A 46283-nucleotide genomic window follows, 5' to 3' on the forward strand; every position below is an offset into this window, starting at 1 on the left:
TCGGCCTGAAGCCTGCATGTTTCGCCGAAATTGCCTACCAGAGCTGGCTTGGCGGCCTCGATATCGCCAAGGACGACGAGATGCTGGCCGATGTGGACTGGTCGACGCTCGAAGAGCGTTCCCGGGAGCTCGGAGCTGCCCGAATCAGGGCGGAGAAAGAGACCGGTGAACCGAAAATCTACCTTGCCAATGTCACCGATGAGGTGGACCGTCTGATCGAACAGCACGATATGGCCGTGCGCAACGGCGCCAATGCCCTCCTGATCAACGCCCTGCCGGTAGGGCTCAGCGCGGTGAGGATGCTGGCAAGGCACTCGAAGGTGCCGCTCATCGGTCATTTCCCTTTTATTGCAGCATTCAGCCGGATGGAAAAATACGGGGTGCATTCACGGGTCATGACCAAGCTTCAGCGGCTTGCAGGACTCGATTCCATCATCATGCCCGGTTTCGGAAGCCGGATGATGACTCCTGAAGAGGAGGTGATGGAAAATATCCATGAGTGCCTGCAGGAGTTCGGCCATATCCGTACCTCGCTTCCGGTTCCCGGAGGCAGCGATTCGGCTCTGACGCTCGAAAGCGTTTACCGGAAGGTCGGAAGCGTCGATTTCGGATTTGTGCCCGGCCGGGGCATTTTCGGCCATCCGATGGGCCCGAAAGCAGGTGCCGCCAGTATCCGGCAGGCGTGGGAGGCCATCAGGCAGGGCGTCTCGCTTGAATCGTATGCCGAAGGCCGTCCTGAATTGCAGGCTATGGTCGATGGCGCAGTCGGAAAAAAATAATCGCTCCGCCAAGGGAGCACACAGATGGTTTCGAGATGGGAAAACTAGAAAACAGGGTTGCGGTCATTACCGGTTCGACACGCGGGATCGGCAGGGCCATTGCGCGGAGATTCGTTGACGAGGGAGCATCGGTGGTGATCACCTCCTCTTCCCGCGCCAATGTCGATGCGGCGGTTGCCGGGTTTCCCTCCGGAAGTGTTTACGGCCATGCCTGTGACATCAGCTCTCCGGATGAAATGGAACGTCTTGTCGAAGCTTCGTCGGCGCGTTTCGGACGGATCGACTGTTTCATCAACAATGCAGGCATATCGGATCCTTTCTGCGATGTCGCTTCCAGCGATCCGGCTCTGTGGGGCAGGGTGATCGACACCAATCTCAAGGGTACCTACTACGGCTGTCGGGCGGCAATCGGTTATTTCCTCCGCCGAAACATTCCCGGAAAGATCATCAACATGGCCGGTTCCGGAACCGACAGCGGCTCGAACACTCCTTTCATCACGGCCTACGGCTCCACCAAAGCCGCCATCGCGCGCTTTACCTATGCCGCCGCCGCCGAATACCGCCAGACGGATCTTTCCATCATGCTGCTGCATCCCGGTCTGGTTCGAACCGGTATGGTCAGCGTCGAAAATCCGACGCCTGAGCTTCAGCGGCAGCTCGAAACCTTCAATACCATTCTCGATATTTTTGCCCAGCCGCCCTCGGTTGCCGCAGGGCTTGCCGTGAAAATGGCCTCCTCCTGGAGTGACGGCAAAACGGGCATCTACCTTTCGGCACTCGGCGCATGGACAAAAAAGAGGTTGCTCCTCAGCTATCCCTTCCGTAACATGACCCAGAGGATCGACCGGCGTACCTATTAATCTTATTTATCGAGACGGGAGACAACCACATGCGACATACCGGCCAGAAAGCGGTGCTTCTGCTGTCCTTTATCGCGGCTCTTTTCCAGGGGTGCTACAGTTTCAGCGGAGGATCCGTACCTTCTCACCTGAAAACCATAGCGGTGCCGGTTTTCCAGGACCGCTCACAAGCCGGCATCGCACAGTTCCGTGCGGAACTCACCCGGCGCCTGACCGAGAAGATCGAATCGCAGAGCCCGCTTCGCATCACCCCTTCACGGGCCACGGCTGACTGCCTGCTTGAAGGCACCATCGTCTCCTTCAGCGACGAGCCGAGTCAGCTCAGCAGTACGACGGAGCGTGCGCTGACAAACCGGATCACCATTTCCGTTTCCGCACTCATGCAGGACAGGGTGAAGAAAACCGTCCTTTTTGAACGGACCTTCACCGGTTTTGCCGACTATCCGGTCGGCAGTTTTTCGGCACAGCAGGAGGCCATTTCCCGTTCTCTGGAGATGATCGCCGCAGACATGCTCGACGGCATCGTGTCGGACTGGCAGTAGCAGGGGAGTTTCAGCTTCCGGGAGGGGCGTCGTAATTTTCGTCATAAAAAAAGGGATCGGTTCCGATCCCTTTTTTTATGGTTTCATCTTTCAGGAAGACACACGGTTATTTCGCGCGGTATGCCGAGTACTCCTGAAGGCTTTTGACGCCGAATTCCTGGCGGCGGATGCAGTCCATGGCCTGTACCGAGGCTTCGGCGGCCTCGATGGTCGTGACGAAGGGCACATTGCTCTGTACCGAAGCCGCTCCGATGGCCTCCTCGTCGTGCAGCGCCTTTTCCCCTCTGGGGGTATTGATCACGAAATCGATCTTGCCATGCTTGAGGATGTCGAAAATGTTGGGCCGTCCCACTTCGCCTACCTTGAACACCTTCTTGCATTCGATGCCGTTCTCCGTAAGAAAGCGGTGGGTTCCTGCCGTGGCGACAAGGTCGAAATCCATGCGGTAGAGCTCTTTTGCGATGGCGATGATGCGCTGGTTCTTGTCCAGATCGTTCACGCTGATAAAGACCGCGCCTGAAAGCGGCAACTGCATGTTCGCCGCCTGATAGGCTTTGGCGAACGCTTCGGGAAACTGTTCGGCAAGGCTCATTGCCTCCCCGGTGGAACGCATTTCCGGGCCGAGATAGACGCCGGATTTCAAGAACTTGGAGAACGGGAAGACCGGTTCCTTGATGGCCATGTGCTTCATGCCGAGTTCGTCGCAGTCCTTCAGATCGTACTCCTTTCGCAGATCGGAGAGTTTTTCGCCGAGCATGACCCTTGTGGCGATCTTCACGACGGGAACCGCGGTGGCCTTGCCTACAAAGGGAACGGTACGGCTCGCTCTCGGATTCACCTCGATCACGTAGACACTGTCGTTCTGAACCGCGTACTGCACGTTCATCAGGCCGACAACCTGGATGTGTTCGGCAAGCCTGCGGGTGTGGGCCTTCATGGTGTCGATCACCTCGCGGCTGATATTGCGGTAGGGGAGGATCGAGGTCGAGTCTCCGCTGTGAATGCCGGCGGCTTCCACATGCTGCATGATACCGCTGATGACGCAGTCGGTACTGTCGGCAATGGCGTCGATGTCGAACTCCACGGCGGTTTCAAGAAAGCGGTCGATGAGCAGCGGATATTTTTCGGAGATGAAGAGCGCCTGATCGACGTACTCCTTGAGAGAGTCGTTGTTGTAGATGATTCTCATGGCCCTTCCTCCAAGCACGTAGCTGGGCCGGACAAGAACCGGATAACCGATTTTCTTGGTGATGGCCAGTGCCTCATCGAAGCTGATGGCCGTGCCGTAATCGGGGTGCGGAATATCGAGTTTTTCAAGCAGTGCGCCGAACTTTTTCCGGTCTTCGGCCAGATCGATGCCTTTCGACGAGGTGCCGAGAATCGTGACGCCGGCCTCCTCGAGTCTGGTTGAAAGCTTCAGGGGGGTCTGTCCTCCGAAACTGACGATGACGCCGAGCGGCTGCTCGTGCTCGATGATGCGGATGGTATCCTCGAAGGTCAGCGACTCGAAATAGAGCTTGTCGGCAATGTCGTAGTCGGTTGAAACCGTTTCGGGATTGCAGTTCACCATGATGGTTTCGTAGCCGGCCTCGCGGAGCGCGAAGACCGCCTGAACGCAGCAGTAGTCGAATTCGATTCCCTGTCCGATACGGTTCGGACCTCCTCCGAGGATGATGACCTTCTTCCTGTCCGAACGGACGGATTCGTTTTCCTCGTCGTAGGTCGAGTAATGGTACGGCGTTTTCGCATCGAACTCGGCGGCGCAGGTATCGACGGTCTTGAAAACCGATTCGACTCCGTAAAACTTTCTGAGTGAGCGTATGACCGGTTCGGTGGTTTTGAAAATACTGGCAAGCTGACAATCGGAAAAACCATACTCTTTTGCCTTTACCAGCGTTGCTTTCGGGAGTTTGCGGGTGAGGCCCTGGACCTCTTCTGAAAGGCTGGAAACTTGTGTGGTCATGCAGTCTCTATGGATTGTAGATGCTTCGGAATACGATTGTCCTGTAAAGTAACAATTCGGCGATGGATATAAAACCGCAGGAAAGATAAAAAAAGCCTGCCGTTCTCAAAGCCGCCCGGGACGGGTTGCCTTTTTGAAGCGCATTCGATTCGCTGTCAACGGTTCCGGATTTTTTTTACATTACAGGGACTTTGTGAGAAAATCCGTTCCGGAAAAGTTGTCATTAACGCTATCAGGGTTTGAATCAATAACATGAAATTCGATACTATCGAAGCGGCGCTTGAGGATATCCGGCAGGGCAGGATGATCATTGTGATCGATGATGAGGATCGTGAGGATGAAGGGGATTTCATTGCGGCAGCCGACCATGTCACGACCGAAATGGTGAATTTCATAACCCGTGAGGCCCGGGGCCTGCTCTGCGTTGCCGTTACCATGGACCGGGCGCGTGAACTGCAGCTCGACCCCATGGTGCAGAGAAACACCTCCCAGCATGAAACCAACTTTACGGTTTCGGTCGATGCCATAGCCGAGGGGGTGACTACCGGTATATCGGTTTACGACCGGACCATGGCCATTAAAATGCTTGCGGACCCGTCATGCAGGGCTGACGATTTTTCCCGGCCCGGCCATATCTTTCCCCTTCGGGCCATGGATGGCGGCGTGCTCCGGCGCGTAGGCCACACCGAGGCGGCCGTCGATCTTGCCCGTCTGGCCGGGTGCAATCCCGCCGGTCTGCTCTGCGAAATTCTCCATGAAGATGGCAGCATGGCGCGTCTTCCCGAACTGATGAAAATCAGGGATAAATTCGGCCTTAAACTCATTACCATCAAGGATCTGGTCGCCTTCCAGATGCAGCGCCAGAAACTCGTTCACCGGGCAGTCGAGTCGAGGCTTCCGACCGTCCACGGCGAGTTCCGTCTCATCGCCTACGAGTCGTTTACCGACAACCAGAACCACATGGCTTTCGTCAAGGGGGACGTGACCACCGGCGAGCCGGTGCTTGTCCGGGTACACTCCCAGTGCGCAACCGGCGATACGTTCGCCTCCCTCCGGTGCGACTGCGGCAACCAGCTTGCTTCGGCGCTCAGGATGATCGAGAAGGAGGGGCGCGGTGTGCTGGTCTACCTCATGCAGGAAGGGCGCGGCATCGGCCTCATCAACAAGCTGAAAGCATATAATCTTCAGGATGAAGGGTTCGATACCGTCGAGGCCAATGAAAAGCTCGGCTTCAAGGCCGATCTTCGCGACTACGGCATCGGCGCACAGATTCTCAAGGATCTCGGCGTGAAGAAAATGAAGCTCCTGACCAACAATCCGAAAAAGATCGTGGGTCTTGAAGGTTACGGCCTTGAAATCGTCGAGAGAATGTCGCTCGAGATCGCTCCGAATCCGGCCAACAGAAACTATCTTGAAACCAAGCGCGACAAGATGGGCCACATGATCGGCGTTTCCTGCGCCAGCGAACAGCATGTATTCGACCAGATGGTGGCTGACAAAATGAACAAAGGACAACACAACCCGTAAACACCCAAAAAGGAATTGATGCCATGATGGATACCGAAATCCTTCAGATGCAGGATAAAGAGGTTTTCGATGCGATAGCCGGTGAAACCCGGCGGCAGACGGAAACCCTTGAACTTATCGCATCGGAAAACTTCACCAGCCGGGCTGTCATGCAGGCCTGCGGTTCGGTGATGACCAACAAATACGCCGAGGGTTATCCCGGAAAACGCTACTACGGCGGCTGCGAGTTTGTCGATGTCGCAGAAAATCTTGCCCGCGACCGGGCAAAAAAACTTTTCGGATGCGAGTATGTCAACGTTCAGCCGCATTCCGGTTCAAGCGCCAATATGGCGGTGCTCTTTTCCGTGCTCAAGCCGGGTGACCGCATCATGGGTCTCGACCTTTCCCACGGCGGCCACCTTACGCACGGCAGCGCGGTGAATTTTTCGGGACAGCTTTTCGAGGCGCACTCCTATGGGGTCGAGCGCGAAACCGGCTGCATCGATATGAACCGGGTCGAGGAGATTGCCCTTACGGTGCGTCCCAAACTCATTATTACGGGAGCGAGCGCATACTCGCAGGGGTTCGATTTCAAGGCCTTCCGCCAGATCGCAGACAAGGCGGGCGCTCTTCTGATGGCCGATATCGCCCATCCTGCAGGACTGATTGCCGCGGGCCTGCTCACCGACCCCATGCCGCACTGCCATTTTGTCACCACTACCACGCACAAGACGCTTCGAGGTCCGAGAGGCGGCATGATCATGATGGGCAGCGATTTCGAGAATCCGCTGGGCATCACCATCAAGACCAAGACCGGTTCACGGGTGAAAATGATGTCGGAGGTCATGGACGCCGAAGTGATGCCGGGCATCCAGGGCGGTCCGCTCATGCACATTATCGCAGGCAAGGCTGTTGCGTTCGGCGAGGCGCTGCTGCCCGCTTTCAGGGAGTATGCGGTTCAGGTGCGCAAGAACGCTGCGGCAATGGCCGAATCCTTTATCGGCCTCGGGTACAATATCGTCAGCGGAGGCACGAAAAACCATCTCATGCTGCTCGATCTGCGCAACAAGGAGGTTACCGGAAAGGTGGCCGAAAACCTGCTGCATGATGCCGGTATCACGGTCAACAAGAACATGGTGCCCTTCGACGACAAGTCGCCTTTCGTCACCAGCGGCATCAGGATCGGCACTCCGGCCATGACCACGCGCTCCATGACCGAGAGCGACAGCCGGGCTATCGCCGCCATGATCGACCGCGTCATCGCGTCGGCAAACAGCGCCGGTGTCGAGGATGTCTGCCGTTCGGTCAGGCACGAGATCAGGGAACTCTGCCTCAGCCGTCCGCTCGACGGATACGGGATGACGCCCTGAATCAGGGAGCTGCCGGCCGGCATCGAAACAAAGCCGACCCGGAGCGATACATGCTCCGGGTCGGCTTTTTCTTTTTTCAGGGATGTGTTGCCGACCGGAGCCGTTCAGCGGCTTTCAATGATGCCGGTAATCATCGCGCCGAGGTCGGCTGTGGTTTTTCTGATGGTGGCGTTGAGCTTTTTGATCTCCTGCTGCAGCTCCAGCGCCCTGTCGTTGTCCTCCTCCCTGCGCAAGGCTTCCGTAACGGTTTTCTTCCGGTGCGAGAGCGGTTCGAGAATGATGTTCCTGAATGCGTCGAGAAATGCCGTAAGGCAGCGCCGGGCATGTTCCCGGTCGGCATCGGGCTGCTCCTGCCATCTGCTGCTGACCGGCTGTTCGATGAGGAGGCCTGAGGCCAGATCCCTCGCCTCGGCACTTCCGAACATGCTGATTTCCGTTGCCGTATCGATGTGTTCGTCGGGATTTTCACCGCTTTCCCTGTATCGCCGGATCATATGGGCAAGAATTTCGCGGGCTGCCGGATGCGGCAGCTCCAGCATAGCCTCGTGCGAGGCGGCGAACTCAAGCACCACATTTCCGTAGAGCGTGCTTTCAAGCAGGGCCTTCAGAAAGGTTTTTTCAAGCACCGACAGCTGCTGCTGCGCTTGGCGGCTGCCGGCGGGAGCCCGGACCGGCGTCTCCTCCTCCGGCGTCTGAAACTCCTTTCGGGCAGGCTGTTTTTTTATGAGCTCCGCAAGCGCCTCCCGGCTTACAGAAAGCTTTCCGGACAGCTCCTGCAGGTAGAGTTCCCTGCGGATGCGGTCGGGAATGAGCGAAATGGTGTGCATCATCACGCCGATGGCCCTGGCTTTCGCGTCGGGTTGATCGAAGTTTCCCGAATCGCTGAATACGCGGATCTGGAAATCCTGAAAGGCGAGGCGGTTCTTCGAGGTGTACTGCAGAAACGAATCGCGGCCTTCACGTTTTACGAAACTGTCGGGATCGTCGCCTGCAGGAAGCATGACCACAAACGGGGTGACGCCTTCAGCCAGAAGAATGTCGATGCCGCTCATCATGGACTTTTTTCCTGCCGGATCGCCGTCATAGATGAAGAGTACGCTTGAGGTGTAGCGCTGCAGGATTTTCGCCTGGTAGCGGGTCAGCGACGTCCCGCAGGATGCCACGGCGCCGGTTACACCCGCCTGATGCAGGGCGATCACGTCCATATACCCTTCGACGAGAAAGGCGGTTTCCGTTCTCCTGATCTCCTGCTTGGCCGCGTGCAGTCCGTAAAGCAGTTTCGACTTCTCGAACATCCGGTTTTCCGGGGAGTTCAGATATTTTGGGGTATCGGGATCGCTCGCGAGTGTTCTGCCTCCGAAGCCGACAACCTGGCCGCCGACGGAAAATATGGGGAAGATCACCCGGTTGCGGAAGGTGTCGTACCGGCTGTTTTTCTGGCGGTTTGCCGTAACAAGACCGAGTTCGGCAAGCTGCTCTTCGGCGATTCCGGCCCGCCGGGCTTCAACGAGAAGATGATCCCATGATTCGGGAGCATAGCCGAGACCGAAGGATGTAAGCGTTTCCTGAGAAACCCCCCGCTGTGCGGTAAGATAGGCCAGCCCGGCTTTTCCCTTTTCGCTCATGAGGGTGCGGTGAAACAGGCGCGCGGCCCACCGCAGCGTTGCCGTACGGCTCTCTTCCTCGTTTCCGGGAGCGGCATCGTGCGCCGTATACCGGCTGATATCCACGCCGGAGCGTTTTGCGACAAGTTCCACGGCCTCCGGGAAGGTCACCTTTTCCATTTCCATGACGAAGGAAAAGACGTTTCCTCCCTTTCCGGTTGAAAAACACTTGTAGATCTGCTTGTCGGGCGAAACGACGAACGAGGGGGTTTTTTCCTGGGTGAAGGGGGAGAGCGCCTTGAAGTTGCGGCCCGAGGGCTGCAGTTTGAGATAGTCCGACAGGATGTCGACAATATCAGCGCGCTGACGGACGTCGTCAATAACGTTTTGCGGAATCATGTCATATCCTTTTCTCTCTTGCAAGCAAGCCGGTTTCGTGTTTTTGCCTTCTCCTGTTAGATAATCGAAAAACCTGAATTGTCAAGACACGGTTTTTTCCTTGGGCCGCGAAGCAAGAGTATTCGTGTATTTGTTGTTTTTTTTCAAAAGAAGTCATTATTTATGATCTGGTAACGATTCGCTGCCGTAAATATTTTCTGAAGGCCATCACCAAAAATTGTTCAAAAAAATTTTCAATCATATGAAACAGGGTTTCTTCACGGGGTTGCTCATCGTTGTAACCTATGCCGTATCTCTGGGATTTTATGCGTGGATGGGCACCACTCCTCCCGAGTCGATGTTCCATGCCATCTGGAAAGGTGGCCCTGTCGTCTCGGTGCTGATGGCTCTGATTCTCATGGTGATCGCCTACATCGTGGAACGCATTATCGCGCTGAACAAGGCTTCCGGCAAGGGAGACATTCCCGGTTTCGTGCAGAGCCTCAAGCTGGATATCGAAAACGGATCGATCGATCAGGCCATCGCCAAATGCGACGACCACCAGAGTTCGCTTTCGGCCGTGCTTCGCGCGGTGCTCGACCGCTACCAGAAGATGGTGGGCATGAACGTCACCGACCGCGACAAGAAGATCAGTGAAATGGAGAAGGCCGTCGAAGAGGCGACGGTTATGGAGATGCCGCTCCTGGAAAAAAATCTCGTGGCGATCTCCACCATTGCGTCGATCTCCACCATGGTGGGGCTTCTGGGCACCACGCTCGGCATGATCCGCGCTTTTGCCGCCATGGCCACCAGCGGGGCTCCCGATGCCGTGCAGCTTTCGCTCGGCATTTCCGAAGCGCTTTTCAATACGGCGCTCGGCATTGTCGGCGGCATCATGGGCATTGTCACCTACAATGTGTTCACCAACAAGGTTGACCGGTTCAGTTACATGATCGATGAAGCCGCATTCTATATCATCCAGACACTCGGAACCGGCAAAAACCAGTAACGCCCATGTCGAGAATCAAGGCAAAGCGGGTAGGATTCCGGATCGATATGACGCCGATGGTGGATGTGGCATTTCTTCTGCTGACGTTTTTCATGCTGACCACCAAGTTTCGTCCTCCCGAAGTGGTTCGTATCGATCTGCCCTCTTCCCACTCGGAGCAGAAGCTTCCCGAGTCCGATGTGCTTACCGTCACGGTAAGCGGAGACAACAACTTCCTGATGGGTGTCTCCTCGCAGCAGTCCCGTGAAAAAATTTTCAACTCGGTCGTCCGGCCGAAGCTGCAGGCGGCAGGTCTCCCTGCGTCCGCAATCAGCGATTCTCTGAGGAGTTTCCGTCTTGCCGAAAGTTTTTCGGTAGGGCGTGACGAACTCGACAAGTTTGTCGTGATGGCGCGTTTCGCCGACCAGAAACTCAGGCCTGTTATCAGGGCCGACGCCGATGCGGATTACGAAGCGGTGAACCATGTCATCAAGGTGTACAAAAAAGCCAATCTTCTGACCTTCAATCTTGTAACCGTTCTGGAAAGGGGGGTGCGCTGATCTATGGGAATGGTTGATTCTCCGAACGGAAACCGCCGGGCGAAAAATGGAAGGCGCAAGCAGCGGCGCATAGGTTTTCATCTCGATATGACGCCGATGGTGGATGTGGCGTTTCTCCTGCTGACGTTTTTCATGCTGACTACCACCTTTTCCAAATCGAATACCATGGAGATCAATATGCCTCCCGAACAGGGGGAGGTGAGGATTTCCGAGAACAACGTCATGATCGTGCGTATAGCCGGCGACGGTATGGCATACTGTTCGCTCGGGGAGGAGGCGCCGCAGAAGATATCCCTCTACGATCCTTCCGATTCACACCGGATGGCTCTGAGCGGAGAGCTTCGTTCGCTCCTCAGGCAGCAGACCGCAGCAAACAGGAAAATGGTCATCGTCGTCAAAATCAGTGAAAAGGCAAAGTACAAGAGTCTTGTCGATCTTATCGACGAGCTGAACCTGATGAAGATCGACCGTTTCAGTCTCGACGACTATACCGATCAGGATGAAGTGGAAATCAAAAGAGCTGTTTAACCCGCAGGGGACAGCAAAGGAGCAAGTGGCAGGTGTATTCAAAGTTTGATAAAATCCACGAAAAGGCCTCCAGGAAAGCCTCCGGATGGTCTTTTGCCGAGGAGTTTCTCGACACCGAACGGGTGCGCAATATCGGATACGGAAACCTTGTCCTGCGCCGGCAGGCCCATTTGTTTCTGTCCCATGGCGTCATTACCGCAGTTCTTCTTCTGGGAGCGTTCTGGCTTGTGAGCGCAAACTGGCAGGCTATCCTGTCGATGACCGGATTTGCCTCCGCGGATGACGAACCCATGATCGAGTGCTACGAGGTGGTCACCAATGTGACGCAGCTTCCCCCTCCACCTCCTCTTTCCCAGCCCGAACCGGCAGTCGTAAGACCCGCGACGGCTGCGCCTGTTGCGCCAAATGTCGGAAAAATCAGGACGGTCAAGGAGAGCGATGCGCCGAAGGAACAGACGCTTGCCACACAGAAGGAGATCAAGCAGGCCAATCAGGCGCAGGGTTCAGGTTCCGGTACGGGGAGCGGCGCCTCGGCCGGCGATGATGTTCCCATGTTCGTGCCCTGCGAAAAAATGCCGGGCTTTCTCGACCAGAAAAAACCGGCCTATCCCGAAATGGCCCGGACCGCGGGAATCGAGGGAAAGGTTTTCGTCAGCGTGCTGATAGGCGAGGACGGCCGGCCGATAAAAGCCAAGGTCATGAAGCGTCTGCCGGCGGACTGCAGTGTATTCGATGCCGTAGCCATCAAATCGGTCATGGATTCGAAATACTACCCCGGTATTCAGAACGGCAGCCCGATCAAGGTCTGGTTCACCGTGCCGATACGTTTCCAGCTCGATTGATTTCAGGCCCGGACCCGGTCGTCTGGCGCCCGAGATAGAGATCCGGATGTACCAGATTCAGGGCCGTCGGGGATTTCGCGCCGTCGCCTGAAGTTTGCCGATGTTCCCCCGTGTTTTCCTTCCTTGAAAAGAGCAGCGTGTTCTGCCGGTACCAGAACGGGATCCTGCTGTCGTTCCAGATTTCCGGCCTGATGATGTCATGAACCCCGTAGCCCTGTTCATCGAAAAGCTCCGCCCAGTACTCAGGCCATTGCTCGTTGATGTGGCCGATGCCGCCCTGGAAGGGAATTGCCGCAGAAAAGAGCACGCGCCGGGAGAGCGTTGTCAGGAAAGTGATGAACGCCCTTGCCGATTCGGCCGGCAGGTGTTCGGCTACTTCCATACAGATGGCAAGATCCCAGGTTCGTCCCGGCAGCGGCGTCGAGTGCTGCAGGTCGGCCTGCATGAACGAATTCTCCGGAATTTCCAGGAGAGCCCGATCGACCCAGCTGCCGTCGATGCCCAGTATCTCTTCAGCGCCTTTTGTGCTGAGCACCGAAAGCCAGGTGCCTACACCGCAGCCGATGTCCACGGCAGAATGAACCGCGGGAATATGCTTCAGAAGGGTGGAAAGTACCGTGGCTGCCGAATAGAGGGTGCGCTCGTGCCTGTCTGCATAAAATTCCCTGGCATACTGTTCCATGCTCTTCTCCGGTAAATAGGGTGACGGACCCGGCTGTGTCCCTGTTTTTTCCATGGTCTTCACCCTGGAAGGGGATCTCCGGGCTGTGGCGCGCCGGTTACGATGCTTCTTTTTTCCGGCGCAGCAGAACGGCAAAAACAGTCCAGGCATAAGCGGCAACCAGCGTGAAAGGACTGATATAGAGTGAAAAGAACCCGTCCACGTCCCGCTCGAGATACATGCCGAGATAGCTCAGGGCTATGACAGCCGCGCCGCAGGCGATCATCACGTAGTTGATGGCGCCGAGGGGCATGTCGGCGGGTTTGCTTTCCGGTTTTTTACCGGCTTTCTTCGGTAAGGATTTCATCGAGTACGGTGATACAGCGTTGTGCTTCGTCCGTGCTGATGCAGAGCGGAGGAAGAAGCCTGATGACATTCTGGCTTGTAGCATTCACGAGCACCTGTTTCTGCAGGGCTTTTTCCACATACACTTTCGCCTCTTTATCGACCGTTATGCCGATCATCAGTCCGAACTGGCGGATTTCGAGGATCTGCGGGTGCCTTGTGGCAAGTTCCTCCAGGGCGTGCTTCAGCATCGCTCCGATCTTCAGGGCATTTTCCATAAGCCTGTCGGCATGGATCGCTTCAATCATGGCAAGTCCTGCCGCGCAGGCAACCGGGTTGCCTCCGAAGGTGGTGCCGTGATTGCCGTAGCTGAACACGTCGGCCATTTTTTCGCTGCCGATCACGGCCGCCAGAGGCAGACCGCCGCCCAGCGGTTTTGCCAGACAGACCACATCGGGCTCGATGGCGAAGTGCATGTAGCTGAAAAACAGGCCTGTCCTGCCGCAGCCGGCCTGAATCTCGTCGGCGACTATGAGGAAATCGAACCGGTCGCGCAGTTCTGCGAGCCTCAGGAGAAACGCTTCCGAGATGCAGTGTATTCCTCCTTCACCCTGCACGATCTCGATAAAGACCGCCGCGGTTTTTTCGGAAACCTTCGCTTCGAGATCGGCGAGGTCGTTGAAGGCTATCATGCCGGTTTCCGGAAGCAGCGGATCGAATCCATCGGTATATTTCGCCTTTGCGGTCAACGACATGGCTCCGTAGGTTCTGCCGTGAAAACAGTTGCTCAGCGACAGGATCTCCTTCTTGTCGCTCCTGCCCGACATGGCAGCCCGCTTTCTGGAGAGCTTTATTGCGGCCTCGATCGCTTCAGTGCCGCTGTTGGCGAAAAACACTTTCGAAAGTCCCGAAATATCGAGCAGTCTTGCGGCCAGATCGAACTGAGGCTGGAGCAGAAACAGGTTCGAGGCATGAATCAGCCTGGAGGCCTGGCGGGTGATGGCGTCGATGAGCCGTTTGTCGCCGTAGCCGAGCGCGTTGACGCCGATACCGGCGATCATGTCCAGATAACGCGTCCCGTCGTCGCTCACCAGCCAGCAGCCCTCTCCATGGGTCAGGGCTATCGGCAGACGGGCATAGTTGTGAAAAAACAGCTCTTTTTCTGTTTCCTGTGTCAGCGGCAGTGGTTTCATGCGTGCTTGTTTCCTTCCTGGAGTGTTTGCTGTTGCAGCAATGCCTGCAAAAACTGATTATAATGATCAATCATGCTGCTGTCAAACATTTTCTTCAGCTTTTTTTCCGGCAAGCAGGACCCTGATCAGCCTCCAGACGCCGTAGGCTCCGGTAAGCGATGCATAGAGCAGGAGGTCATGGCGGGCGTCACGGGATGGCGGATCCGCGAAAAAAAAGACATAGAGCGCAATGCCGATAAAGAGCAGCGAAAGCAGGATGTTGAGCGCTGCCGTCAGTTTTCGGGAACGGCTCATTCCGGTTTCTCTTTAGTGTCTTCCGGCTTGCAGATGGAGGCTTCGGGATAGAAACGCCACTCCCGGTTCACGATCAGCCGGGCCCCGTAGCCGAAGGTGAAGTAGGACCATCCCCATTGCATCAGCACGAATATGCGGTGCTTGAAGCTGGTCAGGTAGTAGATGTGCACCAGAAGCCAGGCGAACCATGCCGGGGCTCCGTCGAACCTGATGCTGCCGATCTGGAGAATGGCCTTGTTCTTGCCGATGGTGGCCATCTGCCCCTTGTCGGTGTAGTGGAACGGTTTTCTGGGTTTTCCCTTCATGTCGAGCAGAATGTTCCTGGCGATTGCCCGTCCGGCCTGCAGGGCGACCGGAGCAAGCCCTGGAAGCGGGCCGGGCATGCCGTGCGAGAAATGGGCCTGGTCGCCGCCGACAAACACATTCGGGTATCCCGGTATGCTGAGATCCTCCTCCACGACAATGCGGCCGATCCGGTCGGTTGTCGCTCCCATCTCCTTTCCCGTATCGATGGCCGTTACACCGGCTGCCCACAGCACGGTTGCCGCCTCGATGCGCTCCCTGCCGATCTGCACTCCGCTGGCATCGACATTGCTTACCATGCTGCTGGTCCAGACCTGCACGCCCAGTTTTTCAAGCGAGCGGGTAGCCTTGCTGGCCAGGTCGGGATCAAACGAACCGAGAATCCGCGGAGCGGCCTCGACGATGAAAATTCTGGTCAGCTTCGGGTCGATGTGGCGGTAGAGCTTGGAGAGGGTATACCGGCTCATTTCGCCGATCGAACCGGCCAGTTCGACACCGGTAGGTCCGCCTCCGACAATGACGAAGGTCAGCAGCTTCTTGCGTTCGACCGGGTCGTTGGTGCGTTCGGCCGCTTCGTAGGCCTCGAGCACCCGTCTTCTGATCTCTTTGGCCTGTGCCAGGGTTTTCAGGCCGGGAGCGAACTCCTCCCACTGGTTGTTGCCGAAGTAGTGGTGCTTGACGCCGCAGGCGAGCACGAGATAGTCGTAGGGTATATCGCCGAAATCGGTTCTGACGATCCTGTTTTCTGCATCTATTTCTTCGGCTACCCCTTTGAATACCGTGATGTTGTAGTAGTTGGCCAGCATGTTTCTCAGCGGGGCGGCAATATCGCCTTCACCGAGAGCGGACATGGCTACCTGATAGAGCAGGGGCTGGAACAGGTGGTAGTTTTTCCTGTCGACGAGGGTGACTTCGATATCTTTCTTATTGCCAAGTATTCTTGCGGCGTTGATTCCCGTAAATCCACCGCCTACAATGACGACGCGCTTTTTCATCGGTTAAGGTGTTTCTCTTTCTTTTCTTTGCGTGCCTTTTCGCAGGGTCACGGCTGATAATCTTTCGCTTCAATGCGCGCGCTCCCTTCGCCAGGGATGCGGCGCGTGGTAAAGTACAAAAAAACAGTGAAATCACCTGCCCGGTTCCTTTTTCCGGACGACGGGAGTATTGCGGAGGGCAGCCGTTCAGCAGAGACGATCGATAATCGCTGAAAATTCCGGATATTTTTCAAGAAGGGGTTCTTTTGCGGCAAAGGAGAAATCCCTGAAGTCGAAACCGGGAGCGACGACACAGCTGACAAGGCTGTATCCTTCCTCCGGAGCCCTCTGCAGCGGGTGACAGGCGCCGAACCAGCTTTCCGCGGCAACAGCCGCCTGCAGCAGTTCACCCCTGTCCGGCGAACAGCCAAGGGTGAACGAGGATGGCGGGCCATCGGGAGGGAAAACATGGACATCGAGCGGTTCGCCCGCATGGAAAAACCAGAGTTCGTCCGAATGAATGCGGTGCAGCCGCGACCGTTCACCTGTTTTCAGAAGGTAATGGATTGCGGTCGCATAATTGCGGGGTCCCCGGAAAGGACCGGCGTCGCTGAAATCGTACGACGGTCCGCTCCTGTAGGTTTCCCGGTAGAAGCCCCCTTCGGGATGCGCTTCGAGCCCGAGCCTCTCTATCCAGAAATCAGCTGCCGGCATGCAGTTTTTCCCGGATTTTGGCGGTTTTCTGTCGGGATGCGTCGGCAAGTTTCAGGCGGAACCCTTCAAGCGCCTCCATGATCGAACTGTCGGAAAGCGCCAGGATTTCCACGGCAAGCAGCGCCGCGTTGCGGGCGTTGTCGATGCCGACCGTAGCGACGGGAATGCCGGCAGGCATCTGTACGATCGAATAGAGTGCGTCCTGTCCGCTGAGCTTTTTGCTGAAAATCGGCACCCCGATTACCGGCAGGATGGTCATGGCCGCCGTGACGCCCGGCAGGTGAGCCGCTCCGCCGGCGCCCGCGATAATGATTTTGAGTCCGCGGCTTCTTGCTGAAGCGGCGTACTGTTCCAGATCCTGCGGCGTGCGGTGTGCCGAGATAACCGAAACCTCGAAGGGTACGGCGAATTCGTCGAGCACGTGGCAGGCCTCTTTCATGATGTCGAAATCTGAATCGGAACCCATGAGAATGCCGACCAGCGGCGTGTTGTCCTGCGTCATAAAAAAAGGTGGCTCTGGCGGGACGGGGAGCGTGCCGCCGGTTTACAGATGTTTCTGAAATTGTCGAGTTTTATGTATTTTACGAGATGGAATTTTAAAAATAATACATGCAGAGGAAGATTACAATGGCAACGAATCTCGCAGTCAAGTACAGCAATCCCGGTCCGCGTTATACAAGCTATCCGACCATTCCTTCCTGGAGCAGCGACGGCGTTACCCAGGAGCAGTGGAAGGATGCCATGGTGAAAGGTTTCAACGACAGCAACGAGACCACCGGCATCAGCATGTACATTCACATTCCCTACTGCGAGAACTACTGCTATTTCTGCGGCTGCAACGCGCACCGCACCCAGGACCACTCCTTCGAGGAACCCTATCTCGAAGCGCTTCTGAAAGAGTGGCAGATGTACCTCGACGTATTTCCCGGCACCCTGAACGTCAAGGAGCTGCATATCGGCGGCGGAACCCCGACCTTTTTCAGCCCGGAAAACCTCACCCGTCTTGTCGAGAATCTTTTCAGTACCGTCAACCGGATGGACAATTACATGTTCAGTTTCGAGACCAATCCCCGCTCCACCTCCAGGGAGCACCTCGAAGCGCTCTACAGTGTCGGTTTCCGCAGAATGAGCTTCGGTATCCAGGATTTCGATCCCGTGGTGCAGCAGGAGATCAACCGTCCCCAGTCCTTCGAGCTGGTCAGGGAGAAGGTGGACCTTGCCCGCCAGATCGGGTTTACCTCGGTGAACTTCGATCTCGTCTACGGCCTGCCGAAGCAGACGCTTGCGACCATCACCGACACCGTCGACAAGGTCATGCAGCTCCGGCCCGACCGCCTTGCCTTTTACGCCTACGGTCACAACCCCCACATGTATGAAGGGCAGCGCAAGTTCAGGGAAGAGGACCTTCCTGTCGGCGACGTCAAGCAGGAGCTTTACGACAAGGGTCGCGCCATGCTCGAATCCATCGGCTACCATGAAATCGGCATGGACCATTTCGCGCTTGAGGGCGATTCGCTCTATCTGGCGGCCAAAGAGGGCACCCTGCACCGGAACTTCATGGGCTATACCGAAAACACCACGCAGATGATGATCGCCCTCGGCGCATCCTCCATCAGCGACACCTGGTACGCCTTCGCGCAGAACGAGCGCGGCGACCAGAAGTACATCGAGGAGATCAACAAGGGCCGCTTCCCGATTCTGCGCGGCCATCTGCTTACCGACGAAGATCTTGTGCTCCGCCGCCACATTCTCAACCTCATGTGCCGTCATGAGACTTCGTGGGAAGATCCGAAAATGTACACCGAAGAACTCGACATCGCGCGCTACCGGCTCGAGGACATGGAGAACGACGGCATGGTGGTGCTTCTGGAAAACGGCGTGCGGGTGACCGACATCGGCATTCCCTTCCTCCGGAACATCTGCATGGCTTTCGACGCCCGTCTCTGGCGTTCCGACAGCCTGTCGAAGGCATACAACGTATCGAGGGATATCCAGAAAGAGTATATCGAACGAGCCCGTCAGGCCAAGGCCGGGCAGCAGGTCGGCTGACAGCTGAAATGCAGAAAAAGAAAAAAGGGTGATGGCAGTCACCCTTTTTTTATGTCCCCATCATCAGGTACAGGTATGAAAAAAACAGTCAGAATAGGTTTTCTCGGCAGCGGATGGGCGCAGGTTGCCCAGGCTCCGGCTTTTTCGCTGCTCGAAGATGTCGAGCTTGCCGCCGTGGCAAGCCCGACCGAAACGCGCCGCCGCAAGTTCATGGACCGTTTCGGCATTCCCGAAGGGTATGCCGACTGGCGTGACCTGCTCGATCTCGATCTCGACCTGGTCTGCGTGACCACCCCCCCGTTTATGCATGCCCCGATGGTTACGGCGCTGCTTGAGTGCGGTAAAAGCGTCCTGTGCGAGAAACCCTTCGCACTTACGATGCAGGAGGCTACCGCCATGCATTTTACCGCGCTCCGTTCTCCGGGTCTTGCCCTGATCGACCATCAGCTGCGGCTGCATCCGGCCGTACGGTGCATGAAGCAGATGATCGACAGCGGAGAGATCGGCAAGGTGTATGAAGTCCGCGCCGTCGTCAACCTTGCCACCCGCAACCAGCCGGAACAGCGCCATTCGTGGTGGAGCGACGCAGCGAGAGGGGGCGGGGCGCTCGGCGCGATAGGTTCGCATCTCATCGATCTGAACCGCCATCTTGTCGGAGAGATATCGGAGGTCTGCTGCAATCTCGCAACCTCGATTCCGCAGCGTCCCGATGAAGAGGGCAAGCCCAAAGCGGTCACCTCCGACGACAGCTTTGCCATGTTCATGAAATTCGGTCCTTCGTCGATAGCGCTCAATTCCCCTTCACTCATGCACGTCACGACGGTCGGTTCCTATACCTGGTTATCCTTCGAGGTGGTCGGCAGCATGAAGACCATCCGGCTCGACGGTGCAGGAAAGCTCTGGGAGATCGCCAACGGCGAGGCAAAGGGGGGGCGCAGTCTTATCGATGCGCCGCGCTGGAAGCAGATCGAGCCGATGCTTCCGTGGGACGAACTGGTGCTTCAGGAACGCATAAGGCTTTCGTCGCTTGCCATGCATGGCGTTTTTGCCGTGGGTTTCGCATTTCTTGCAAACAGGATCGTCAGGGCGCTGCGCAACGGCGAACAGAAGCTGTACGATGCCGCCGGTTTTGCCGATGGCGTGATGACCCAGAAAATTCTTCACGCCGCTGCCGAATCGAACCGGCAGCGGCAGTGGATAAAAGTATAGACGCCTATGGACTGGATGCTGCTTGCTGCCGCCGGATGCCTTGAATGTGTGTGGGCTGTCGGACTGAAATATACCGAAGGGTTTTCCCGCCCGCTGCCGTCGCTGCTTACGCTCGGGGCGATGATCTGCAGTTTCTGGCTGCTCTCGATCTCCATGAAAACCATACCGGTCGGAACTGCCTACGCGGTCTGGACCGGTATCGGGGCAGCCGGAGTTGCCGTTGCCGGAATCCTGCTTTTCGACGAACCCCGCGATACGCTGCGCATTCTGTGTCTTTTGCTCATCGTTGCCGGCGTTGCCGGATTGAGAATTTTTTCCCGATAAAGTTTTTCGTCCCGGCCGGCAACTGTGGATTTTTTTATAAGCGATCCGGCTAATTTTAATACATTGATTCAAGCGCTTTCTTGCGCAACCCCAAAGCCCCCGATCAGTTACATCGATATGTCAGCAGGATGATTGTTTTCGGACAATCGGATGCCTGCCGCTTTTTTCCTGTTGCGTGTGGCCCTCTTGCCCAGGTGATGTTTTTTGTTGAAAAAAGCTTGATGAAGATTGTTTTTGTGCCGCAATAACCAGTACAAAAAAGTTCAGAAAGGTTTTTCTGATGAAGCAATACTTTTCCGGCCGTCCTGTCGCCGTTATTCTTCTGCTCGGAGGCCTGATCTTTTCAGGTTGGTCGATCTATCTGTCGGACCGTCAGCTGCGTTCCGAACTGCTCACGGAAATGGAAACGGCATCGCAGAGCATCAGCCATATTCGGATCGGTGCGTTAAGCGCAAGTGCGGCAGATGTTGATAATCCGGATTACCAGGAACTGAAAAACAGGCTTCTGCTTGTATGCAGGCTGAAAGAAAAATGCCGGTTCGTCTATCTTATCGGCCTGAAACCGAACGGCAACGTTTTCTTTTATGCGGATTCGGAACCGCCCGGTTCATCCGAGATGTCCCCCCCCGGTCAGTTATATCATGAAGCATCCTCCCTGCTGCAACATGTTTTTGCCGAAGGAAAGGCCGCTGTCGAGGGCCCTGCACCCGATCGATGGGGCGTATGGGTAAGCGGGTTTCTGCCGATCGTCGACAAGGAGCGAGGAAAGGTCGTCGCGGTACTGGGTATGGATATCGACGCTGCCGACTGGGCGTGGGAGATCGCGTCCCGCTCTGCACTGGCCATCGGCAGCATGATCGTCATATCGATTGTTATCACAAGTGTTTTTCTTTCATCGCATCGTTATGCCCGGAGCATAACGAGTCCTGTTCTCGGCAGGCTTCTGCCTTTTCTTGTTCTGGTTCTCGTCGTTTTCGTATCGGTGTTCGCCTCGCTGCTCTGGTTTTTTCAGGAGAGGCGCTTGCAGGAGATGGTTCACCAGACGGACACCGAAGTGCTGAATGAGTTCAGGAATGCCCTGCTTGTTCAGTCCGAAGATCTTGAAATAGCCATGAACATGATCAGGATCGATACGACCGTTGCCGATGCGATCGTCAGCCGCGACATGATGCTTCTTTCCCGCAAATACCGGACGCTTTCCGATTATATGCGCAGGAAGCACGGCGTTTCCTATTTCTGTTTTTCCGACTCTTCCCGAAGATGCCTGATGCGTTTTGACAATCCGGGCAGGAGGGGCGTGCTCAATAACCGGTTTACCATTCTTGAAGCACAGAAAACGGGCAACATGATCACCGGACTCGAACTCAATGCCGAGGGGATGATGACGTTGCGCGTCGTACAGCCGGTCTTGCAGCGCGGCAGTATCGTCGGGTATATCGATTTCGCCAAAGAGATCGAGGCGGTCGTAGGCAAGGCGCATTACCCCCGGGGGCTCGCCGTAGCTTTTTTTCTTGACAAGCGCCTTGTCGAGAGAGCATCATGGGAAGCCGGGATGCGGCGCTACGGAAGAGATGCCGATTGGGAGCGTTTTGCCGACAGGGTTCTCGCCTATACGACGCTGTCGGATTTTCCCGGAGTTTTTGACTCCGCCCTTTCAGGCCGAAACGTCCGGAAGCAGGTTCATTCAGGCGAAATCGGGTGGAATGGAAAACCATGGATGGTCAGGGCGCTTCCTCTTGACGATGTGTCGGGAAAAACGATCGGCACCATGCTTGTCCTCCAGGACGTTTCGGCACATAAAACCGCTTTTTTCCGGATGCTCTCCCTCTCCGGCATTTCCCTTGTGGTTATTCTGACCCTGCTTTTCGGTCTCCTCTATATTGTGCTCAAACGGATCGACAGGGGGGTCATCAACCGTGAACGTGAACTGTTCGAAAGCAGGGAGCGGTATATGCTTGCCGTAAAAGGAAGCAACGACGGCATATGGGACTGGGATATCAGACGAGGTACGCTTTTTCTTTCTACGAATTTCATAAGCATGACCGGTTACGACGATGCGGCCTTTACCGGCATGTACGAGTCGTTTGAGGAGAAACTCCATGTTGAGGACAAGCCTGTTTACCGGGAGCATCTTGAGCGCTATCTCAAGGGAGGGATGCCGGTATTCAGCGTCGAGTTTCGTTTTCTCCGGCCAGACGGCTCCTTTCTGTGGCTGTTGGGCAGGGGTGAAGCTCTCCGTGACGAAATGAACCGTCCCTGCAGGATGGCCGGTTCGTTCAGCGATATCACCAAAAGAAAAAAAACCGAGGAAGAGCTCCGTCACCGGTCGGCATTTCAGCTGTTACTGATGGAGCTTGCCATCGGTTTCGTCAACAAGCCGCTTGTCGAGCTTGACCTTTCCATCAACAAGGCTCTTGCGCTTGTCGGAGAGTTTCTCCGGGTGGACAGGGCCTATCTTTTCAGGTATGATTTTGAAAAAGGCACCATGAGCAATACGCATGAGTGGTGCTCGGAAGGTACCTGCCCGGAACTGAACCATCTTCATGAGCTGCCGAATGCAAGCATTCCCGAACTGGTTGCAACGCATCTTAAAGGGCGTATCGTCCATATTCCGGATGTCCAGGCGCTTCCGGAAGGGGACCTCCTGAAATCTCATCTCGCATCGCAGAATATCAGGTCCATGATTTCGCTTCCTCTCGTTTACGGGGAGCGGTGTTTCGGTTTTACGGGATTCGATGCCGTGAAGGGGAAGATGGTTTGGGGAGAGGAGGAGATCTCTCTTTTACGCTTGTTGACCGAACTGTTCACGAATGCGGAGCTCCGCTTCCGTCATGAAACGGCCCTCATGGACGCCCGTCATGCAGCTGAGGCGGCTAACCAGGCCAAAAGCGAGTTTCTTGCCAATATGAGTCATGAAATACGTACTCCGATGAACGGCGTGCTCGGCATGACCAGATTGCTGCTCAACACGCCCTTGAGCGAGGAGCAGCGGAATTATGCCGAAACGGTACGGGCGAGCGGAGACGCGCTGTTGACGGTCATCAACGACATTCTCGATTTTTCGAAGATAGAAGCGGGGAAAATCGAATTCGAGGAAATTGTTTTCAACCTTCGCACCCTGCTCGAAGACATCGCTTCGATCATGGCTGTCAAGGCTGAAGATCAGGGTCTTGAATTTATCTGTGTGGCGCTTCCGGACGTGCCGGTGCATGTCAAAGGTGATCCCGACAGAATCCGTCAGATTCTGACCAATCTGGTGGGCAACGCCATCAAGTTCACGCATGAAGGGGAGGTTGCCGTTTATGTGACGCTGCAGAGCGAAACGGAGGGGGACGCCCTGCTGCGTTTTTCGGTAAAGGACACCGGTATAGGAGTTTCTCCGGACAAGCTCGACAAACTCTTCAGAAGTTTCACCCAGGTTGACGCATCCACGACCCGGAAATACGGCGGGACAGGTCTGGGGCTTGCGATCAGCCGTCAGCTTGTCGAACTTATGGGCGGAAAGATAGGCGTCAACAGCGAAGCGGGCGGCGGTTCGGAATTCTGGTTCACCCTTCCGCTGAAGAAAAACGTTTTTTCGGCTGAGGATGTCTCCTCTATCCAGTGCACGATTTCAGGCACCCGCATCCTTGTCGTCGATGACAGTGATGCGAATCGCAGGATGCTGAGCCTGTTGCTTTCATCCTGGGGGATCAGGGTATCCGATGTCGCTTCGGCAGCGGAGGCTCTTGACGTGCTTGAAAACGCCGTCGCCGGAAATGACCCTTTCAGGGTGGCGCTCATTGACAGGGCGATGCCCGAAACTGACGGATTCATGCTGGCAGGCTCAATCACCGGCGACCCCCGGTTTGGTGATACCGCCCTTTTTCTGATGGAGCCACTGGGGAGCCGCACCGAAGGCGGCGAACTTCAAAAGGCGGGATTTTCCGCATCAGTGGCCAAACCGATACGGCAGTCGGAGCTGTTCAACGCCGTTGCCGAAGTGCTGTTTACGGGCGAGAGAATTTCGGGACTCATAACGTCTCCGAAAAACGCCCGTTCGGGCGAAGCCAGACCTTTTCCTGAAGCCGGACCGTCGATGGCGGATAACGCAGCGGTACGGATTCTGCTCGCAGAGGACAGCAGGGTCAACCAGATGGTTATGATGGGCATTCTCGGCAAACTCGGCTACACCGTCGATGTGGTATCGAACGGACTTGAGGCTCTGGAGCGGCTTCGTACGGCAACCTACAATCTTGTCATCATGGATGTCCAGATGCCGGAAATGGACGGTATGGAGGCAACAAGGGTGATCAGGGATCATGCCTCGGATGTCGCCGATCATGCCATTCCGGTTATAGCCCTCACGGCTCACGCCATGCGGGGCGACCGTGAACTCTGCCTTCAGTCGGGCATGAACGATTACATCACCAAGCCGGTCGATCCGCATGCCATGGCGGAAACAATAAAAAAATGGATATAAGCGTTTCCTGAGCGTCGCTCCTACGAAGCCGCTTTTTCCCATTCGGCAAAGAGCCTGTCGAGTTCGCTTCCGAGGGAGTGGTACTCGTCAAGGGTTTTTTTCGTTTCCTCCGGTGACTTTCTGTAAAACTCTTCGGAGGCCATGACGCTCTCCATGGCCTCTTTCTTCTGTTCGAGCGCCTGAATGCTTTTTTCGATCGACTCGATCTTCCGGTGGTTCTTTTTTGCCGGTGGAGCGGGTTTGGCCTTCGGGATCTCCCGGCTTTTTGCTGCCGCCGCCAGTGTTTTCAGACGCGCATTCTCCCTCAGTCGCTCCTCTTCAAGGGCTTTTTCGGCCTTTTCCAGGTATTCGGCGTAGGTTCCGTGGTAGAGCTGCAATCCGCCGTTCTTTATTTCGATCACCTTGTTGACCAGACTGTCGAGGAAGTACCGGTCGTGGCTGACCAGAAGAAGCGTGCCGTCATAGTTTTCAAGCGCATCGATCAGCATCTCCTTTGAGCGCATGTCGAGATGGTTGGTGGGCTCGTCCATGATCAGGAGGTTCGACGCCTGAAGCAGGATGCGGGCCAGGGCGACGCGCGATTTTTCACCTCCCGACAGTACCCCGATTTTTTTTTCGATATCCGGGCCGCTGAAGAGAAAGCAGCCGAGGATATCCCGTATTTTTTTCTGGGCCTCCGACGTCGGGGCTGCGTCGAGCATCTCCTTGTAAACGGTTTTGTCCGGATCGAGGTTTTCGGTCTGGTGCTGGGCGAAATAGTTCAGGCTGACGTTGTGTCCGGTCGAAAGCTTCCCTTCGAAATCGATCTCTCCGGCCAGTATTTTGCAGAAGGTGGTTTTTCCTGCACCGTTCGAGCCCACTATGGCGATCCGGTCACCTCGCAGGACATCGAGATCGATATTGCAAAGCACCTTCTTGGGGGTGCCGTCCGGCAGCGTGTAGGTTTTGCCGATACCTTCGAGCCGCATGACCTCCCGGCCTGACGGATTGGCTTTCGGAAACCGGAAGGATATCTGCGAGAGATCCTCTTCCGGCGCCTGCAGCCCCTGCTCGAGTTTTTCAAGCTGGCGGAGCCGGCTCTGCGCCTGCCGTGCCTTGGTTGCCTTGTATCGGAACCGGTCGACGAACGCCTTCAGGTCGGCCATCTTTTTTTTGTCGTTTGCGTACCGGCTCATCATAAGCTCGTAGCGGGCGGCTTTTTCCTTCTCGTAATAGGAGTAGTTTCCCTTGTACTCCTCGATGCGCTGAAAGGCGATCTCAAGGGTTCTCGTCGTCAGCTTGTCGAGGAAAAACCGGTCGTGCGAGACGATGATGCAGCTGTGTTCATAGTTCTGCAGATAGTTTTCCAGCCAGCGAAGCGAGTCGATATCGAGATGGTTCGTCGGCTCGTCGAGCAGGAGCAGGGTAGGGTTCTGCAGGAGAAGGCGGGTGATGAGCAGTCGCATCTGCCACCCTCCGGAAAACGCCTTCACTTTCTTGTGGAAATCCGTTTCGCTGAAGCCGAGTCCCGAAAGCATCTTTTCTGCCTGGGCGCGCATGGTGTAGCCCCCGTGGTGCTCGAAATCGTGCATGGCATCGGTAAACCGTTCGATCAGACGGTGGTAGGCCTCGCCGGCATGATCCTGATCCGGCAGCGCAAGCTCATGTTCGAGTTTCGCTATGGTTTCCGAAAGCTCGAACAGACGGATGTTGGCATGCATGGCGTACTGCAGGGCGGTTTTTTCCAGATCCCGGTCGAAGGATATCTCCTGGGGCAGGTAGCCGATGGTCGTATCCGCGGATTTCAGGAACTGCCCCCCGGTAACCATCGTGCTTTCGGATGACGAGCCGCTGATAAGTTTCAGGAGGGTTGACTTGCCGGTTCCGTTCATGCCGACCAGCGAAACGCGGTCGCGGTCGCCGATGCGGAATGATGAATCGCCGAGCAGCTCCTTGGTGCCGACGCTGAGGGAAAGATTTCGGGCTTCGAACATACAGGAAAAGGTCTGTTTTGCAGTCGTTATGCTTCACGCCGATGATCACCGGCATGATGGTGAAGATACGATATTTCATGCATCGGCCATGCTTTTCGGGCAAGGGAGGAAAAAAGGCGGCCGTCGGGTGTTACGGATGCATGAACAGGAGAGGGGTTTTGAGGCCCATGTGGTTATATTCCTGACGTGGTTACCGTTATCGATTTTTTGCGTTTCCGTCAATGGCAAGCTTCTTCAGGGAAAGAGGACTCATGAGGCCATCCGAACTGCTCGTTATCGTTGCCTACGGCTTGTTTTTAGCCGGTTCTGCCCGTTCTTTCAGAACCGGGGGAGATCTCTCTTCGCGACTGGTCATGACGGTTGCCGTGCTGCTCGACATGCTGGCCGCACTTCTCCCTTCGATCGGTTTGCAGGCTCCGCTGCCGCTCTCTGAAGAACGCAAGCCGCTCATCGGCGCAGCGGTGCTGACCGGTATTTTTGTATGGGTGCTTTTCGGCACATGCCTTGCCGTTTTTTCGTCGAAGCGCCCGGGATGGTATCATGGACTTGTCCTTGTCATTGAAATCGTGTGGTTCATCGATGTGATGATGTTCATGTACGGCGCCTGCATGTAGGGTTCGTCCCTTCGGTTTTTTTCCTGGAGGCAGGATTGTTTTTCGGGCGAGGGTACAGATGAGCGCAAGAATTTCAATAAGTTGCCGTCATACGAGTTGAAAAGCCTCCGGAGAGAACCGGGAGGCGAAATTACGGATTGTTTATGAACAGAATCTTTCCTGTCGTCAGGGTCGGCATCATTTCACTGTTGACGCTGCTTTTTTCCCCTGTTCCGCGCTCGCTCCACGCCGCCGAGGTGCTGACCTGGCAGCAGTGCGTCGAAGAAACCAGAAAAGCTCATCCCGACCTCTATTCGGCTCTTGCTGCAATGCAGCAGGCGGAAGCCGACAGACGCATCACCAAAGGACAGCTTCTTCCCCAGCTCAGCGCCAGTTTGAATGCCGCCCAGAGCGGCACTTCCGAAAAAAACATCGGCTCCTCATCGGCACTTTCCTGGTCGCTGGGTGCAAAGCAGCTGCTCTATGACGGACGGAAAACCTCCAGGCAGGTCGCTGCCTACAAAGAGGCCGAAAAGGCAGCCGGACACAACTACAGTGCGGTCTCCGCCGATGTGCGTTTCGCCCTCCGCTCGGCCTTTACCGACCTGCTCAAAGCCCAGGATCTGGTTGGCCTTTCAAGGGAGATTGCCGAGCGCAGAAGAAAGAACGTCCGGCTCATAGCCCTGCGTTATCAGGCAGGCAGGGAGCATATCGGTTCGCTCCGCAAGGCCGAGGCTGATCTCGGCGAGTCGGAGTTCGAGGTTTCACGCGCCCAAAGAGGTCTCGTGCTTGCCCAGTCCCGACTCGCTTCGGCTCTCGGCCGCGATCAGCATAGCCCGATCAGGGTAAAGGGTTCGTTCACCACCGGCGATCTTTCCTCCGTAAAACCCAATCTTGCCCAGCTTGCCAGGAACACTCCTCTGGTACAGCAGCTCGAAGCGAAGAGAAAAGCAGCCCGTTACGATCTCGACGCCGCAAAAGGGGCGTTTTCTCCCGAACTCTATCTTACCTCCTCCATAGGCCGAAGTGCTTTTGATACCCTGCCTCCCGACGAGGTCGACTGGAACGCGGGTGTTGAATTTTCCCTGCCGATATATGGCGGCGGCACGGGCCGGGCAAAGGTCGCGAAGGCCATGGCGGTCGTCAGCCAGCAGAATGCCGAAGAGAAAAGCGGCTATCTCCAGGTGTTCGATACACTGGAGGAGAGCTGGAAGAGCTTTATGGATGCCCGGCAGTACGTTGCCGTGCAGCGGAAATTTCTCGATGCAGCCGTTGAACGAGCCTCGATAGCCAATGCCCAGTATTCGAACGGTCTTATCTCGTTTGACGACTGGGTGATTATTGAAGACAATCTGGTAAGTGCAAAAAAACAGTTTCTCGATGCCGGCGCGGATCTTCTGACTGCCGAAGCCGGATGGATACAGGCAAAAGGAGGAGGACTCGATGATCAGTAGAAACAGGATGGTTCTTGCAGGAGCGATAACGCTGCTCGTTCTGGGTGTTGGAGCATTTTTCCTTTTCAGGGGTTCCGGAACCCCGAAAGAGAGTTACAGGGAGATCTCCGCTGTACGCGGTATCATCAGGTCCACTGTATCGACGACAGGCGTTGTCGAACCCCGCAACCGTCTGAAAATCCAGTCTTCGATTGCCGGACGGATCGAGGAGATCCGGGTCGATGAAGGACAGCTGGTGCGCAAAGGCCAGGTGCTTGCCCTGCTCAGTTCCACCGAACGGGCCGCGCTGCTCGATGCTGCAAGGCTGCAGGGAGACAAGGAACGCTCCTACTGGAACAGCGTCTATCGGGAAACGACCGTCATCGCGCCGATCGACGGTCAGGTCATCGTGCGCAGTGTCGAGCCCGGCCAGACGGTAACTACCAGCGATTCGCTGTTTGTGCTCTCCGACAGGCTTATCGTCAAGGCGTACGTCGATGAAACCGACATCGGCAGGGTGAAAATCGGTCAGAGGACGATAATCGGGCTCGACGCCTATCCCGAAATAAAGGTGAACGGCGTTGTTGAGCATATCTACTATGAATCCCATCTGCAGAACAACGTCAACATCTACTATGTCGATGTGATTCCCGAAACCATTCCCGAGGTCTTCCGTTCGGGCATGAGCGCCAATATCGATATTATCGTCAGCGAAAAAGAGCATGCGCTGCTTCTTCCCGCAAATGCCGTTCAGACCAGGAACGGAAAAGCCGTGGTGCAGCAGAAAAGCGGGAGAGCCAAAAATGGCGTGGCATACAGGACGGTCAGAACCGGCATGCAGGACGACGTCAATATCGAGATTCTCGATGGTCTGGGGGAGAACTCCGTCGTGCTGGTCAGGGACACTTCGTTCGCGCTCCCCGAAAGCAGCGGCGGCTCGAATCCTTTCATTCCCAAGCGGAACCGGTCGACGAAATGAAACCTGTCATTGAATTGCGGGATGTTCACCGGACCTACCATATCGGTGAAAGCACGGTTCACGCCCTGAGGGGAGTCTCGCTCACGGTGGAGCAGGGCGAATTCGTCGCCATCATGGGTGCTTCCGGGTCGGGCAAATCCTCGCTGCTTCAGATTCTCGGGCTGCTGGACAACCCCGACAAAGGCGAATACCTGATTTTCGGCAATAACGTCAACCAGCTTTCCGAAGACGAGCAGGCAGGATTGCGCAACAATCTGGCCGGCTTCGTGTTCCAGCAGTTCCATCTGCTCCGCCGGATGAGCATTGTCGACAATGTCCGCCTTCCGCATATCTACAGCGGCCTCAAAGGGGATTTCCGGCAGGAGGCCGTCAGGCGGCTCGCTCTTGTGGGGCTTGAACACCGGATTGGCCATACGCCGAACCAGCTTTCGGGCGGCGAGCAGCAGCGGGTGGCCATCGCCAGGGCGCTGGTGCGCGACCCCCTGATCATTTTCGCCGACGAACCCACCGGTAACCTCGATACGAAGAACTCGGCCGAAATCATGAAGATACTCAAGGGGCTCAATGAAGAGGGGAAAACCGTCATCATGGTTACCCACGAGCCCGATATCGCCGCATATGCCGAAAGGGTGATCACCATGCGCGACGGGGTGATCCTCTCCGACGAGCGCCGGGAAGGAGGCATACGTCCGGCGGCCACCGGGGCCACGGACGCTTATGAACTGCATCTTTCCGGAGGAGCGCCGCTCTGGAGCGACGGCCGTTTCGTGGGGTTCATGGCCCAGGCATTCCAGTCCATTCTCGCCAACAAGATCCGTTCGCTGCTCTCTGTTCTCGGCATCCTTGTCGGTGTTGCGTCGGTCATTGCCATGATGGCGCTTGGCGAGGGCGCCAAATTCGCCATGCAGGAACAGCTCAAGTCGATGGGCTCGAATCTGCTCTCCATACGGGGCGGATCGGCCAAAATCAGGGGTGCGGCACAGGGCGCCGGAGCGGTAACCCGCTTTACGATGAAGGATGTCGAGGCGATAGCGGCCCTCGCCCCGCTGGTCAGGAATGCAACGGGAGTGGCAAGCGGCAGCGGGCAGGCCGTTTTTGAAAACAACAACTGGAGCACAAATCTTGAAGGAGCCGGCTACGATTACGCCGTCATGCGCTCGACTACGCCCTCGATCGGGCGGTGGTTCACCAGGGAGGAACTGCAGCGGCGCGAAAAGGTGGCGATTGTCGGCGTTACGGTGGTAAGGGAGCTTTTCGGTTCAGCCAATCCCATCGGTAAAACCATCAAGATCAACCGGATCAATTTCAAGGTTATCGGCATCGCTCCCGCAAAGGGGTTTTCCGGTCCGCGCGACGAGGACGACATCGTGATCATTCCCGTCACGACCGCCATGTACCGCGTGCTCGGCAAGGATTATCTTACCAGTATCTACGTTGAGGCCAGTAATCCCGCACAGATTGAGGCTGCAGAAAACGCCATCGACGAACTGATCCGCAAACGGCACCGCCTAAAAGCCGACGACGATACCTTCAACATCCGCGACATGACGGAAATCCAGAAGATGCTCTCGAGCACCACCGAAACCATGAGCATGCTGCTTGGTTCCATTGCCGCCATATCGCTTCTTGTCGGAGGTATCGGCATCATGAACATCATGCTGGTTTCGGTAACCGAGCGTACCCGCGAAATCGGGCTGAGGAAGGCTATAGGGGCTCGAAAAAACGATATCATGCTGCAGTTTCTCGTGGAATCCGTCGGCATGACCATCAGTGGCGGGTTGATCGGGATTATGACAGGAATAGGCATTTCTCTGCTCCTGTCGTTTTTTGCCGGATGGGCCGTGAAAACTTCGCTGCTTTCCATTTTCCTTGCCACGGCTTTTTCCGTCATGACCGGACTTTTTTTCGGCTTGTGGCCTGCCCGGAAAGCTGCGGATCTCAAGCCTGTAGAGGCTTTGCGCTATGAATAGCATGCTCCGTGAAAAAAAAGATTTTTTTTGTGCAAGATTCAGGGAGCTATGCCGTCTTACTCTATGAAGGCACGATAAAACGGTTTCGTGTTTTCACCCTTAGGTTAGTTGTGTGTGGTTTGTGTGTTGTGTGGTGTGGAATTTCGGTAATCAGTCGGGTTTTCTTTGATGTGTTGTTGTGGTTACGAAGATGAACGGAACAAAGGCGTCTCTTTTACTCTGTAGTTCAAGTTGAAGCGGGGCCCTGAATGGTAGGCGATGTAAGATTGAAAACCAGGCTGATGACCGATTGGAACAGCGAAGAGCTTGAGTAGGGCTCTTCGCTGTTTTTTTTATGGGCAAAATATCCTCCGGCATTCGATGCGGCGGATCGTAAAACGGGAAAACCCCTGCATGAGCCTTTCATGCAGGGGTTTTCGATACCGGGGCGGTCGGGCGGAGCGCCCTCTCTCCTCAGGAGGCGGCCAGCGCCTGATTGACCTTTGCTGCAGCATCGTGCAGGCCGTTGGCGGCAATCAGGTTCAATCCTGATTCGTCGAGCATTTTCTGGGCGATCTCGGCGTTCGTGCCCTCGAGGCGGACAATGACCGGAAGATTGAGACCGATTTTCTGGGCGGCCTGGATAATGCCACCGGCAACACGGTCGCAACGCACGATTCCGCCGAAGATGTTGACGAGAATGGCCTTGACGTTTCCGTCGCTCAGAATGATCTTGAATCCCTCCTCGACGGTCTGGGGGCTCGCTCCACCGCCTACGTCGAGGAAGTTGGCGGGTCGTCCGCCGGCAAGCTGGATCATGTCCATGGTTGCCATGGCAAGACCAGCGCCGTTGACCATGCAGCCGACATTGCCGTCGAGACGCACGTAGTTGAGGTTCGATTTCGAGGCTTCCACTTCAAAGGGGTCCTCTTCGTTGGTATCGCGCAGTTCAAGAAAATCCTTGTGGCGGAAGAGCGCGTTTCCGTCAAAATTGATTTTTGCGTCGAGGGCAAGCACCCGGCCCTCTCTGGTGACGACAAGCGGATTGATTTCAGCCAGCGACGCGTCGATGCTCATGTAGGCGTTATAGAGCGCGGTGATGAACGATACGGCGTTTCTGAACTGTTCGCCATCGAGGCCGAGGAAGAATGCCGCCTGGCGGGCCTGAAAGGCCTGGAGGCCGTAGAGCGGGTCTACCTGGATCTTCAGCAGCTTGTCGGGGGTCTCTTCGGCGACCGTCTCGATTTCCATACCGCCTTCGGTCGAGACCATCAGTACGTTTCTTGAAGTGGAGCGGTCGAGGGTGATGCCTACATAGAACTCACGGTCGATGTTCATGCCCTCTTCCACCAGCAGCCGGCTTACCAGCTTTCCTTCAGGACCGGTCTGATGCGTCACCAGGGTGGCTCCAAGCATCTGGGTTGCGATGTCACGGGCTTCATCGGGCGACTTTGCAAGTTTAACGCCTCCGGCTTTGCCGCGTCCTCCTGCATGAATCTGGGCCTTGACAACCACGACAGAGCTGCTCTGTTCTTCAAAAAGCTGCACGGCAGCCTGCTTTGCCTCTTCAGGCGAAAAAGCAACGATGCCCTTGGGCACACTGACCCCGAATTTTTTCAGGATATCTTTGCCTTGATATTCATGAATGTTCATATTACTCAGGTAACTGTTGTAAGGTTAATACTGCGCCGGCCGAGTGAACCGGAGAAACGGGGCAAGGAAAACTTAAGTATACTGAATTTTACCCTTTTACTAAAGCTTTGAAGTTACACATATGCACAATTTGAACTTTTATATGGAATATGCCCTCAGGGAAGCGCTGAAAGCATACGAGAAAAAAGAGATTCCTGTAGGGGCGGTCGTTTTCGACAGCAACGGGAATATTGTCGGAAAAGGATACAACCAGGTTGAAGCGCTCTCCGACGCCACAGCCCACGCCGAGATGATCGCGCTTACCTCAGCCATGGCAACGCTCGGGAACAAGTATCTCGAAGAGTGCACCCTTGCTGTAACCATGGAGCCTTGCCCCATGTGCGCGGGAGCGATCGTCAATGCCAAACTGGGTCGCCTTGTTTTCGGAGCTTACGATCCGAAGATGGGCGCATCGGGAACGGTTCTGAACATCACCGGCTGCAGGGAACTCAATCACCGGCCGGAAGTGATCGGCGGCATCATGGAAAACAGGTGTTCGGAGCTGCTTCGCGATTTTTTTGCTGAACTTCGTCGTCGGCAGCGCTTTGATTCTTGAAGTAATTGTATTACTATGTAAAAAATAGTACTTATGTAATTGCTGTCGTTTTTTGCCTGAATACGCAGGGTGTCCTTCAGGCTGACGTGTATTTCAGTCGCTGTCGATTATAACCACACTAACGGAAGAGGTTATATGGGCGAATCATGCAGAACGGTATTCGAGTTGCAGGACACGGTATACCGTATCGCGTTGTGGATGACCGGTTCAAAAATACTGGCTCGGGAGCTTGTTGTCTGGACCTACCGCGATGTCGGTGTAGAGACCACCCTGAACGAACTGTTCAAACGCTTCAGGGCATACTATTTCAGCAATTTCAGCATCGATCTCTTTTCCTGCTTTCTGGATACGGGGTGCAAAAGAGCGCACGACCTGCAGGACGATTCCACCGGCCGCGACTACGACGACATCAAGCTTGCCGTCCTGTTCGCCGACATGTTCGGCCTGACCTGCAACGAGATAGCCGAAATCAACGGCACCGACCTCGATACCCTGAAAATATGGCTCTGGTGGGGCAGGAAAACCTTCGTCCTGCAGCTTCCCGAGTATTAGCCTCCGCACCCTCCGCAAGGAGGACTCCCTTTCTTTTTTTCCTCGTTCCGAACTCTTTTTCTCGGGCTGTAGCTGCATCCGGCTCCCGTGGTGCGCATTTTTCCGTGCGTATCCGGCAACCCTCACTCGTCGTTCTTCTCGACCGAAATGTTCTCCCTGATGATGCTCTTGAGGGAGCTGGCAAGGTGGGAGACGATGTCCTGGGCGATGTTGCTGCCGACCGACGGTGCCTGGACGGTGTCGAGGCTTTCGATGCCGGCTTTCTTGACCGAGTTGCTGATGGTGACCGAGAGTACGGGGTTGCACTCCCGCACGATCTCCTTGAGCATGAATGATGCCTCGAACATCCCCTGCTGGGTGATCTCCCTGCGGTCCTCTTCGGAGAGCATCTGGCAGTGCCGTATGGCGATCATGCCGGCAAGGCAGGTGAGATAGGTGTTTGTGGCTCCCGCAAGGAAAAGGTTCATGAAGAAAGGCGTGAGCAGGTTGCCGCCGGGCAGCAGCGATGAAAGGGTGTTGCTGAAGGAGGACTGGATGATCGGCTTGATATGGGCGGGAATGTCCTCCCGCCTGAAGTCCGAGAGGGGGAGGCAGCGGTAGACCGAGCGGACCAGCCCGACGAACTCCATGGCGTTATGGGTGCGGTGGTGGATCTTGTAGATGTTCCATACCGTCTTGAGGATGTTTCTGAGCGAGGTGGTGGTGCCGTAGGAGGTGTTCTGTGCGAATGCTCCCACGAAAAAGTTCTTGGTGGCGATCTGCTTGGTTTTGTTGATCGCATCGACCTCGAGCAGTTTGAGGTTGGCGCGCAGCCAGCGAAGATCCTTCTCCTTGCGCAGCGGTTCGGGGTGCATGGAGTGCGCGGGAAGCGTCCGGCAGAGAAAGGCAATCCAGGCCGGAAAGTTTTTTGCGGTTTCGTTGAGCGGCAGCGGCGGGTGCGGTGCGGTGCTGAAGAACCGGAATCCTGAAACGATCGCAAAAAGCATGAGGGCGCCCGAGAAAGCAAGAAACGCGTAGCCCGCATAGGGGTGCAGCGTCGAGAGCAGGGCGCCGAAAGCAGCAAGCTGGTTCAGGGCGAAAACCCCGAGCAGCAGGAGCAGTGCCGCGAGTGCGGACCCGAGAAAGACGAGGGCTTTTCTTTTCATACCGGAAGCCTGATGATCGTGGATGGACGAACCCTGTTTCAGGTACTTCTTTCAGGTAATGTAAAGAAAAAAACGTTTATACGTTTTGTCTGGGTTCGGGAAGCCGTATCTCTTGATCCTTGCTGAACTGGTAGTCGAGGAATACATCTTCGGCCGTGGGAAGCTGCCATGAGCCGTCCGGCAGCCGGTTCGTGGTATCCTTGAGCCGGTAGGTCAGGTGGCCGCAGGTCCAGCAGTCGTAGCGGGCCATGCCGGTACAGAGGCAGGTTTTTTCCGACGGCGTGATCGGCAGACCTGATTTTTTTTCTTCGAGAGCCTTGTAGTAGGCGTCGATATAGGAGCACTTCCCGCCGGTTTCCAGCAGATAGCCGAGCCCCTGGCAGTTGGGCTTCATCCTGTAGGAGAGTGTCGGGGAGTTTACGAGCATGCGCATCGGGTAGCCGGTTGTCGAGGCCATGTTCACCACAATGTCCTTCTCTTCGGCATTGATGTAGTGCTGCTTGACCGCAGCCGGAAGACCGGCCTCCCTTGAAATGGCGAAGCGGGTTGCTACCTGTACCGCTGCGGCTCCCTTTTGGAGGTACTGTGCGGCGTCGGTTCCCGTGAAGATTCCCCCTGCGGGAATGACCGGAATCGAAAGGTTCTCTTTTTTCAGGAAGTCGAGCACTTCCGTGACGATGGTGTTCAGATCGAAGGTGTGCCAGTCGAGCGGCCCGAATCCGAGGTGTCCGCCGGCAAGAGGGCCCTCGACGATAATGTAGTCGGGCAGCCGGTCGAGACGGACGGCGCGTTTGAGGAAAATGGCCAGCGCCCGGACCGAAGAGATGATGATGCCTATCTTGGCGTCGCGGAAGCGGGGGTGATCCTGAATGAGGTCGAGGGTGCGCAGATTGAGTCCGGCTGCAAGGGTAAGACCGTCGATACCTGCATCCAGTGCGGCCGAAAGCCTTACCTTGAGCGTTTCCGACGCATTGTTCATGGTCAGCTTTTCCATGCAGTTCAGGAAAATCGCTCCTTTTCCCGTTTTCTGGGAAACCGTGTACTCGATGTATTTTTTCTGGGCCTCGGCAACCTCCTCAAGGTCGAAGAGCACTGCGGATTTGTCCGGGATGTCGGTATAGGCTGCGTACTTCCTGCGTTTGCGCGAAACGTACGAGGTACTGAAAATCTGATCACAGACGTAGCAGACTTCGGCATCGGAAATATGGCCTATGCCGCCAAGTTTCTCTGCCGCCAGGGCAAGTTCGGTTGTTGATATGTTGACGCCCATACCGCCGATAACGATTGGGACATACTCTTTTCCTCCTAACGGTAGCCTGAAATTATCTACGATCATTGTCTGTGTATTCCGATGTAAAAGCATTTTCCGGCCTTCGGCGGATTCGGAGGCCGGCTGGGTTGCCGCCTTTTTGCAGGTAGTGGCTCGCCCGGCTGTCAAAAATTAAAATTATTTAAGATAGAATATTTCGTTCTATAAATCTACAGTCAAAACGTACAAAACGCCATGCCGCCCTGAACCGGTACTTTTACCGACACCATTGCAATGGCTGTTTGAGAAAAGGAGGAGAGAATAGTAAATTGACAGGCCTGATGAAAACGGGGGGAGAGCAATCGACCGCCCGTCAAGTAACAACCGATCATGAACAAAGGGGAACCGTTATGATAAAACTCGTCCTACTCCGCCACGGCGAGAGCCAGTGGAATCTGGAAAACCGCTTTACCGGCTGGCACGACATCGACTTGACGGACAACGGCAGGCTTGAGGCCTCGAATGCGGGAAAGACCATGAAAGAGGCGGGCCTGACTTTCGATATTGCCTATACCTCCGTGCTGAAACGGGCCATCAGGACGCTCTGGAACGCTCTGGACGGCATGGATCTCATGTGGATTCCCGTCATGAAAAGCTGGCGGCTCAACGAGCGTCACTATGGTGCGCTGCAGGGGCTGAACAAGTCCGAGACATCCCGCAAATACGGCGAGGAGCAGGTGCTGGTATGGAGAAGAAGCTACGATACCCCTCCGCCGCAGCTCGATCGCGACGATGAGCGTTATCCCGGCCTTGACCGCCGTTACGCCGATCTGGGCGAAACGGAACTGCCGCTTTCGGAGTGCCTGAAGGACACCGTCGAACGTTTTCTCCCGATCTGGCACGACACCATAGCGCCGGAGATCCGCAAGGGCAGGCGGGTGCTTATCGTCGCGCACGGCAATTCGCTGCGGGCGCTGGTCAAGTATCTCGACAACATTTCCGAGGAGGATATCGTCGGTCTGAACATCCCGACAGGCATCCCTCTCGTCTACGAACTCGACGACGACCTCAAGCCGCTGAAAAGCTACTATCTCGGCGATCAGGAGGCAATAAAACAGGCCGTCCAGGCGGTTGCCGGACAGGCCAAAGCATAGGACGGGCGTTTACCGGCAGGGGGTTTTTCTCGGGGAACGTTATTAATTGAAAAAACCTTATATTCTGCACTTAAAATTCAGTGAGCGCCCTTTTTTTGAAACTTTACAGATGAGTTGTGCCTGAAAATATGAATGCTAAGCTTAATACGGGGCTGTATGACCCCCAGTTTGAGCATGATGCCTGCGGGGTGGGATTTGTCGCCCATATCAAAGGTGTCCGTTCTCACGCAATTGTCGAGCAGGGATTGCAGATCAACGAAAACCTGAAACATCGCGGCGCCTGCGGCTGCGAAAAAAACACCGGCGACGGTGCAGGTATTCTTCTGCAGGTACCCGACAAGTTTCTTCGCAGGGTCTGCGCCGAACGCAGTATCGAACTGCCGCCCGAAAAGCACTACGGTGTGGGCATGGTGTTTCTTCCCCCCGATATTTCACAGCGCAGGGCCATCGAGGATATCTGCCGTCAGATGATCCAGGCCGAGGGACAGAAGTTTCTCGGTTTCAGGAAGGTGCCTACCGAAAACGAATCGCTGGGCGAGACCGCCAGATCCGAAGAGCCTGTCGTCAAGCAGCTTTTTGTCGGACGCGGCAAGGATGTGACCTCGGAAATCGAGTTCGAGAGAAAGCTGTATATCATTCGCCGCAGAATCACCAAGCGGGTCAAATATACCGCAGGCGTTCTCGGCAGCAGCTATTTCTATATTTCAAGCCTTTCCTGCAGAACCATCGTCTACAAGGGCATGCTGCTTCCGGAGCAGGTTGGGGTGTACTATCCCGAACTGCACGACCCGGACATGGAAAGCGCCATCGCCATGGTGCATTCGCGCTTCAGCACCAACACCTTCCCGAGCTGGGACCGGGCACACCCCTACCGTTTTCTCAGCCATAACGGCGAGATCAACACGCTGCGCGGCAACGTCAGCTGGATGAAGGCCAGGGAGAAGAACATTTGTTCCAAAGTGTTCGGCGACGCCATCGAGGACATCAAGCCGATCATTTTCGAGGACGGCAGCGATTCGGGCATTCTCGACAACGTGTTCGAGTTTCTCGTGCTTTCCGGTCGCTCGCTGGCTCATGCCGCCATGATGATCATTCCGGAGCCGTGGGCCGGCAACAAAAGCATGGAGCCGCTCAAGCGCTCGTTCTACGAATATCACAGCTGCCTGATGGAGCCCTGGGACGGCCCCGCATCGGTAGCCTTCACCGACGGCACGCAGATCGGCGCCGTGCTCGACCGCAACGGCCTTCGCCCGTCGCGCTACTACATCACCAGGGACGATCTGGTCATCATGGCTTCCGAAGTGGGCGTGCTCGATATCGCCCCTGAACGCATTCTCCGCAAGGACCGCCTGCAGCCGGGGCGCATGTTCCTGGTCGATACCGCCGAGGGGCGAATCATTTCCGACGAGGAGATCAAGAGCACCATCGCTTCCGAAGCGCCTTACGGGGAGTGGATCGGACGGAACATGATCGATCTGGAAACGCTTCCGGATCATCCGCTGATGAAGAACCCGGACGAAGACAAGTACAGCCTTACGGCGCGGCAGAAGGTTTTCGGGTACACCCAGGAGGATATCGCGCTGCAGATCATGCCGATGTCCCGCAACGGCGTCGAACTTGTCGGTTCGATGGGCAACGATACGCCGCTGGCCGTGCTTTCCAACAAGCCCAAGCTGCTCTACGACTATTTCAAGCAGCTCTTCGCGCAGGTCACCAACCCTCCGATCGATTCGCTCAGGGAGGAGATCATCACCTCCACGACCGTCATGCTCGGCACCGAGGGGAACCTGCTCGACTCGGAGGAGCTCAACTGCCGCAGGCTGCGTCTGCCCTATCCGGTGCTTTCCAACGCCGATCTCGAAAAAATACGCGGCGTCGACAAACCAGGCTTCAGGGCCGTCACCCTTCCGATATTCTATGATGTCGCTGCCGGCGGAAAAGGCATCGAACGCGCCATGCAGGATCTCTACCGCCTCTCGGAACAGGCCGCCGCGACGGGAGTGAACATCATCATCCTTTCCGACAAGGGCGAGATCGAAAAAGACCGTGCGCCGATACCGGCCCTTCTGGCCATATCGGGCATGCACAACTTCCTTATCAACGCAGGTCTGCGTACAAGGGTCGGCCTGGTGCTCGAATCCGCCGAACCGCGCACGGTACACCATTTCGCCATGCTCATCGGTTACGGCGCGGGCGCGGTGAACCCCTATATGGCCTTCGAAACCATCCGTTCGCTGATCGGCTCCGGCCAGATCACGCTCGACGAGAAAACCGCGAAGAAGAACTACATCAAGGCCGCGGTGAAGGGTATCGTGAAAACCATGGCCAAGATGGGCATTTCCACCATCCAGAGTTATCGTGGTTCGCAGATTTTCGAGGCGGTCGGCCTGAACAGCCAGCTTGTCGACGCCTACTTCACCCGCACGCCGACCAGAATAGAGGGGATCGGGCTCGACGCGGTAGCCGAAGAGGTGCGCAAGCGCCACACCTCCGTGTTTCCGCCTTCGGGCAACAAGGTGGACCGCGGGCTCGAGGCCGGCGGAGAGCGCAGATGGCGCCACAGCGGAGAGTTCCATCTCTTCAGCCCCGAAGCGATCCATCTGTTGCAGCAATCCTGCCGCACGGGCAATTACAGCCTGTTCAAGAAGTATGAAACCCTCATCGACGACCAGAGCGAACATCTCTGCACGATCAGGGGGCTCATGGACATCAGGTATCCCCGTCAGCCCATTCCGCTTGAAGAGGTGGAACCGGTCGAAAATATTCTCAGACGGTTCAAGACCGGAGCCATGTCGTACGGCTCCATCAGCCAGGAGGCGCACGAGACCCTTGCCATAGCCATGAACCGGATCGGCGGCAGAAGCAATACCGGAGAGGGCGGCGAAGACCCGGCGCGTTTCGTGCCCGACGCCAACGGCGATTCCCGCAAGTCGGCCATCAAGCAGGTCGCTTCGGGCCGTTTCGGTGTTACGAGCGAGTACCTGACCAACGCCAACGAAATCCAGATCAAGATGGCTCAGGGAGCCAAGCCCGGAGAGGGCGGTCAGCTTCCGGGTGCGAAGGTCTATCCGTGGGTGGCCAAAGTCCGCCATTCGACGCCCGGCGTGGGACTGATCTCTCCGCCTCCGCACCACGACATCTACTCCATCGAGGATCTCGCGCAGCTGATCCACGACCTGAAAAACGCCAACCGCGAGGCCCGCATCAACGTCAAGCTGGTCTCGTCGGTCGGAGTCGGCACCATCGCTGCAGGTGTTGCCAAGGCTCATGCCGACGTGGTGCTCATCAGCGGCCACGACGGCGGCACCGGAGCTTCTCCCATATCGAGCATCATGCATGCAGGCATGCCGTGGGAACTCGGCCTTGCCGAAGCGCATCAGACCCTCATGCTCAACAACCTGCGCAGCAGGATCGTGGTCGAGGCCGACGGTCAGCTGAAAACCGCGCGCGACATCGTTGTTGCCGCCATGCTCGGCGCCGAGGAGTTCGGATTCGCCACCACAACCCTTGTGGTGATGGGCTGCGTCATGATGCGCTGCTGCCAGGACGACTCCTGTGCGGTCGGCGTTGCCACCCAGAATCCCGAGCTTCGCAAGAACTTCAGGGGCAAGCCGGAGCATGTCGAAAATTTCATGCGTTTTCTCGGCGAAGGGGTTCGCGAATACATGGCACGCCTCGGCGTCAGCTCGCTCGACGAACTGGTCGGCCGGACCGAACTGCTCGGCATGAAGAAAACCATCGACCACTGGAAGGCCAGCGGAGTCGATCTTTCCAAGATTCTTTACCAGCCGGAGGCCGGCGAGAACGATCTGCGCTACTGCAGCCTGAAACAGGAGCACGGGCTCGAGGAGAGTCTCGATCTGACCACCCTGCTCACCATCTGCGAGCCCGCCATCAAGCGGGGCGAGAAGGTCACCAGTACGCTGGCCATCAGCAATACCAACCGGGTGGTCGGCACGATTACCGGTAACGAAGTGACCAAGGCGTACGGCGCCAAAGGACTGCCCGACGATACCATTCATCTGAAATTCTTCGGATCCGCAGGACAGAGCTTCGGCGCGTTCATTCCCAACGGCATGACCCTCGAACTCGAAGGCGATGCCAACGACTATGTCGGCAAAGGGCTTTCGGGCGGAAAAATCGTGGTCTATCCGCCGCGCAGCGCCACCTTCGTGCCGGAAGAGAACATCATTATCGGCAATGTCGGTTTCTACGGTGCGACATCCGGCGAGGCCTACATCAGGGGTATGGCAGGTGAACGGTTCTGCGTGCGTAACAGCGGTCTCAGGGCGGTTGTCGAGGCCATCGGCGACCACGGGTGCGAGTACATGACCGGAGGCAGCGTCATCATTCTCGGCAAAACCGGACGGAACTTCGCCGCCGGCATGTCGGGAGGCGTGGCCTACGTCTACGACCTTGACGGAACCTTCAGCGAAAACTGCAACCACGATATGGTCGGTCTCTATCCGGTCGACGATCCTCTGGAGCTTGCCGAACTGCAGTCCACGATCGAGAAGCATGTGGAGCTGACCGGCAGTGCGCTCGGTGAGCGTATTCTCGGCGCATGGACCATGGCGAAGACTCAGTTCGTCAAGGTGCTGCCGAACGACTACAAGCGTGCCATGGAGGCCATGAAAGAGGTTGAAAATGCGGGATTGACCGGTGCCGAAGCCGTTATGGCGGCATTTGAAAAGAACGTTCACGATCCTTCGCGCGTATCAGGAAACTAACACCGGGCATGCGGCGTGCTGCTCCGGAAAAGCATTAAACGAGAGTTATGGGAAAAGTAAAAGGATTTATGGAGTTCCAGAGAGCCCTTCCCTCAGACAGGGAGCCTCTGGAGAGGATAAAGGACTGGCGGGAGTTTCATCTGGAGATGCCGGATGGCGAACTGCAGAAGCAGGGGGCCCGCTGCATGGATTGCGGCACGCCCTACTGTCACACCGGGTTCCTGCTCAGTGGCATGGCCAGCGGATGTCCGATTCATAACCTGATTCCCGAGTGGAACGACTATATCTACAAAGGGTTCTGGCACGAGGCATTCGACCGGCTCATGAAGACCAACAACTTTCCTGAATTCACCGGAAGGGTCTGCCCGGCGCCCTGCGAGGGCTCCTGCGTGCTCGGCATCATCGAGCCGCCGGTCACCATCAAGAATATCGAGTGCTCCATTATCGAGCACGCCTTCGCCGAAGGGTGGGTCGAGCCGAAAACCATAGCATTGCGCACCGGCAAGCACGTTGCCGTAGTCGGTTCCGGACCTGCCGGACTGGCCTGCGCCGACCAGCTCAACAAGGCCGGGCACAGCGTTACGGTGTTCGAGCGCGACGACCGGATCGGCGGACTCATGATGTACGGCATTCCCAACATGAAGCTCGACAAGACGGAAGTCGTCGGCCGCCGCATCTCCATCATGGAGGCTGAAGGAGTCACTTTCATGGCCTCTACCGAGGTCGGCGCCGATTACCCTGCCGACAAGCTGCTCGAGGAGTTCGACGCCGTCGTGCTCTGCATAGGCGCCACCAGGCCCCGTGACCTTGCGGTCGAGGGCCGCACCTTCCAGGGCGTGCACTTCGCCATGGACTTTCTTCGCTCGTCCACCAAAGCGCTGCTCGACGCCACCTCGCCCGCCATTACGGCGGAGGGCAAGGATGTGATCGTCATCGGCGGCGGCGATACCGGCACCGACTGCGTGGCCACCTCGCTGCGCCAGGGGTGCAGGAGCGTCGTCCAGCTCGAAATCATGCCCAAGCCTCCGCTCGATCGTCAGGCAGACAACCCGTGGCCCGAGTGGCCGAAGGTCTACAAGGTGGACTACGGTCAGGAGGAAGCTGCAGCCGTGCAGAATGGCGATCCCCGCCGGTACGCTGTGATGACCAAGAAATTTCTCGATGCGGGCACCGGGGCGCTTACGGCCGTCGAGGTTTCCGATGTGGAATGGGTCAACGACGAAGGCCGCTTTATTCCCCGTCCGGTTTCCGGAACCGAGGAGATCCTGCCTGCCCAGCTGGTGCTGCTCGCCATGGGCTTCATCGGCCCGGAGGAGAGTCTCCTGCAGCAGCTGCAGATAACCCAGGATGCGCGCAGCAACATCAAGGCTGACGAACAGAGCTATAAAACCAACAAGCAGGGCATCTTCGCCGCCGGCGACGCGCGCCGCGGTCAAAGCCTTGTGGTGTGGGCGATCAACGAAGGCCGTGCGGCCGCCCGCGAATGCGACCGGTATCTCATGGGCACGACATGCCTGCCGTGAGCGTCCCAAACGATTGGCCCGCGAAGGTTGTTATACTGGTGGAAATACCGGTGGAATTTTTCATGACGCTTCAAACAAGGTTCCGTGCAAATGGAAAAACAGCAGCTTAACGAAATGCTCCGGAAGCTTCACGAGGAGCTCGAGCAGGTAGAGAGTGTGGACGACGCGACCGTATCGGTGCTCTCGACTCTCCGGGAGGATATCCAGCACCTTCTCAGCGGAAAGGGTACAGGAACCCCCGAGGAGCAGGAGCCCATTTCAGAGCGTCTTGGCGAAGCCATCGACCATTTTGAAGCCGACCATCCCAAGCTCAGCATGGCTATCCAGCATGTGCTCGACAGCCTGGCGAAAATGGGATTGTAAGCTTCCGGAAACCGTAATCAGCAAAGGCATCAGTTTTACATGACGAGAGTTAAAGAGCCCGAAAAGGGGAGAAAGCGCACCGGAAACGGCAACGAACCGGTATTCTGTTCGTTCTGCGGACGCAGCTCCCTTGAAGTCAACAGCATGGTCGCCGGTCCGGGTGCATTCATCTGCGACCGCTGCATCAAGACCTCATACGAAATCCTCCGCAAGGAGATCAGCGCCATAAAACCGGCCGACCGCCAGCCGGAAAAGCCTTTTCAGCCAAGGCTGGTCAGCCCGAAAGCCATCATGGAGTCGCTCGACCAGTACGTGGTTGGTCAGGACATCGCCAAAAAGTCGCTCTCCGTGGCGGTCTATAACCACTACAAGCGGATCGATTCGCAGGAGTGGTCGCACGAGTCCGACGAGGTGGTTATCGAGAAGAGCAACATCCTGCTTATCGGCCCGACGGGCACGGGAAAGACGCTGCTCGCCCAGACGCTGGCCAACCTGCTCGAAGTGCCCTTCACCATTGCCGACGCCACCTCGCTGACCGAGGCGGGCTACGTGGGCGACGACGTGGAGACCATTCTGGCCAGGCTGCTCCACGCTTCCGACTTCAATCTCGAACGCGCCGAGCGGGGCATCATCTACGTGGACGAAATCGACAAGATCGCGCGCAAGTCCGCCAACGTCTCCATCACCCGCGACGTATCGGGCGAGGGCGTGCAGCAGGCGCTGCTCAAGATCCTCGAGGGATCGGTGGTCGGCGTGCCGCCCAAAGGGGGCCGCAAGCATCCTGAGCAGCAGCTCATCAACATCAATACCAAGAACATCCTCTTCATCTGCGGCGGAGCGTTCGAGGGGCTCGACAAGCTCATCGCCAAGAGAGTGTCGAAATCATCCATGGGATTCGGTTCGAAGGTGAAGCACAAGCACTCCGGCTACGATCCGGAAATCCTGCGCTACGTCACCCAGGACGACCTGCACGAGTACGGGCTCATCCCAGAATTCATCGGTCGGCTTCCGATCATCTCCACCCTCGATCCGCTGGACGAAAAGGCCCTGCGCAGCATTCTCGTGGAGCCGAAGAACGCGCTCGTGAAGCAGTACAAGAAACTGTTCGAAATGGATGGTGTGGAGCTGGAGTTCACCGAAGAGGCGCTCGACAGGGTCGTCGAAATCGGCATCGACCGTGGAACCGGAGCCCGCGCCCTGCGCTCGGTGCTCGAGAACGTGATGATCAACATCATGTTCGAGTTGCCTTCGCTCAAAGGGGTGCAGAAGTGCATCATCACGGTTGACACCATCGAAAACAAGGGCAATCCGGAGTATCTGACTGCCGACGGCAAAAAGAAAAAAATCGCCTGAACGGGAAAAATCTTTCCGCAAGCGGTTTGGATTTCTGAACCGGAATCTTATATTTAAGCCCTTTTATGATGGGCGATTAGCTCAGTTGGTTAGAGCGCTACATTGACACTGTAGAGGTCAGAAGTTCGAATCTTCTATCGCCCACATCCCGCGTAAAAGCCTGCAAGACAACACCTTGCAGGCTTTTTTCATTTCCCCTCGACAATGCGTGCTGCACGCCACATTCACAGTGTAAAGGTCAGGTATTGTCACCCTTCGTCCGGATTTATAGCGACAACTTATTATAACTGGTTATAAACCGCTATAAACGAACAACCCGTTCGGGCGTAACAATCATCCGTTAGGGTATAATAGTTACTTCGGTCAAGTGATGCCTCAGGCAAGGAGCGAGATTGGCCAAAATGACGGATTTTCCTGAGACAAGGCTTTTTGTTCAGTATCCAAAGCGTGAATTTTCTTGCAAATAGAGTGTATTTGTCGTACATATAATGTGATTCACTATGGACGCTTCCGTCATCTCCACCCCCGCGCCCTTGCAGACGGCAAGCAACGAATTACGCACTACTATAGTCGAAGTATTTGCCGTTACAC

General features: G+C 56.3%; 37 protein-coding genes and 1 tRNA gene. 25 read left to right on the forward strand and 13 right to left on the reverse strand.

Annotation, left to right across the window (positions count from 1 at the left end; all coding sequences use genetic code 11):
• From WBP50_RS03935 to WBP50_RS03945, 3 genes are all read left to right on the forward strand, one after another.
• Nucleotides 1-779 (forward strand): RuBisCO large subunit C-terminal-like domain-containing protein (locus WBP50_RS03935; RefSeq protein WP_423931818.1); only part of this gene is annotated, 779 nt, incomplete at its 5' end.
• Nucleotides 780-814: 35 nt separating this feature from the next.
• Nucleotides 815-1639 carry an SDR family NAD(P)-dependent oxidoreductase gene (locus WBP50_RS03940; RefSeq protein WP_423931820.1) on the forward strand — a complete coding sequence of 275 codons (825 nt, stop codon included), beginning with the start codon at nucleotides 815-817 and terminating at the stop codon, nucleotides 1637-1639.
• Nucleotides 1640-1668: 29 nt separating this feature from the next.
• A complete protein-coding gene (locus WBP50_RS03945) occupies nucleotides 1669-2181 on the forward strand; it encodes an LptE family protein (protein WP_423931821.1) in 513 nt (170 codons plus the stop codon).
• Between the two features lie 106 nt (nucleotides 2182-2287).
• Here WBP50_RS03945 and carB read toward each other — a convergent pair whose 3' ends face one another.
• On the reverse strand, nucleotides 2288-4144 hold the full coding sequence (carB, locus tag WBP50_RS03950) for a carbamoyl-phosphate synthase large subunit (protein ID WP_423931823.1): 1857 nt from the start codon (nucleotides 4142-4144) through the stop codon (nucleotides 2288-2290).
• Between the two features lie 252 nt (nucleotides 4145-4396).
• Here carB and WBP50_RS03955 point away from each other — a divergent pair, with 252 nt between their 5' ends.
• Both WBP50_RS03955 and glyA read left to right on the forward strand, forming a co-directional pair.
• Complete coding sequence (locus tag WBP50_RS03955; RefSeq protein WP_423931824.1) at nucleotides 4397-5671, forward strand: bifunctional 3,4-dihydroxy-2-butanone-4-phosphate synthase/GTP cyclohydrolase II; 1275 nt, start codon at nucleotides 4397-4399, stop codon at nucleotides 5669-5671.
• A gap of 26 nt (nucleotides 5672-5697) precedes the next feature.
• On the forward strand, nucleotides 5698-7020 hold the full coding sequence (gene glyA, locus WBP50_RS03960; RefSeq protein WP_423931874.1) for a serine hydroxymethyltransferase: 1323 nt from the start codon (nucleotides 5698-5700) through the stop codon (nucleotides 7018-7020).
• 104 nt (nucleotides 7021-7124) lie between these two features.
• Here glyA and dnaG read toward each other — a convergent pair whose 3' ends face one another.
• Nucleotides 7125-9023 (reverse strand): DNA primase, encoded by a 1899-nt coding sequence (dnaG, locus tag WBP50_RS03965; RefSeq protein ID WP_423931826.1) that lies wholly within the window; start codon nucleotides 9021-9023, stop codon nucleotides 7125-7127.
• Between the two features lie 241 nt (nucleotides 9024-9264).
• Between dnaG and WBP50_RS03970 the strand changes: the two genes are divergently transcribed.
• From WBP50_RS03970 to WBP50_RS03985, 4 genes are read left to right on the forward strand one after another with little or no spacing between them, the layout of a single operon-like run.
• Complete coding sequence (locus WBP50_RS03970; protein WP_423931828.1) at nucleotides 9265-10011, forward strand: MotA/TolQ/ExbB proton channel family protein; 747 nt, start codon at nucleotides 9265-9267, stop codon at nucleotides 10009-10011.
• Between the two features lie 5 nt (nucleotides 10012-10016).
• Nucleotides 10017-10550 carry an ExbD/TolR family protein gene (locus WBP50_RS03975; protein ID WP_423931830.1) on the forward strand — a complete coding sequence of 178 codons (534 nt, stop codon included), beginning with the start codon at nucleotides 10017-10019 and terminating at the stop codon, nucleotides 10548-10550.
• 3 nt (nucleotides 10551-10553) lie between these two features.
• Entirely contained in the window at nucleotides 10554-11078 is a 525-nt protein-coding gene (locus WBP50_RS03980; RefSeq protein WP_423931832.1) for an ExbD/TolR family protein, read from the forward strand.
• A 32-nt stretch (nucleotides 11079-11110) separates the two neighbouring features.
• Complete coding sequence (locus WBP50_RS03985; protein ID WP_423931833.1) at nucleotides 11111-11920, forward strand: energy transducer TonB; 810 nt, start codon at nucleotides 11111-11113, stop codon at nucleotides 11918-11920.
• Here the strand turns inward: WBP50_RS03985 and WBP50_RS03990 are convergent.
• From WBP50_RS03990 to purE, 7 genes are all read right to left on the reverse strand, one after another.
• On the reverse strand, nucleotides 11889-12602 hold the full coding sequence (locus tag WBP50_RS03990) for a class I SAM-dependent methyltransferase (protein WP_423931835.1): 714 nt from the start codon (nucleotides 12600-12602) through the stop codon (nucleotides 11889-11891). The genes WBP50_RS03985 and WBP50_RS03990 overlap by 32 nt on opposite strands.
• A gap of 97 nt (nucleotides 12603-12699) precedes the next feature.
• Nucleotides 12700-12948 (reverse strand): hypothetical protein, encoded by a 249-nt coding sequence (locus WBP50_RS03995; protein ID WP_423931836.1) that lies wholly within the window; start codon nucleotides 12946-12948, stop codon nucleotides 12700-12702.
• A complete protein-coding gene (locus tag WBP50_RS04000; RefSeq protein WP_423931837.1) occupies nucleotides 12920-14119 on the reverse strand; it encodes an aspartate aminotransferase family protein in 1200 nt (399 codons plus the stop codon). The genes WBP50_RS03995 and WBP50_RS04000 overlap by 29 nt, the downstream gene beginning before the upstream one ends.
• Before the next feature lie 81 nt (nucleotides 14120-14200).
• On the reverse strand, nucleotides 14201-14413 hold the full coding sequence (locus tag WBP50_RS04005; protein WP_423931839.1) for a hypothetical protein: 213 nt from the start codon (nucleotides 14411-14413) through the stop codon (nucleotides 14201-14203).
• Nucleotides 14410-15711 carry an NAD(P)/FAD-dependent oxidoreductase gene (locus WBP50_RS04010; RefSeq protein ID WP_423931841.1) on the reverse strand — a complete coding sequence of 434 codons (1302 nt, stop codon included), beginning with the start codon at nucleotides 15709-15711 and terminating at the stop codon, nucleotides 14410-14412. Before WBP50_RS04010 ends, WBP50_RS04005 begins: the two co-directional genes overlap by 4 nt.
• 186 nt (nucleotides 15712-15897) lie before the next feature.
• Nucleotides 15898-16404 carry a cupin domain-containing protein gene (locus WBP50_RS04015; RefSeq protein WP_423931843.1) on the reverse strand — a complete coding sequence of 169 codons (507 nt, stop codon included), beginning with the start codon at nucleotides 16402-16404 and terminating at the stop codon, nucleotides 15898-15900.
• Complete coding sequence (gene purE, locus WBP50_RS04020; RefSeq protein ID WP_423931844.1) at nucleotides 16391-16906, reverse strand: 5-(carboxyamino)imidazole ribonucleotide mutase; 516 nt, start codon at nucleotides 16904-16906, stop codon at nucleotides 16391-16393. Before purE ends, WBP50_RS04015 begins: the two co-directional genes overlap by 14 nt.
• Before the next feature lie 125 nt (nucleotides 16907-17031).
• Between purE and hemN the strand changes: the two genes are divergently transcribed.
• The 4 genes from hemN to WBP50_RS04040 all read left to right on the forward strand — a co-directional run bounded on the left by hemN (nucleotide 17032) and on the right by WBP50_RS04040 (nucleotide 24448).
• Entirely contained in the window at nucleotides 17032-18453 is a 1422-nt protein-coding gene (gene hemN / locus WBP50_RS04025) for an oxygen-independent coproporphyrinogen III oxidase (protein WP_423931845.1), read from the forward strand.
• 75 nt (nucleotides 18454-18528) lie between these two features.
• Complete coding sequence (locus WBP50_RS04030) at nucleotides 18529-19662, forward strand: Gfo/Idh/MocA family protein (protein WP_423931846.1); 1134 nt, start codon at nucleotides 18529-18531, stop codon at nucleotides 19660-19662.
• A 6-nt stretch (nucleotides 19663-19668) separates the two neighbouring features.
• Nucleotides 19669-19986: a quaternary ammonium compound efflux SMR transporter SugE gene (gene sugE, locus WBP50_RS04035; protein ID WP_423931848.1), complete on the forward strand. Its 318-nt coding sequence runs from the start codon at nucleotides 19669-19671 to the stop codon at nucleotides 19984-19986.
• A gap of 280 nt (nucleotides 19987-20266) precedes the next feature.
• A complete protein-coding gene (locus WBP50_RS04040) occupies nucleotides 20267-24448 on the forward strand; it encodes a response regulator (RefSeq protein ID WP_423931849.1) in 4182 nt (1393 codons plus the stop codon).
• Between the two features lie 20 nt (nucleotides 24449-24468).
• Here WBP50_RS04040 and WBP50_RS04045 read toward each other — a convergent pair whose 3' ends face one another.
• Entirely contained in the window at nucleotides 24469-26421 is a 1953-nt protein-coding gene (locus WBP50_RS04045; protein ID WP_423931851.1) for an ABC-F family ATP-binding cassette domain-containing protein, read from the reverse strand.
• Nucleotides 26422-26642: 221 nt separating this feature from the next.
• On the opposite strand from WBP50_RS04045, the gene WBP50_RS04050 reads away from it, so the two are divergent.
• The 4 genes from WBP50_RS04050 to WBP50_RS04065 all read left to right on the forward strand — a co-directional run bounded on the left by WBP50_RS04050 (nucleotide 26643) and on the right by WBP50_RS04065 (nucleotide 31396).
• Nucleotides 26643-27035, forward strand: coding sequence for a hypothetical protein (locus WBP50_RS04050; protein WP_423931853.1), 393 nt, complete (start codon nucleotides 26643-26645; stop codon nucleotides 27033-27035).
• Nucleotides 27036-27178: 143 nt separating this feature from the next.
• Nucleotides 27179-28468 carry a TolC family protein gene (locus WBP50_RS04055; RefSeq protein WP_423931855.1) on the forward strand — a complete coding sequence of 430 codons (1290 nt, stop codon included), beginning with the start codon at nucleotides 27179-27181 and terminating at the stop codon, nucleotides 28466-28468.
• The gene (locus tag WBP50_RS04060) at nucleotides 28458-29426 is read left to right on the forward strand and encodes an efflux RND transporter periplasmic adaptor subunit (RefSeq protein WP_423931857.1); all 969 of its coding nucleotides are present in this window, start codon (nucleotides 28458-28460) and stop codon (nucleotides 29424-29426) included. The genes WBP50_RS04055 and WBP50_RS04060 overlap by 11 nt, the downstream gene beginning before the upstream one ends.
• Nucleotides 29423-31396 (forward strand): ABC transporter permease, encoded by a 1974-nt coding sequence (locus WBP50_RS04065; RefSeq protein ID WP_423931858.1) that lies wholly within the window; start codon nucleotides 29423-29425, stop codon nucleotides 31394-31396. Before WBP50_RS04060 ends, WBP50_RS04065 begins: the two co-directional genes overlap by 4 nt.
• 453 nt (nucleotides 31397-31849) lie before the next feature.
• Here WBP50_RS04065 and sucC read toward each other — a convergent pair whose 3' ends face one another.
• Nucleotides 31850-33028 carry an ADP-forming succinate--CoA ligase subunit beta gene (sucC, locus tag WBP50_RS04070; RefSeq protein WP_423931860.1) on the reverse strand — a complete coding sequence of 393 codons (1179 nt, stop codon included), beginning with the start codon at nucleotides 33026-33028 and terminating at the stop codon, nucleotides 31850-31852.
• Nucleotides 33029-33149: 121 nt separating this feature from the next.
• On the opposite strand from sucC, the gene WBP50_RS04075 reads away from it, so the two are divergent.
• Together WBP50_RS04075 and WBP50_RS04080 are read left to right on the forward strand one after the other, a co-directional pair.
• Nucleotides 33150-33623: a nucleoside deaminase gene (locus tag WBP50_RS04075; RefSeq protein WP_423931861.1), complete on the forward strand. Its 474-nt coding sequence runs from the start codon at nucleotides 33150-33152 to the stop codon at nucleotides 33621-33623.
• A gap of 135 nt (nucleotides 33624-33758) precedes the next feature.
• A complete protein-coding gene (locus WBP50_RS04080; protein ID WP_423931862.1) occupies nucleotides 33759-34175 on the forward strand; it encodes an RNA polymerase subunit sigma-24 in 417 nt (138 codons plus the stop codon).
• Nucleotides 34176-34297: 122 nt separating this feature from the next.
• Here WBP50_RS04080 and WBP50_RS04085 read toward each other — a convergent pair whose 3' ends face one another.
• Nucleotides 34298-35320 (reverse strand): hypothetical protein, encoded by a 1023-nt coding sequence (locus WBP50_RS04085; RefSeq protein ID WP_423931863.1) that lies wholly within the window; start codon nucleotides 35318-35320, stop codon nucleotides 34298-34300.
• 76 nt (nucleotides 35321-35396) lie between these two features.
• On the reverse strand, nucleotides 35397-36656 hold the full coding sequence (locus tag WBP50_RS04090; protein ID WP_423931864.1) for a nitronate monooxygenase: 1260 nt from the start codon (nucleotides 36654-36656) through the stop codon (nucleotides 35397-35399).
• 323 nt (nucleotides 36657-36979) lie between these two features.
• On the opposite strand from WBP50_RS04090, the gene gpmA reads away from it, so the two are divergent.
• The 6 genes from gpmA to WBP50_RS04120 all read left to right on the forward strand — a co-directional run bounded on the left by gpmA (nucleotide 36980) and on the right by WBP50_RS04120 (nucleotide 45836).
• Nucleotides 36980-37723 (forward strand): 2,3-diphosphoglycerate-dependent phosphoglycerate mutase, encoded by a 744-nt coding sequence (gene gpmA / locus WBP50_RS04095; protein WP_423931865.1) that lies wholly within the window; start codon nucleotides 36980-36982, stop codon nucleotides 37721-37723.
• Between the two features lie 128 nt (nucleotides 37724-37851).
• Complete coding sequence (gltB, locus tag WBP50_RS04100) at nucleotides 37852-42453, forward strand: glutamate synthase large subunit (RefSeq protein ID WP_423931867.1); 4602 nt, start codon at nucleotides 37852-37854, stop codon at nucleotides 42451-42453.
• Nucleotides 42454-42500: 47 nt separating this feature from the next.
• Nucleotides 42501-43976 carry a glutamate synthase subunit beta gene (locus WBP50_RS04105; RefSeq protein WP_423931869.1) on the forward strand — a complete coding sequence of 492 codons (1476 nt, stop codon included), beginning with the start codon at nucleotides 42501-42503 and terminating at the stop codon, nucleotides 43974-43976.
• 90 nt (nucleotides 43977-44066) lie between these two features.
• A complete protein-coding gene (locus tag WBP50_RS04110; RefSeq protein WP_423931870.1) occupies nucleotides 44067-44339 on the forward strand; it encodes a DUF4404 family protein in 273 nt (90 codons plus the stop codon).
• Between the two features lie 39 nt (nucleotides 44340-44378).
• Entirely contained in the window at nucleotides 44379-45692 is a 1314-nt protein-coding gene (gene clpX / locus WBP50_RS04115; protein WP_423931872.1) for an ATP-dependent Clp protease ATP-binding subunit ClpX, read from the forward strand.
• A 70-nt stretch (nucleotides 45693-45762) separates the two neighbouring features.
• Nucleotides 45763-45836, forward strand: a tRNA-Val gene (locus WBP50_RS04120).
• Nucleotides 45837-46283: the final 447 nt, after the last annotated feature.

The sequence above is a fragment of the Chlorobium sp. genome (genome assembly GCF_049593655.1).
Lineage (GTDB): Bacteria > Bacteroidota > Chlorobiia > Chlorobiales > Chlorobiaceae > Chlorobium.

Excerpts from the sequence above, each read along its gene's own strand:
- WBP50_RS04105 (WP_423931869.1), top strand. The coding sequence starts at position 42,501 with ATGGGAAAAGTAAAAGGATTTATGGAGTTCCAGAGAGCCCTTCCCTCA.
- WBP50_RS03970 (WP_423931828.1), top strand. The coding sequence starts at position 9,265 with ATGAAACAGGGTTTCTTCACGGGGTTGCTCATCGTTGTAACCTATGCC.
- WBP50_RS04085 (WP_423931863.1), bottom strand. The coding sequence starts at position 35,320 with ATGAAAAGAAAAGCCCTCGTCTTTCTCGGGTCCGCACTCGCGGCACTG.
- gltB (WP_423931867.1), top strand. The coding sequence starts at position 37,852 with ATGAATGCTAAGCTTAATACGGGGCTGTATGACCCCCAGTTTGAGCAT.
- carB (WP_423931823.1), bottom strand. The coding sequence starts at position 4,144 with ATGACCACACAAGTTTCCAGCCTTTCAGAAGAGGTCCAGGGCCTCACC.
- clpX (WP_423931872.1), top strand. The coding sequence starts at position 44,379 with ATGACGAGAGTTAAAGAGCCCGAAAAGGGGAGAAAGCGCACCGGAAAC.
- WBP50_RS03945 (WP_423931821.1), top strand. The coding sequence starts at position 1,669 with ATGCGACATACCGGCCAGAAAGCGGTGCTTCTGCTGTCCTTTATCGCG.
- WBP50_RS04055 (WP_423931855.1), top strand. The coding sequence starts at position 27,179 with ATGAACAGAATCTTTCCTGTCGTCAGGGTCGGCATCATTTCACTGTTG.
- dnaG (WP_423931826.1), bottom strand. The coding sequence starts at position 9,023 with ATGATTCCGCAAAACGTTATTGACGACGTCCGTCAGCGCGCTGATATT.
- glyA (WP_423931874.1), top strand. The coding sequence starts at position 5,698 with ATGGATACCGAAATCCTTCAGATGCAGGATAAAGAGGTTTTCGATGCG.
- WBP50_RS04045 (WP_423931851.1), bottom strand. The coding sequence starts at position 26,421 with ATGTTCGAAGCCCGAAATCTTTCCCTCAGCGTCGGCACCAAGGAGCTG.
- WBP50_RS04015 (WP_423931843.1), bottom strand. The coding sequence starts at position 16,404 with ATGCCGGCAGCTGATTTCTGGATAGAGAGGCTCGGGCTCGAAGCGCAT.
- WBP50_RS03940 (WP_423931820.1), top strand. The coding sequence starts at position 815 with ATGGGAAAACTAGAAAACAGGGTTGCGGTCATTACCGGTTCGACACGC.
- WBP50_RS03975 (WP_423931830.1), top strand. The coding sequence starts at position 10,017 with ATGTCGAGAATCAAGGCAAAGCGGGTAGGATTCCGGATCGATATGACG.
- WBP50_RS04065 (WP_423931858.1), top strand. The coding sequence starts at position 29,423 with ATGAAACCTGTCATTGAATTGCGGGATGTTCACCGGACCTACCATATC.
- WBP50_RS03980 (WP_423931832.1), top strand. The coding sequence starts at position 10,554 with ATGGGAATGGTTGATTCTCCGAACGGAAACCGCCGGGCGAAAAATGGA.
- WBP50_RS04040 (WP_423931849.1), top strand. The coding sequence starts at position 20,267 with ATGAAGCAATACTTTTCCGGCCGTCCTGTCGCCGTTATTCTTCTGCTC.
- WBP50_RS04000 (WP_423931837.1), bottom strand. The coding sequence starts at position 14,119 with ATGAAACCACTGCCGCTGACACAGGAAACAGAAAAAGAGCTGTTTTTT.
- purE (WP_423931844.1), bottom strand. The coding sequence starts at position 16,906 with ATGACGCAGGACAACACGCCGCTGGTCGGCATTCTCATGGGTTCCGAT.
- WBP50_RS03955 (WP_423931824.1), top strand. The coding sequence starts at position 4,397 with ATGAAATTCGATACTATCGAAGCGGCGCTTGAGGATATCCGGCAGGGC.
- WBP50_RS04075 (WP_423931861.1), top strand. The coding sequence starts at position 33,150 with ATGCACAATTTGAACTTTTATATGGAATATGCCCTCAGGGAAGCGCTG.
- WBP50_RS04030 (WP_423931846.1), top strand. The coding sequence starts at position 18,529 with ATGAAAAAAACAGTCAGAATAGGTTTTCTCGGCAGCGGATGGGCGCAG.
- sugE (WP_423931848.1), top strand. The coding sequence starts at position 19,669 with ATGGACTGGATGCTGCTTGCTGCCGCCGGATGCCTTGAATGTGTGTGG.
- WBP50_RS04050 (WP_423931853.1), top strand. The coding sequence starts at position 26,643 with ATGGCAAGCTTCTTCAGGGAAAGAGGACTCATGAGGCCATCCGAACTG.
- gpmA (WP_423931865.1), top strand. The coding sequence starts at position 36,980 with ATGATAAAACTCGTCCTACTCCGCCACGGCGAGAGCCAGTGGAATCTG.
- WBP50_RS04090 (WP_423931864.1), bottom strand. The coding sequence starts at position 36,656 with ATGATCGTAGATAATTTCAGGCTACCGTTAGGAGGAAAAGAGTATGTC.
- WBP50_RS03990 (WP_423931835.1), bottom strand. The coding sequence starts at position 12,602 with ATGGAACAGTATGCCAGGGAATTTTATGCAGACAGGCACGAGCGCACC.
- WBP50_RS04080 (WP_423931862.1), top strand. The coding sequence starts at position 33,759 with ATGGGCGAATCATGCAGAACGGTATTCGAGTTGCAGGACACGGTATAC.
- WBP50_RS04110 (WP_423931870.1), top strand. The coding sequence starts at position 44,067 with ATGGAAAAACAGCAGCTTAACGAAATGCTCCGGAAGCTTCACGAGGAG.
- WBP50_RS04060 (WP_423931857.1), top strand. The coding sequence starts at position 28,458 with ATGATCAGTAGAAACAGGATGGTTCTTGCAGGAGCGATAACGCTGCTC.
- WBP50_RS04010 (WP_423931841.1), bottom strand. The coding sequence starts at position 15,711 with ATGAAAAAGCGCGTCGTCATTGTAGGCGGTGGATTTACGGGAATCAAC.
- WBP50_RS03995 (WP_423931836.1), bottom strand. The coding sequence starts at position 12,948 with ATGAAATCCTTACCGAAGAAAGCCGGTAAAAAACCGGAAAGCAAACCC.
- sucC (WP_423931860.1), bottom strand. The coding sequence starts at position 33,028 with ATGAACATTCATGAATATCAAGGCAAAGATATCCTGAAAAAATTCGGG.
- WBP50_RS04005 (WP_423931839.1), bottom strand. The coding sequence starts at position 14,413 with ATGAGCCGTTCCCGAAAACTGACGGCAGCGCTCAACATCCTGCTTTCG.
- hemN (WP_423931845.1), top strand. The coding sequence starts at position 17,032 with ATGGCAACGAATCTCGCAGTCAAGTACAGCAATCCCGGTCCGCGTTAT.